We start from the raw sequence: 42,609 nt of genomic DNA on the forward strand, positions 1-42,609 counted from the left end.
CGCAAGCTACTTTTGCACAATAAGGAAATCAGCAAATTAATCGGTGCTACAAAAGAACAAGGGTATGCACTTGTGCCATTGAAGTTATATTTAAAAAACGGTTTTGCCAAGGTTTTAATTGGTTTAGGCAAGGGTAAAAAGAATTATGATAAACGTGAAGACTTGAAAAGAAAAGAAGCAAAACGTGAAATCGAACGAGCGTTTAAAGAACGCCAACGTTAAGCTTAGATTGGTATTGTCACCAAGTTCTTACAATTGAATTTCACACTTATTATGTTATAATTACTTATGTACCACAATTGAATAGAAGCAACGCTCAAAGCACGCTTCTTCATTTCGTACGATCCACATTCTTATCATGGGGACGTTACGGATTCGACAGGGGTAGTTCGAGCTTATGTTGCGAGTCGAGGGGATCGGCCTCGTTAAAACGTCAAAGCCTATAACTGGCAAACAAAACAACAACTTAGCTTTCGCTGCTTAATAACAGTCGATAAGCTGTTCCTCCCTCCATTGTCCATGTGGTAGGGTAAGGGACTCAACTTTAGTGGACTACGCCGGATCTCACCGTCTGAGGGAGAAGGAAGAGAATAACCAGACTAGCTGTCCGGACGCCTGTCGATAGGCAGAAGGAACAGTGAAACGCCAATGTATCGACTACACTCGTAGATGCATAAGTGCCGTTATCTTTGGACGTGGGTTCGACTCCCACCGTCTCCACCAATACATACGGTGGAATTACTGTTATATTAACGCTTAGATAAGCTAGGGATATTGAACGGGATTTAAACCTCGTTTAATATCCCTTTTTTCATACTTACATATTAGCTATTTGGAGACCTTCAAATTCGATCATGAATATGGAGGTTTTTATTATGTCTAATAATTAAGGCGGTAAATAGTGATGTAGGAAACATGAATTAGATTATACAAATGAAATAGAAATAAAGTCCCTTTAATAACTAGTTATAATAGTTATCCGCAGGGGAATTTCATAACGATGTATGTAATAAGAAAGAACGAACAAAAGGTGGTATAATAAATAGGGAAAAAATTACTTAAATAGAAAGCTGGACGTCCACGATGAATGAGCAATTAGTAGATTGGATTACGCGATTTCAAAAAGAAAAAGATGCCGATGCTCTTGAAAATTTAAAAAACTATTGTTTTCATATGATAGAACCATTAATTATGGAATTTACTGAGAAATACGGTGAAGATGCGGGTGAATTATTGCGTTTAAAATGGGATAAACGATTTTATTTTATTTTTACTAAATATCAATTAAATGTTGGCTTGCCACTAGATAGCTTTGTTAAAAATACGTACCGCTTTTATTTTATGCAGGTATTAAAAAAAGCCGGTTATATTTTATAACTACTACTGTTACTAAGTGAAATCTACTTAACATCTCTAATAAAATATAGTCTGGAATAAAAGCATCTCCTGATTGAATCTGAGTTTAGATACTCAGCACTTAATTAGGAGATGCTTTTTATATGGAAATGACTCATTAATAAAACAACCAGCAGCAAGGGATACCCTGCTACTGGTTGCATTAATTTTTTCTGTTATATAGTATAAGCTGTTCAATTTTGATCAGTTTGATAAATGATATCTTCCGCTAGATGAGTAAATGTTTCACCGACAACGGAATCTTCATCATAAACCATAGAGCCGGTATCCTCCTCAGGGTGGGCAAGTGGTATATGAGCGATAATATTTGTATGAAGATTATCTGCTAATTTTCCAGCACCACCTTGTCCGAATAGATAATGCTTTTCACCAGCTGAATTCTCAAAGTAAGCCATATTTTCGACAACACCGAGAATGGTGTGTTTAGTATGTTGAGCCATTAGACCTGCCCGAGAAGCCACATGAGAAGCCACATGGTGAGGTGTAGTTACAATGATCTCTTGTGCTTGTGGAATTAATGCTGCCACATCGATGGCAACATCTCCTGTGCCGGGTGGTAAATCTAGCAGCAGATAATCTAGATCTCCCCAAAGTGTATTGGCAAGGAAATTACGAATCCACTTGTTGAGCATTGGACCGCGAAAAATGACAGGCTGATTATCTTTTGTAAAAAAGCCCATCGACATGACTTTCACACCATCACTCACAACCGGAATGGCAGTCTGATCAAGCATTGTCGGCTTTTGTGTAATATTCATCATAGAAGGGATACTAAAGCCATAAATGTCTGCATCTAAAATGCCGACATTTTTTCCAAGACGAGCAAGGGCAACTGCTAAATTAATCGTAACAGTTGACTTGCCGACACCGCCTTTACCGCTGGTTACTGAAATAAAATTGACACCTGAATCAGGTAGCAGTATGTTGGGAACCCCTTGATTTGACGCATTTTGAGATTGTAAAGAGGATGTTAAATTGCGACGCTCCTCATCTGTCATGGCACCAAATTCAATCGAGACACTTGCAGCACCGATTTCTTTTAAAGCTTGTTCAATATCCCCTTGAATTTTGGCTTTTAGCGGACAGCCTTGAATTGTTAGGATTACTGTTAGTGAGACGTGAGTATCTTTTACCTGTATATCACGAACCATATTTAAAGAAACAATACTTTTATGAAGCTCGGGGTCCTCGACATGTTTTAGTGCATTTAAAATGTCCCCGTTTGTTAACATTAAGAAACCTCCATCCTATTTTAAGCCCTTGCCAAGTCCTTTGAGGAGGTGAATACCAAAGTTTAAGGCACGATTGACATCAGGATCTTTCATCAGTTTTGCTAATTTGAAGACACTAACTTTTTCATCAGCTTCTATTGCTTTGTTTGCTTCATCTAAGCCAGTATTTAAACTGGCAAGGAGTTTTGTTGTTGTTTCTGGGTCCATGTTAGTTAAAGCACCGGCAGCCCCCATTAGATTGTTGATCATATTCGTAACAGGCTTACGAGTTAATTGACCTAGTGCAATATTAGCAACTTCCTCTTTTGCTTCAAGCAATTTGGAAGCTGCATCAAGTGCGCCCATATTATTTAACTCTCCCATAATCGTAAACACTTGATTGACTGTCTCTTCATTAGCGGAAAGTAGCTGTTTTAAATTATCTAATTTTTGATCTCTTATTTGTTCATCCGTTAATTGTTGTTTTTTTATCGTATCTATTGGTACACCCATGCTATCACTCCATTCCAGTTGTTGTTAAGTGAACGTATCCAGGACGATTCCATTTACGTTGAACTTCAACACCGTTTTGTGGATGACGTTGTTTATTACGCGGGTTTGTTCTAGGAAGTGGTGATTTTCCTTTTGATTTCAATACCTCTACACGTACTTTTGTTTGTTTGTATGCCGGTGTTGATGTATTAGCATCGCCTGCTGGACCAGTTAAGAAATTGATAGCCGAATCTTTGCTGACAGAGTTCATTGGTAAGAAAAGCTCATTGCCTTGTACACGACTTGTTACAAGTGCATTTAATTTTAATGCTCCATAAGGAGAAACTAGACGTAATAAAGCTCCATCTGTAATACCTCGTTCTTTTGCCAATTCTGGTGATACTTCAACAAAAGTCTCAGGAACTTTTGATTGTATACCTTTAGATTTATTAGTCATGTTACCTTCATGGAAATGTTCAAGCATACGGCCATTGTTGATGTGACAATCATACTGTGCATCAAATTCAACAGGCTTAACCCAGTCATATAAAACAAAACGAGCTTTTTTGTCAGGGAAATTAAAGCCATCTTCATATAGTAATGGTGTATCTTTTCCATCAAGGCTACCCCAACAGAAGCTTCCCCAATTTTCTAAGACATCATAGTTTGCTTGAGAGAAGATTGGTGAAAGACTGGCCATTTCATCAAAAATTTCACTCGGATGACTGTAATTCCAATCTGCTCCAAAGCGCTGAGCAACTGCTTGAAGAATCTCCCAATCTGCTTTTGATTCACCAAGTGTTGGCAATGCTTGATATAAGCGCTGAACACGTCGTTCAGTATTAGTAAAGGTCCCTTCTTTTTCAAGGGATGGCGCTGCCGGTAAAACGACATCCGCATATTGTGCTGTCCGTGATAGGAAAACATCTTGGACAACAAAAAAGTCTAATGATGAAAGAACTTGGTCTACATGATTTGCATTTGCATCTACAAGAGCCATATCTTCACCTACTAGATACATAGCCTTCATTTTACCTTCCATCACTGCATCTAACATTTGCATATTAGTACGGCCGGGTTGTGGCTGAATTTTAACGCCGTAGGCTTTTTCAAACTTAGCCCGTTCTTTTTCATTTATAACTGCTTGATAGCCCGGCAATAGGTGTGGCAATGTCCCCATATCACAAGCACCTTGGACATTATTATGTCCTCGTAGTGGGTAGGCGCCTGCACCTGGACGACGATAGTTCCCTGTAGCTAAAAGAAGATTTGAAATAGCTGCTGACGTATAAGAACCACCCGTATTTTGTGTGACACCCATTCCCCAAAGAATACAAGTCCCATCTGCATCGCGAATCATTTCGGCGACATTAATCAATACCTCTTTAGAAATGCCTGTCACTTTCTCTGCGTAGTCGAGTGTGTATTTTTCAAGGACATCTTTATACTCCTCATAGAAATGTACATTCTCTTGAATAAAGGCTTCATCATGCCAGCCTTGATCAATCATGTATTTTGTTACGGCCATTAGCCAAACCTGGTCAGTTCCTTGATTTGGATGCATGAAGATGTCAGAGCGCTCTGCCAATTCATGCTTGCGAATATCGGCCACTATTAATTTTTGACCATGGAGCTTATGGGCACGTTTTACACGGGTCGCTAAAACAGGGTGGCCTTCTGTAGGGTTTGCACCAATAACAATAACAAGACCTGCTTTTTCAATATCTTTGATGGTTCCGGCATCTCCGCCCATACCAACAGTTCGCATTAAACCATCTGTAGCTGGAGATTGGCAATAACGTGAGCAATTATCTATATCGTTTGTTCCAAATAATTGACGAGCCATTTTTTGTACTAAGTAGTTTTCCTCATTAGTAATTTTTGAAGAGGAAATAAAACCAACAGATCCAGGCCCATATTCTTTTTGAATTCCGCCAAGTTTTTCAGCAATCAAATCTAATGCTTCATCCCATGATGATTCAATAAATTCATTGTTTTTACGAATTAATGGTTTAGTAATCCGCTCCTCAGAATTGACAAAGTCCCAACCGAATTTTCCTTTTATACAAGTAGAAACCGCATTTACAGGTCCTTCAGAAGGTTGAACTTTTAAAATTTTGCGTCCCTTTGTCCACACTTCAAACGAACAGCCTACACCGCAAAAAGTACAAACAGTTTTTGTCTTTTTAGTACGTTTGCTTCGCATCGCCGCTTCAACTTCCGAAATAGCAAAAATGCCGCTGTATCCAGGTTCAACTTCTTTAATCAGATCAATCATTGGATCCAGGGTATCTTGTTTAATACCGGTCATAAAACCAGCTTCTCCAAGCATGGATTTTTCCATTAATGCGTTACATGGACATACGGTTACACATTGTCCGCAGCTAACGCAAGAAGAGTCGTTAATATCAACGCCTGTATCCCAAATAACACGTGGTCGTTCTGCTTCCCAATCTAAAGATAATGTTTCATTAACCTGTAGATTTTGGCAGACTTCTACGCACTGTCCACAGGCAATACATTGGTTGGGGTCATATCGATAAAATGGATGAGACATGTCCACTTCATTTGGTTCTACTTTTGGTTGATAAGGATATTTTTGATGTTCGATTTCCATTAGTTCTGCAGTGTTATGCAATGTACAGTTCCCATTGTTATTATCACAAACGGTACAGTACAATAAGTGATTTTCTAATAGACGGTCCATTGCTTCTGTCTGTGAAGCTTTAGCCATCTCAGAATTCAGTTGGATATCCATGCCGTCTACTGCTTTTGTTGAACAGGAACGAACTAACTGTCCGTTTACTTCGACGATACATGTATCACAAGTTTCGATGGGGTCAACGGAAGGTACATGACAAATTTGCGGATGAGGGATCGAATATCGATTAATGGTATCGAGAATTGTAGCCCCTTCTGTTGCTTCATATGGTACGCCGTTAATTTTAATATTAGACAAGGTAACTCCTCCTTTTGCGATATGTCAATTTACGAAATCATGCTAATGCTATGGTAACGAAATGAATCGTGCGATATATGCTTACGGATTTTATCCCGCGTTCCAGAACTAATCATTAGCGAAGGTTTCAATTGTTGACGTTCCAAAAAATAAAAAAATCCACCATGAAACAGGCATGTTTCTCACATGCTGATTAAGTCATGGTGGATAAAATTCATAACAGGTCGTGCTATGAATTCAATCTACTTTTATTTTTTTAATTTAACAATAGAACCCAAATATTAAGATTATGTATGCATATAGTCCTGCGTTTTAAGTAAAACCGATACATAAGAATCAAAATAAATCAATCCCATCTGTAATATTCGTATTATAGCTCTTAAATTTAAAATGGACAATAATTATTAAAAATTATGATTATTGTTAATGGTTTCACAAATTCAATCCCTTTAAATTTTTGGAAATTTACTATATTATTAACAAACTGTAAGGGTGCCTTCACAAAATAACTATTATTTATGTTGGGGGAATGATTAAAGTGTCAAAAAAAGTGCATGAATTTAACGACATTATTCGAAAACTACGAAAAGATTTGTTCGGTAAAGGACCTGAGTCTATTCACACAGTTTTTAAGGATAACATGGTAATTTCAACTCTGCATGGCAATCTTACACCGACAGAAAGATTTATTGCGAGCACACCTGAAGGGTTAAAAATGGTTCATGCAGCACGAACCAGTATGATCCAGGATTATTATCATAAATCTATCCCTGAGGGCATGGTAGAATTGATGGGTACAAAGCTTCTCCATTTATTTACAGATATCAAAATTGAAGAAGACATTGCGATTTCTGTATTTATTTTTGAAGATAAAATTAATGAATAAAGAGGGGATCTCATGAAAGAAGCAGTATCCCGAGAGATTTTACGTATTGAAAATAATCAAATTAAAGAGATAGATGATCTGGTTGTTACAGAACATGCTGTCACAGTTAAAATAAATCAGCAAGAATTTGTTACGATGGTTTGTACACCTGAGTATGTAGAGGATATGGTAATGGGTTATTTAGCTTCGGAGCGTATTATCCGCAGTTTTGAGGATATTGAAGAAATCTGGTATCAGGAAAAAGAAGGTTTTGTTCATATTAAAACAAAACAAATTAACCCAATTTATCAAGAAATTCAAAATAAACGCTACATCACTTCTTGTTGCGGTATGAGCCGCCAAGGTTTCGTTTTTGCAAATGATGCATTAGCAGCAAAAAAAGCAGAGGATATTCAGGTGCGCCTTACTCCGGATGATTGTTTTCGTTTAATGCGAGAGATGCAGGATTCGGCTGTGACATTCCAAACAACTGGTGGTGTTCATAATGCAGCCCTATGCGATGTGAATGGGATTGTTTTAAGTCGCATGGATATTGGACGGCATAATGCACTTGATAAAATTTACGGATTCTGCTTAAGAAATAAAATTAGTATAAAAGATAAAATTATCGTTTTTAGCGGAAGAATATCATCAGAGATTTTGCTTAAGGTTTCCAAAATTGGCTGTGGAATTGTGCTATCTAAATCAGCACCAACAGAATTGGCATTACAATTGGCAGAGCAACTTGGAATTACTACGATTGGATTTATTCGTCATAATACACTAAACATTTATACGCATAAAGAGCGAATTCTTTTACCTACAAATGAACCGATCGACTATAAGAAAGAAGGAGAATAAAAATTACTAATTTAAGAGATCAATTGCAAAGGCCGCTAAGAGATTTAAGAATATCAGTGACAGACCGTTGTAATTTTCGTTGTCAATATTGCATGCCGGCAGAAGTGTTTGGTCCAGATTTTGCATTTTTACCGTCTGATAAAATATTAAACTTTGAAGAAATCGAACGATTAGTACGGATTTTTGTCTCACTAGGTGTGAAAAAAATTCGTATTACAGGTGGCGAACCTTTACTGCGAAAAGATTTGCCAAAGTTAATTGAATGTATTCGTCGTATAGATGGCGTAGAAGATATAGCCTTAACAACCAATGGCACTTTACTGAAAAAATATGCCAATGATTTAGCAAAAGCAGGATTAGATAGAGTTGCTGTAAGTTTAGATTCGTTGAATGAGGATCGTTTCTTTGAAATGAATGGTCATCGAGGAAAAGTAAAAACGGTATTAGAAGGCATTGAAAAAGCCGCAGAAGCTGGCTTGTTAGTGAAGATTAACATGGTTGTCCAAAAAGGTATAAATGAACAAGATATTATTACTATGGCAGAATTTTTCAGAGAAAAACAACATATTCTCCGTTTTATTGAATATATGGATGTTGGGAACTCGAATGGATGGCAAATGGATGAGGTTGTATCGAAGAAAGAAATTATTGAAAAGCTTCATCAAGTTTTTCCCCTTCAAACTGTTCAACCTAATTATAAAGGAGAAGTGGCTACACGTTATCAATATCAAGATAACTCAGGTGAAGTCGGTGTCATTTCATCCGTAACAGATTCTTTCTGTTCAAATTGTTCACGTGCACGTATTTCGGCAGAAGGAAAATTGTATACGTGTCTTTTTGCAACAAATGGAACTGATTTACGTGAATTATTAAGAACAGGGGCAGATGATGCAGCAATTATCCAATGCATTACAGAAGTTTGGGAAAATAGAACTGACCGCTATTCCGATGAACGAAATGAAAAGACAGCGGAAAAAAGGAAAAGGTCAAAAATTGAAATGTCGCACATCGGTGGTTAAAAAAACAGAAAAAAACGGCAAATTAATGCCGGGTTTTTCTGTTTATTTATGCATATAAGTACCGCTTTTTCCGCCAGTTTTTTGAACAAGGTAGGTATCTTTAATAATCATATTTTTATCGACCGCCTTACACATATCGTAAAATGTCAGCGCGGCAACGGACACGGCAGTTAATGCTTCCATTTCGACGCCTGTTTTACCGCTGCAATGCACAGTAGCTTGAATGGAAAGTTCATAGCCATCGGCGACTTTTTTGTATTCAAATTGGAAATCGGTTCCTTGTAACATAATCGGATGGCACATAGGGATAATATCTGCAGTTTTCTTTGCTCCCATAATCCCAGCTATTTGTGCAACTTGTGTAGGATCACCTTTCTTTATGCCGCCTTTTTGGATTGCTTCATATACAGCATCAGATAAAATAATCGTACTACGAGCGATGGCAGTGCGTTTTGTAATTTCTTTTTCAGAAATGTCGACCATTTTAGGACGACCTTCTTGATTCCAATGGGTAAAGTTAGTCATCATAAGACTCCTTTTTAGTAATTTGAGACCAATCGAATGGAGTATTGATATTAACGAATGTAGAGCATTCTTCTTCAAATTTAACATAACGAACTTGGATTTGCTCTAACAACACTTTCATACTTCTCTTGTTTTGTTGGGTTAATAAAGTGGCTTTTGATAAAATAGTCCGTCTGTATATGGAAGCTAGCGGTTGTATTCTTGATGCCTGCTTAGGAACAATAGCATCATACCCATCATCGATACAGGTTAGCATGGTTTGTACAAAATCTGCATTCATATAAGGCATATCACTGGCTACGACAAAAAACCACTCAACATCAGGGAATTTTGTCATGACGTTTTGTAAGGCAGACAGAGGTCCTTGATGAGGATGATCCTCAATGACTATTTGGATGTCATTTCCTATAAAACTAGATTGCAAGTTTGCATTTGTAGCGATAATTAAAGGTTCTAGTCGATTTTCCTGTAAGGCTATAAGACTGTTCTTATACAAAGGACGACCAGCAAACATTTCAAACATTTTTGGCGGACCATATCTGGAGGATTGACCGCCAGCTAAAACAACACCAGCAATTTTCATAGGCGATTCAGCTCGCCGACAAAATGTTGAACAGTAGGAAGAATGAGTTTAGTCATAGCAAGATTCACCGCGTTAAGAGAGCCTGGCAGCACATAAATGGCGGATCTTTCCCTACTTCCTGCAGTGGCACGGCTAAACATAGCTTTGGGACCAATTTCTTCATAGCTTAATGAACGAAACAGTTCTCCAAAGCCTGCCATTTCTTTTTCGAAAAGGGGGAAAATGGTATCGTACGTTTGATCTCTAGGGGTAAATCCTGTTCCGCCAGTGATGATTATTGTGTTGATGTGCGGATTTGAACACCACTCTTTTACATGTCTTGCTATCTCAGATGGTTCATCTTTTGTTATTTGGTATTGTATTACTTCAAAAGAAGCTTTTGTGAGTAACGATTGTATTCTTTGACCACCAAGGTCATCCACTGTTGAACGTGTATCACTCACAGTTAGAATAGCTGCTTTTATAGGGAGCTGAGAATGTGTAGGGTGCAAGGGAGCAGACCTCCTTTTATAGAAGTTAAATTTTGGTTTTATTGAAAAACATTGCTTTTATTATAATGCTATAAATGAAAAGGTCAAACTAAAACTCATAGAAAGAAAGGCAAAAACATTGAAGGATAATAGATATTCCAGACAACAATTGTTCAATCCAATTGGAGAAAAAGGTCAACAACTGCTAAAACAAAAGCATGTTCTTATCATTGGGATAGGCGCCCTTGGAAGTGCAAGTGCTGAGGCTCTTGCCAGAGCAGGTATCGGAAAGTTGACTATTATTGATCGTGATTACGTAGAGTGGAGTAATTTACAAAGACAACAACTGTATACTGAAGAAGATGCAGAGGATAAAGTTCCGAAAGCCGCCGCTGCGAAAAAAAGACTCCAGAAAATTAACTCAGATGTGGATATAAACGCATGGATTCTTGATGCTACTGCAGAGAAATTAGAAGAACTCATTAATGGTGTAGATCTCATGATAGACGCTACGGATAATTTTGATATTCGCTTTATGATGAATGATATAGCACAGAAGCATCAAATTCCATGGATCTATGGATCTTGTGTTGGCAGTTATGGGGCAACATATACGATTGTCCCAGGGGATACACCATGCATGCATTGCTTGCTAAAAGTAATCCCAAATACTAGGACGACATGTGATACAGTAGGAATCATTAGTCCAGCAGTCCAAATCGTAGCAGCTTATCAAGTTGCTGAGGCATTCAAACTATTGGTTGGTGAAGAAAAAACCAGACGGAAAACGTATTTAACTTTTGATGTTTGGCAAAATCAACACTATGAAATTAAAGTGGAAAAAATGCGCAAAGATGATTGTCCATCTTGCGGAAAAAACCCAACGTATCCCTATTTATCCTATGAAAATCAAACGAAATTAGAGGTACTATGCGGTCGTGATGCCGTACAGATTCGTCCGCCAAAACCTATTAAATATAATTTAGATCAGCTTGCTGTTCAATTACGTCCATACGGTGAAATTCATAAAAACCCTTATTTACTTTCCTTGCAAGCAAAGGATTACCGATTGGTGATTTTTCAAGATGGACGAGCAGTCATTCATAGCATTTCGGATATACAAGAAGCTAAAAGTATTTATTATCGATTATTAGGATAAGGAGGTGTTCCGAATGTTAGATAAACGTAAGCCTATACCAGTGGGAGAAGCTGTTCAACGTGTTATGGAGTTAACAGGTCAACAACAAATAGAGTTAGTCTCATTACAGGCAGCATATGGGCGCGTTTTAGCAGAAGATGTTGCTGCAGATGCTGATGTGCCAGCTTTTAATCGTTCGCCTTATGATGGATATGCAATCCGTGCTATCGATAGCCAGCAGGCGAGTTCAGTAAATCCAGTAACGTTTCATGTCGTCGGACAAATTGGTGCAGGCTTTCTATTCGAAGAAGAGGTAGGGGCTAATGAAGCAGTGCGCATTATGACTGGTGCGCCTATACCTAAAGGTTGCGATGCAGTTGTCATGTTAGAGCTAACCCATACATTTGAAGATAACGGTCAAATGTTTATGTCAGTTAAACGAACTTTTGAAGCCGGAACAAATATATCCTATAAGGGAGAAGACGTTCAAAAGGGAGAAATCCTGATTCAAAAAGGTCAATACATTAATCCAGGTGTAGTTGCATTGCTTGCTACCTTTGGGTATGATCAGGTGCCTGTTTACCGAAAAATTGTTGTAGGCGTTATTGCAACGGGAAGCGAGTTGCTTGAGCCAGGTGAATCTTTGCAGCCTGGCAAGATTCGAAATAGTAATGCTTATATGATTATGGCCCAAATTGAACGCGTTGGAGCAACTGCCAAATATTATGGTAAATTGAGCGACAATCTGAATTTGTGTAAAGATGTTGTTGAAAAAGCATTACTGGAAGTTGACGTGTTGATAACAACTGGTGGCGTTTCCGTAGGTGATTATGATTATTTACCGGAAATCTATGAAGCTATTGGAGCAAAAGTATTATTTAACAAAGTGGCAATGCGACCAGGAAGTGTAACAACTGTAGCGGCTAGGGATGGCCAATTATTATTTGGACTTTCAGGTAATCCATCTGCTTGCTATGTTGGATTTGAATTATTTGCTCGTCCTATTATTCGAGCGGAAATTGGTGATAAGAAACCACATCTCCGCAAAGAGCAAGCTGTTTTAGGTGCCGATTTTAAAAAAGCAAATCCGTTTACTCGTTTTGTACGAGCTAATGTTTTACATGAAAATGGTAAATTAGTGGCAGTTCCTGCAGGTTTTGATAAATCCAGTGCGGTTTCTTCCTTAGCAGCTGCTAATGCCTTGATTGTATTACCTGGAGGCTCACGAGGATACGAAAAAGGAATGCAAATAGATGTTTTATTGCTGGAAGATTTAGATGGAAGTGATTGGCCATGGGACAATATCAAAAAATCATACAGATAGTCGGTTATCAGAATAGCGGGAAGACCACATTAATGGAGCTGCTTATTAGACAAGCCACTTCTGAAGGACTATATGTAGGAGCGATAAAGCATCATGGTCATGGTGGTCCCCCTGCGGTTGATGATTCTAAAGATAGTTTTCGACATGAGCAGGCTGGTGCCAGTGTGACAGCTGTTGAAGGAGATGGCACTCTGCGGATGAGTATTACGCAAAGTAGCTGGAGGCTTCATGATATTCTTGAGATTTATGCATCCTTTGGAATTGATATGGTATTTGTTGAGGGATATAAGAACGAACACTATCCGAAAGTAGTCCTCCTGCGAACCGTCAAAGATCGAGAATTACTAGAGAAAGTGTCCAATATCCTCTGTGTAATCTATTGGCCAACCTATCCATTGGAAGGAACATTAGAATATCCGACCTTTTCAATTCATGAAGAAACTCAATATCTGGATTTTTTAATGACAAAAATGAGGGGGAACTCATGAAAACAGAACTATTTGAGATTGTAGATAAACCAATAGAGATTGAAGATGTTAAGAATAAAGTAGTTAGCAGGAATGCTGGTGCGATTACCCTTTTTATCGGAACGGTTCGTGAAATGACGAAGGGTAAGAAAACACTGAGTCTTGAATATCAAGCTTATCCTGCAATGGCGATTAAAATGTTCGAACAAATTTCTGATGAAATACAAGAGAGATGGGCAAACGTGAAAGTGGCCATAACACATCGAGTAGGTCAATTGGAAATTGAAGATATTGCTGTTGTGATTGCGGTATCCTCACCGCATCGTAAAGCTGCTTATGAGGCAAACGAATATGCGATTAACCGCATTAAACAAATTGTCCCCATATGGAAAAAAGAGCATTGGGAAGATGGCACAGAATGGATTGGCGATCAGTTGGAAAATGTCCCATATCCAAAAGGAAATCCACCCATTAAAAAGGAGAGCCTTCATGATTAGAATCTTATTATTTGCGCAATTACAAGAAACGATTGGTGAATCAGAGTTAAGAGTACACCTGGCAGACCATACTGTTGGCCAAATTAAAGTGTGGATGGAAAATAATTATTCTATGTTATCTATAGAACAGATGATGGTTGCTGTAAATGAGGAATTTGCCACAGATGAAGTAATTTTAAAAGATGGAGATACACTCGCCTTCATTCCGCCTATTAGTGGTGGTTGAAAATTGTATTTATAGGTTTCTTAGTGCATATTTTTGTTTACTCTACCTGATAAATAATTGGTGTATGTTAAAGGGGTGTAAACATGCCAAAGGGTTTTAAATTTATTGGAGTTTTATTATTTTTAGTACTGTTAGTGGCATGTTCTAATATCGGAGTTAATGGTCAATCCACAGATACTAAAGAAAACCAATCTGTATCAAATAGTAGGAAAGATATTGAATTAACTATATCAGCAGCAGCAAGTTTGAAAGAAGCAATGGATGTTATAAAGGATAAATATCAAGAAAAACATCCCCAGGTACATTTAAAGTTCAATTATGGAGCTTCCGGATCTTTGCAACAGCAGATCTCTCAGGGAGCACCAGTTGATCTATTTTTCTCAGCAGCAGAAGATAAGTATAACTTATTAGTTAAGCAAGGAAATATTGCAAAAGAAGATGGAGTGGATCTTCTTGAGAATGAACTTGTATTAGTGGTTCCGAATGATGATCGATCTATTAAAGGTTTTAAAGATCTTATGAAAACGGAGATAGATAAGGTTTCAATCGGAACACCTGAAATAGTACCTGTAGGAGAGTATGCAAAAGAGTCACTTGAAAATATTGGTGTATGGGGTTCTGTTGAGCCAAAAGTTGTTTATGCAAAGGACGTCCGTCAAGTATTATCCTATGTGGAAACAGGTAATGTTAAAGCGGGAATGGTATATAAAACAGATGCGTTGATTTCAGATAAAGTGAAAATTGTTGCAACTGCTGATCCTACTACACATACTCCTATTATTTACCCTATTGGTATTATTAAAGATTCTAAACAGTACAAGGCTGCCAGAGAATTTTACGAGTATATACAAGGAGAAGAAGCCTCACATGTTTTTAAAAAGTATGGATTTACTACAAAATGAAAATTTGATGCAGGAATTCTTGAGTCCAATATGGATATCTTTAAAAATATCCTTTATATCTGGTTTAGTCGTCATAATAGTAGGAACTTTGGCGGGACGGCTATTTGCTAGAAAGAGATTTAAGGGAAAGGCTATTCTAGAGACAATCCTAATGCTTCCTATGGTTCTTCCTCCTACAGTAGTTGGATTTTTTCTTATTTTCATTTTCGGTAAAAATGGTATAGCAGGCCAGGCTATACAGTGGCTTTTTAAACAGCCTATCATTTTCACTTGGTGGGCTGCAGTCATTGCTTCAATCGTTGTATCATTTCCCCTTATGTATCAGTCTGCAAAAGCAGGGTTTCAGAAGGTAAATGAGGACATTGAGGAAGCAGCAAGGATAGATGGAGCAAATGAAGGACAAATATTCCTGTATATTTCAATTCCATTAGCTTCAAAGGCTCTCATTTCAGGAAGTATATTAAGCTTTGCACGAGCATTGGGTGAATTTGGCGCTACCTTAATGTTCGCTGGTAATATTCCTGGTGAAACACAGACTATTTCTACAGCTATCTATATTGCGATTGATTCTGGTAATATGGACATGGCGTGGCTATGGGTGATTTCTATTGTTTTTATTTCTTTCATGATGTTATTGATCACACGGACAAAACACGATTAATAACTTCAAGGCTCTGGAAAAACTGACTTTCTTGGGGAAGTGGGTTCGCCTCTCACCGTCTCCAACATTACATGGTTTTATGGATTTTTTTAATTGTGACTTGAATTATAAGTTTGCCGGATAGGCAAGATTATGGTTCAAAAAATCCTATTTAGTAGGTCAAGCATACGCTTTTGTAAGTGTATGCTTATTTTGTGTTTGTTAAACTCTATATCGGAATTGCACGATTGTTAGTAAATTAGGTAGCTATGACTTTTTCATATATCTATGGAATTCTGGTCCTTTTGAATGACTATATATGGGTGTGAAAAGTAAAATTTAATTGAGTTTTTTGATATATATAAAGGTTTAATTTTATATAGGAATTCATAAATAAGTTAAAATATAATCTATTAATCATTATATTGATATAGTAATATTTCGCGTGATATAATCTCCAACGGAAATATTTAAAATTTATTTCATAATATGTAAGTTAGGAGATGGATTACATGAATTTAAAAGCAACAATAGCAAGTGTAATAGGTGTCACAGCTGTGGCAGGAACGTTGGTTTTCAATACAGAAATCGCAGATAAAGTAGCGGACAACATCGAAGCATTAAGAACAAAAATAGCTGCTTTTGCTAAAAATGATGAAGCATTAGTTGAAAAATATAATACATTAAAAGATGAAGCAGAAGTGAAAATAGCTTCATTACAAAAAACAATAGATGAACTAAATGCAAAATTAGAAAATAACGACGATGCTTCTACAACTGAAAAAGCAGAATTGGAAGCAGAGATAACAAGACTTACAGGAGAACTTGAAAAAGCTAATGCGGCTGTAAAAGACTTAGAAACAAAGTCAAATGCGGCTGTGGAAGAAGCTAATACCTATAAAATGACAGATCCAGATACTTTACCAGGATTAGGTGAAGAAGAAGTAGTAGTTGATTTAGCAACTGCAACAGCTAATTTCAAAACAGACAGTACTCGAGTTGCTGTAACTTTAAAAGAAAATATAGATTTAGGTATTGCTAATAAAGGGAATATTTCAATCAAATTTACTGATGGTCAGGGAAACACACTATCAAAAAGTAAAATTTATGCCGGTTTCTTAAATGACTCTGAAGGTAATAAATATGGAAAAGGTACTAATATACCTTCAAATGAATATTCAAATCAATTAGTAGCGGGTACTACCTATTATACAACTTTAAGTGTAAGTAATAAGCCAGCTATATCTAAAATCGATGCAGCTAATATCGTTAAAGTTGAAGTAACAGTTACGAATAATGATGGTAAAGTACAAGTATTACAATCAATAGAGAAAAAATAACTTTATAGTAATCTAAATAAGGACTAATTTTATTAGTCCTTATTTTAGAATTTGGATATAAAGGGAGAGCAAGATGAACAAAGTTTTAATTAGTGTAGTGATTGGGGTTGTTGGTAGTATAACGATAGCAACAGCGGCTATAGCAGCATCAGAAGGGTTTAATTCTGCTCCAATAGAAACTATTGAAAATAATATAAACAGTTTAATAGATAAAGTAGCAGCTTATTCAAGTAATGAAGAGAAATTAGTAAACAAATATATGAAATTATATGAGGAATATACGAAATTAAAAGAAGCTATGGAACAAGATAGTGATACAGTTTCAGAATCTAATGTTGATCGTTTAAAAGTGGATTTAGAGAAACAGAAAGAAAAGAATAAAAAACAAGAAGACTATATAAAAGAATTAGAAGAACAAATAGAAAGCATAGAGTCCAATAAGGTTAAACAAGAAGAAACTAAAGAACAAGAGGACTATATAAAAGAATTAGAAGAACAGATAAAAAAATTAGAGTCCAACCAGGTTAATCAAGAAGAAAAGAATAAAAAACAAGAAGACTATATAAAAGAATTGAAAGAACAAATAGTAAACTTAGAGTCTAAATCTAATGTTGACCAAGAAGAAAAACCTCAAATTAACGATGAATCAGAGGTAGAATAATGGACAATAATCAATCAACTAATAACGGCTCTAAGAAAAGAAATTTATTAATAGTAATGGTAGTAGTGTTGCTAATAACTCTTGTATTTTTAGTTAAATCCTGCTCAGTAACTGAAGAGCCTAAAGATGAACAAGAGATTACGTCTGAAGTATCAAAAGATGAGGGGAAAGATAACGAAGACAAACTAGATCAAGATCAAAATATAGATCAAAATCAAACGGCTACTAATGATAAATTATCAAGTGAATCTCAAGACAGCACTAATCAAACTACAAACAATAAAGATGGTTTAGTAAATAGTGCTCAGAATCATATCCAAGGGAATATTGATAAGAATCATCATGAATATTTATCAGGTGGTTCTCAAGATAGTGATAACCAAGCAACTCATAATGGGAATGGTTTATTAGATAGTAATACTAATGATAGTACTGGGGAGAATAACCAAAGTAATAGTGGTACTAATAATGATCATTCATCCAATGGATCTCAAGACAGCGATAATCAAACAGGTTCAGGGACAAATCCAGGACGACCAAATAATCCAGAAGATGATGGACATGGAAATCTATTAAAGTTATTATATGATGAATTAATTAAGGCTAATGATACTTTTGAATACTTTCTAAAAGTAACGGATGAAATCTTAGAAAGTTACTAGAAAGTATTACATATTCTTTGATATAAAAAGGATAATCCATTTGGATTGTCCTTTTTATATAGGTATCTTTACTACTTCTCGCCTGGAGCATTCATAATTTGAAAAAGAGCTACTAATCTACAATCTTTTTTGCAGGCGAATTCTTTGTAAGTCTAAAATCTTATTTCTTTGCATTTGATATCCTGGATCGACATAACTGGATTTCTCATCACTCTATGAAGTGGCTAACCAATAATTTGGTAACTTCTTCTGAGTAATGTTCTTTTACGATAGCTTTAAGGCAGGATATGTCCGCTATTCAAATAAAGGCGATACCATTCCTCACGGCTGAGCTGAATTTCACTGGCTTTCATAATTTCATCTATCCTGTTTTGGTTCGTAGTACCTGCAATTAACTGGATGTTCGCCGGGTGTCGCAAAATCCATGCTGCTGCAATGGCGGTTGGGGTTGTTTCGTATTTCTCAGCTATTTCTTGGAGAGATTGATTCAATTCAGGAAATTTCTCATGGTTGCCGATAAAGACGCCTTCAAAGAATCCATATTGAAAAGGAGACCATGCTTGAATTGTGATATCGTTCAGCCTGCAATAGTCAAGGACACCGCCGTCTCTGTCAACCGCACCCTCTGTTTGCATATTCACTTCCATACCACTAGCAATCATATTGGAAAAAGGAATGCTCAATTGCAATTGATTGACGATGATTGGCTGCTTTACATATCTCTTTAATAATTCAATCTGCATCGGTTTATGGTTGGATACACCGAAATGACGCACTTTTCCTGTACTCTCAAGGGTATCAAATGCTTCCGCGACTTCCTCGGGCTCCACTAAAGCATCCGGGCGATGAAGAACCAGGACATCCAGGTAATCCGTATCCAGACGTTTTAATATTTCATCGACAGACGTTAAAATATGCTCTTTCGATAAGTCATACATCGTACCTGGCTTGATTCCGCATTTAGATTGCAGGATTATATCTTCTCTGTTATATCCGGCGCTCTTTAGGGACTTAGCAAATTTAGATTCACAAATCCCTTTTCCATAAATATCAGCATGATCAAAGAAATTTAGCCCGTTCTCCATGCAAAAAGATAGATGTGATGCTAATTTGTCATCGTCCATAGCATCAATTCTCATACAACCTACCGCAATCGTAGGGACACTCAATTTGCTGCTGCCAAGGTTTATTTTTTTCACGCTTATTCCTCCTCCAACTATTTGTTAGATAGAGCATATATCTTTTCTATCTATGCTAGCGACTGATTAAATCAGTTAAAAGTATCGGTTTCATCGTGGTGGTCTGGATAATCTGATCGCTGTCTTCATTTTACTATAATGATGAGAAAAGTACTTTTGGGAGCCCTTACATTTTTTCTTTTATCGTTAAGAGATAGCTGTAACAATCACCCGTGATATTTTAAAGAGGATGCCTTCTGAATTCATCCGTTTAATGGTCTTTATTTCCTTATTTGGATAATGGCTATTGACAAAACATGAGATGCCTACTTATAATTTTGATAATTCTAAATATTAAAAAGGTAAGAAGAGAAGAGTAAATATTGGATATTCTCTTTTAGAAAGCTTCAGAACTGAACAGAGATATATCATTATTGAAAATGGCTCTAAGCCTCGTACCGAAAGTATCATTTAGTATATTAGTAGGGTCCGACGAGATTTGGTACTCGTTATCCAAACCAGTGTGTAGTAAGCAATTCTTTGTTTTTGCACATATGGAGGCTGTTTATGTGAGTAAGCAGTGAATAAAGATGGAACCACGTGAAATCACACCACGTCCTTATCCATGGTAAGGATGTGGTGTTTTTTATTTTTGTAAGAAGAAATGGATGGGATGAAATTGAAACGTTTATTGGTTTTTCAATCAGATTTTGGATTAAGTGATGGGGCTGTCAGCGCGATGTATGGAGTAGCGCTTTCGGTGGATTCGACATTGAAGATTAGTAATAATACGCATGATATTCCAACGTTTAATATATGGGAAGGTTCCTATCGTTTATTGCAGGCAATTTCTTATTGGCCAGAAGGGACTGTATTTGTATCAGTGGTTGACCCGGGAGTAGGATGTGATCGAAGAAGTGTTGTGGCCAAAACCTCTGGTGGGCACTATGTGGTAACGCCTGATAACGGCACATTATCTCACATCCATAATAAAATTGGGATCACGGATGCTAGATTAATCGATGAAAAGGTAAACCGATTGCCGCGTTCGGGAGAATCGTACACATTCCACGGACGCGATGTTTATGCGTATACAGGGGCTAGGATTGCATCCGGAGTAATTGGATATGAGGAAGTAGGTCCAGAAATTCCGGTGGATTCCCTTGTTGAATTTCCTCTTTATGAGGCATTTATACATAACGATAAAATCAAAGGTATTATTGAAATTCTTGATATTCGGTTTGGGAATCTGTGGACGAATATTTCAAAAGAGCTGTTTATGAAATTAGAAATCTCATTGGGAGAGAAAGTCTGGGTTCAAATTGAGAATGATGGAACAGTGAAGTATGAGGAAGAGGTCGTCTATGGCAGGTCTTTTGCAGACAGTGCATTAGAGGAAGCCATTCTGTATGTTAATTCGCTTGATAATTTGGGACTCGCCCTCAATCAGAAGTCCTTTGCTGATACCTATCGCATTCATACGGGCAGTAATTGGCGCATTACCATCCGCAAGGCTGGATGACATGACTAAGAGTATGAGAGACTATTTTTGATACCAAATTTAAAATAAATACCATCTAGCTTGTTTCTATAAAGGAATAAAAATACCTTCATTGAAATGAAGGAGCAGTAGGATAGTTTCTCTTGAATAAACAAACCAAGCTGATGAGCTCAGCTTGGTTTGTTTAGTTATTCAAAGCTAAATAGGATTATTTAATGCGAACCTTTGCTGATCCTGAAACCTTTTTGTAAACACTAGCGATATGAGCAAAATCAATTCAAATGCATTGGTGATTGCGTCGCTTTTAATAGGGATATCAATCATACTTCCTGCTGTCATAAGGGCAGTTCCTACGAACATCCAGTACCAGCCAGTCTTTTTCCAAAGGATAATGGAGGAAACAAGTAGGGCGAAGGTGACCATTAAAATCATGATTGGCGGCCCTTGTGGTGAATTGGTTGAAGAATAGCTTAAAATACCATAACGTTCTTCTGCTTTTAGCGAAAGATTCCACACAACCGTAAAAAGCTCTATTAACACCGCAATCAACGTAAATCCAGCAGTAACGAGTAAGGCTGTAGTTGTATTTACCCACTTCACCCTGGTTTGCTTGAGTACATCCCAAGAAAATAAAATTAACAATGGGGTAAAAATCGCATGCATCCAAAAGCGAGCAGCATTTAAATTCTCTAAAACATTTCCCTTGCCAATCCATTTTCCAATGGCGAGGACACTATTGTCGTATAGGAGTGCGAAAATAACTAGGATTAGTACATTCGATAATATCCCAATGCCGCTTTTTTTGATGGACATTAGCATCATAACGAGTAATCCAGCATAAAAAATAGCAAATAATATATATAAAAACGTATCCATAATAAACCTCCTTGTCCTTAACCATTGCCTAAAATAGTAAGTACTTAAACATAGGAGATATATTTTGGAGATTTTGTATAAAGTTCCACCAAATTATCATTCGATTAGGGAAGGGAATTTTGCCTTTATAAAGAAAAAGGGGATATCCAACATGGATATCCTCCTTTACTATCTTACAAAAATTACTCGTTGACCTTATACGTAAAATAATCAAAATCCGCATGCTTTCCTTCACCAGATGTATCCTGGCATTGCATGCCTACAAAGGCTCCGGTGAAGAATCCTCCGCCTCGGATATAATCATCCGATAGTTTATGTGAATAGAAGGTTATCGGAATCTCTGTCCAGGTTTCCCCGCCAAATGAGTAAGCATAGCGATAGGTGTTTGTTTGGACTTCGGACTTTATATAAACATACTCAACATGATCAGGTACTGGAATTTCCTTACCTCTGAGCGGTTGTTCAAAGGTAAAATTATCGCATACCGTTAAATCTAGAACTCTTCCTTTTTCTTCATGCCATGTAACTTGAAGAGCGGTCCAGTTTTCCGTATTGTAATAGTTTACTAAGCCTGCAGCCTGCTGGAATGTTTCCGGTTGGAAGGCCACCTTTGTTTCAGCGGTAAAGTTAAAATGCTGCCAGCGCCTTGCCACAAAAGCCTGTGTGAATTTTGAAGTGAGTGATTCTTTGCCGTGCAAGCGTAAATGTCCTGGGCGATCATCTAGCGAGAGAATATCTTCTCCCAGCGGAATCCGTAATGTTTGGAAGTTAAGGTGTAATGACTTTTCGTTAAAATCATCTTTTTCAGGATCTTTATCCCACTTTACTTCTTCCATATTAGGTCCATCTATTTCGAGGGAAGGCTGATTACCGCCCACTACATAGGGCCAATCGTTCTCCCAGGTTAATCGTTGAATCGCTGTTTCACGGCCGAGTGGGCAAAATCCTCTTGGATCAAGCAATGCATCATTTTCTTTAGGAAGAGGGCGTCCGGTTAAATGGACTAAGAACCACTCATCTGTATGTGTGTGAACGATGGAAGCATGGCCCGCTTTTTGTAAGGGGTTTCTTGGATATGGAAACGATGTAATCAATGGATTTTCTGGATGAACTTCATAAGGTCCATCAATTGTTTTTGAACGGGCTATGGTTGCCTGATGGTCATATTTTGTTCCACCCTCGGCTGTTAAAAGATAATAGTAGCCATTCCACTTATATAAATGCGGAGCTTCTGTTAACTTAATGTCTGTTCCTTTGAAAATGATCTTTTTGCTACCAATCAATTTTTTCTCTTCAACGCTATATTCCTGAAGAACAATCCCATAGAAAGCGTGGTTTCCAAGACGGTGATCCCAAACCATGTTAACAAGATATTTTTTGCCGTCATCGTCATGAAATAAGGAAGGATCAAACCCTGAGCTATTAAGGTGAACGGGATCAGACCATTCGCCATCAATGGATTCACATGTACTGAGATAGTTATGGCTGTCTTTCCACTGGCCGTCTGTCACTTTTACATCCGTATAAATCAACCAAAACTGTCCGTCTTGGATTGAGAGAGCAGGAGCCCATATCCCGCCGGAATCGGGATTGCCCATCATATTCAATTGGCTTAACCGGTTTAATGGTCGGGATACCAACGTCCAATTTTTTAAATCCTTTGAATGATAAATGCCAACTCCAGGGAACCATTCAAACGTAGAAACGGCAATATAATAATCATCGTCTTTTCTACAAATACTTGGGTCAGGATTAAAGCCAGTCAAAATAGGGTTTTGGATTTTCATTAGTATATCCTCCTTTATATATAAAAAAATAGAGCGCTTTCACAGTGGTGAAGACTGGGCTGACTTAGCAAAAGAAAGACGCTAATTTTGATGCACCAATGGATAGGTTTGAGTATTTTGATGGTATAAATCATTGTTTAAGAAATGTTCGGTTGAAAAAGCAGCGACGCCGAGAGCGCATGAGTGGCTCGCTAAACTTGAGTAATGGATGTGTAAATCTCTTTGATGATTAGATAAGGAGTGGTTTTGAATCGTTTCTACTAATGAAGAATGCAGCCATTTTTCACAGACAGCCAGGCGATTACCGAGTATGACTTGATCTGGGTTGAATATATTAATGATATTATTAATGCCAATCCCAAGAGATTTCCCGATCTCATTGAATAATTCAATTGCCACAGGGTCCTCATTTTCTGCTAGGTATATGAGGTGTTCGAGCGTAATGGTTGGATCATTCATCGCTACTTTTGCCTGATTAACTAATGCCCTTTCTGATGCATATAATTCCCAGCAGCCATGGTCACCGCAACGGCATTTTTCTCCGTTTCGTTCAATTGTCATGTGGCCAAGCTCACCTGAGAGTCCATTGTTACCTTGATAAAGATGGTTATCAAGAATTAGGCCACCGCCAATACCAAATCCAATACTTACGTATATCATGTTTTTGAAGTCTTTCCCTATGCCGAATTTTTTCTCACCATATACTCCACAATTTGCTTCATTCTCTACTTTGACAGGTACACGGTATTTCTTTTCAACTAAAATTTTTAAATCGACATTTTTCCAGTTTAAGTTGGGAGCCATCAAAATTTTCCCGTCTGTATCGACTGTCCCTGGCACACCGATGCCAATTCCCACTAATCCATAGGGGCAATCAGGAATGGAGGCAATCATACAATCAATCATTCCATAGAGTTCTGTTTTAATTTCTTCATAGGTTAAATCGTGAAAGTTTTTAAGTTTTTCTTTGTAGATTTTTCCCTGTAGATTGGTGATGATCCCTAGTATGTAATTGACTCCAATATCAACTCCGATAGAATAGCCGGCATCTTCATTGAATAACAACATAACAGGTCGTCTGCCGCCATTAGATTTCCCTGGACCAGATTCTGATACGAGCTGTTCGTCTATAAGTTCGCAGACTAATGAAGAAACCGTTCCCTTATTAAGACCGGTTTTATTGGCAACATCCGTTCGTGATAGAGGAGAAAATTCCTTTATTACTTGCATGACCAATGATTTATTCTCTTTTTTAACAACCTGTTGATTATATGTCTTCACTGGTCTTCCTCATTTCATACTCTTTTATTCTAATAGTAACATCTAATACTTTGTTTATCCAGTAGACAAACAAAGTTTTCCATGATATTCTAAATTTAAGTTTACTAGGTAAGTAAAATTAAATTTTTGGGGGTTTAGTCATGCACAAAAAGAAAGCGTTTTCTTTTCTCGTCGGGTTTTTGGCTATATTTTTAGTTTTAGCAGGTTGTTCGTCTGATACTGAAAAGTCAAACTCTGATGGAAAGAAAGTCATTAAGTTTATGCATCTATGGCCAGAGGGCAGTTCTAAACAACACCATGAAATTGTAAAGAATATCGTTGCAGATTATGAGAAGGAACATAAGGACGTTAAGGTTGAGCTTGAAGTGTTAAGCAATGAACAGTATAAGGATAAGATAAAAGTTTTATCTGCTTCCAATGAACTTCCTGATGTAGGGATGACTTGGTCCGCGGGATACCTTCAGCCTTATGTGGAAGGGAAAAAATTTGCCCCCCTTGATGACGTTATTGAAGGAGATTTAAAGGACTCCTTTGTAGCGGGAACAACAGAAGCTTACCAAATCGATAATAAAACATATGGTCTTCCATTGGAGCTAAATATTGCCTCTGTTTTCTATAATAAAAAGATTTTTAAGGATAATGGACTAGAAGTTCCAAAAACATATGATGAGTTAGTAAAAGTCGCAAAAACTCTTGATAAAAACGGAGTGGAGCCTATTGCGCTAGGTAATAAGGACAAATGGACTGGTTCATTATGGTATATGTACTTAGCAGATCGAATTGGTGGAACCGAAGCCTTGAAAGGTGCGATTGACCGTACAGGTTCTTTTGAAGATCCTGCACTCGTATCCGCAGCTGAAAAAGTACAGACATTAGTTGATGCAAATGCTTTTGTAAGCGGATTCAACGGATTATCTGATGAAGAAGCAAAAAGTATGTTTATGAATAGTCAGGCAGCTATGTATCTAATAGCTACATGGGATCTGCCAAACTATACAACAAATCCGGATGTACCTCAGGAATTTAAAGATCAAGTTGGATTCTTTGATTTCCCATCTGTTGATGGAAAAGGGGATATGAATAGTTATGTTGGCGGCCCTGGAGTCGGATTGTTTGTTTCTGAAGAGTCTGATGTAAAAGAAGAAGCGAAGGATTTCGTATCTTACTTTGTTCAGCAGTGGGGTGAAAAATCTGTTACTGATGCCGGCGTAATACCAGCTACTAAAATTGATGCTGAGAAGCTGGATCTGCCGCAAATGTATGTTGATGTATTGGGGAAATTAAATAAAGCAACCAATATTACTTTATATGCGGATGTACAATTAAGCTCTGATGCAGCTCAAGTTCACTTGGATCAAATTCAATCTTTATTTGGCAAAGAAACAACTCCGGAGAAGTTTGCAAAAGAGCATGAAGATGCACTTTCTTCAAAGTAAAATGATAAAGGGAAAAGGGTTCATCTTGGATTTGATGAATCCTTTTCCTACATATAGATGAGGTGGATTTTTATGAATAAAGTGATGTCCAATAAGTGGATTATAGCCATGTATATCCTGCCGGCCTTGTTATTGGTTAGTGTACTGATTTTTATTCCCTTAATTTTAACGGGATATTATGGGCTTATGGACTGGGACGGTATTGGATCCATGAAGTTTATTGGCTTAGAGAACTATATTAATGCAATCCAAGACGCAAAATTTTGGGACAGCGCTTGGCATTCCATTTTACTGGCGATCTTTTCAACATTAAGTTTAGTGATCTATTTAGCCATTTCTCTTATTCTTGCTTCCAAAATTAAGGGTGCGGATTTATTAAGAAAAATCTATTTGATTCCCATGCTGTTATCCTCAGTTGCTATTGCCCAGTTGTGGATTAAGGTGTTCAATCCATCGAATGGGATATTGAATACAATCTTGACTTGGGTTGGGGTAGAAAATCCACCTCTATGGCTTTCTGATACATCTATTGTTTTATATGCTATCTTTATCCCTATCTTATGGCAGTATGCAGGATTTTATATTTTGATTTATTATGCAGCTCTAAAAAATATCCCTGAATCTTTAATTGAAGCAGCAAAAATAGACGGCGCAACTCCTTGGCAGATTGCCTTAAAAATTAAGCTGCCGTTAATTATGGGAGTTGTAAAGGTTACAGTAGTACTGGCTATTGTTGGTTCACTTAAGTATTTCGATCTTATTTATGTTATGACAGGTGGAGGTCCAAATGGATCGAGTGAAGTAATGGCTTCCTATATGTACAAATTGGCCTTCTCAACCTCTAATTTTGGTTACGGGAGTGCGATTGGATTCCTGTTACTCGTCATTACTTTAATTGTGACGTTTATCGTTAATAAACTGACCGCATCCAAGGATGACATCCAATACTAGAGAGGAGGAAACATAATGGCTCGGTTCGGAAAAATTGTCTTATATATTTGTTTGGGATTGGTTGCAATCTTTCAGGTTTTTCCAATAATATGGCTATTCCTGTTTTCGTTAAAGAGCAATCAGGAGATCTTTGCGGGTTCCCCATTTGCCCTTCCATCTGAATTTAGATGGGAAAACTATCTGAAGGTTTGGGATGGAGGCATTGGGCTATACTTTTTTAATAGTATATGGATTACAGGAGTTGCCATTATCATGACGGTTCTTTTTGCGAGTATGGCAACCTTTGCGATTACGAGAATGCATTGGAAATATAGTAAACTTGTATTGGGCTTGTTTATGATCGGCCTGATGATTCCAATTCATTCCGCGCTAATTCCTTTGTTTAATATGTTTTTGAACGTAAATTTAATTGATAATCCCTGGTCTATTGTCATCACCTATACGGCTTATAATTTACCGATTACGATGATGATCCTGATGGGCTTTTATACGACATTGCCAAGAGAAATTGAAGAGGCAGCCATTATTGATGGAAGCTCGATCAATCGGATGTTCTTCCGCATCATCCTGCCTATGTCCATGCCTATTATGTCGACCACGGTCATCATAAATATGATTTACAATTGGAATGAATTCGTATTTGTTAATACGTTTATCAGTTCTGATAAATATAAAACGCTGACAGTTGGTATACAGAATTTTATTGGGCAATATATGACAGACTGGGGCGCAATTGGTGCCACATTAATTATTAGTTTCCTTCCACTATTACTTGCCTTTATTTTCTTCAGTAATAAAGTAATCGAAGGATTATCTTCAAGTGCAGTTAAAGGATAAATGATAATTAGGTAAACCTAATGCAGCATACATCTTTTTGTGAGGTGTATGCTGCATTTTTATCTGTTTTAAGATTCATGTAATAGTCGATCAATAAAATAAGCATATATTCATTTTATAGTAATGTTACAGAGATGGCTTCTTCAAAAGATATTTTGCTGTAAAGTGAAGTAATAAGTGAAAAATTGGTGGTGTAAATGAATGGAAAAAACCCTCGAAGTGAAACCATATTCAAAAGAGTATCAAGCTCAGGTAGTAGAATTAATTCTTCATATCCAGCAACAAGAATATAACATTCCCATAACAAAGAATGAACAACCTGATTTGTTTACCATAGAAGATTTTTACCAGAAGGGAAACGGAAACTTTTGGGTGGCTGTTTGTGATGATAAAGTAGTTGGGACAATCAGTCTTTTTGATATAGGAAATAATCAAGTGGCATTAAGAAAGATGTTTGTAGATAAAGAATACAGAGGTTCCAAATATAAGACTGCCAGCCTTTTATTAAATCATGCAATTAAATGGGCAAAAGACTGTTCCATACATACTATTTATCTTGGAACGACACCTCAATTTTTAGCTGCCCATAGATTTTACGAAAAAAACGGATTTACAAGTGTAAATCTGAATGATTTACCTGAGAACTTCCTAGTTTTAAATGTGGATAAAAAATTTTATATATATACGCTTTAATGGCTTACAATCGAGTTTTGTTCTTAAAGTAAAAGGAAAGATCTAAAAAAGGATTGTATTAAAGGAAAAGGGGGAGAAACAATGCCGTTGTTTGTGGGTCTGATAGTTGCAGGATTTCATTTCTTGCTTGCTTATATCGTTTGGGGAAAAGGAAAAATACAGATTTTAGCTGGATATGTAGAGGGTCAAGTAAAAGACAAAAAGAAGGTCGCTAAGTACTCAGGTATCTATCTAATTGGGCTTGGCATTATATTTGCATTTTTTCCTTTACTTCCTAATCACTTTTATTTTGTGTTTGCATTTTATATGTTATGGGCTTTTGGTGGTATGATTTTTGTAAATATAAAAATAAAATAATGCATATCTTATTCAACGATCAGATGCTTTCGTTAAGTAAATGTACAGTCATATCTTTTGGGGGGCTGTTTGCATAAATCGCAAATAGAAAATGATGAAAACAACCTTAATCCTTATAGCCTAATTTGTATTACTGACACCAGCATAACTCTTAAAATTATTTCGCTTATAGCTACCTATTCATCAAAAAGATAAATACTAGCACTACGATTGATAAGGATATGATAACGGACGGCCATCCAATCTTTACCTTTCTTAATATCCGGTCAACAATAAAGAATAAGATAGCAGAAATAAGACCCAGAGTTGCTAAGATAGATCCTAATAAACAATGGAATATGAAGGAAGTGAACTCACGGGAATAGGTACCTTTTGTGATCTTCTTGCTAATCCAGTCACTAAAAGAGGAAGTAATAACGCCGTAGGTAATGACAATCATAAAGTTTAAATAGTATAAAGTAAAAAAGCCATCCCCTTCAAACCAATCAGGCGTTGATAGAATAAGTGTAAATACTAAACTACTAAGAACTGCTGCTACTATTTTTCTTTTTAAGGTGATAGCCATTTCCCGTATTTTATGTTGATTACTCAAACAAAGCACCCCTAGGATATGTATTTATTATAAATATTCTTTTCATTTAACAAAAGAAATTATTTATATATCCTTTTGTACTTATATGGTACAAAGAAGTATTTGCACCTCCTTGATTGGATAGCCAATTTTCAGCGAGAGATATTCCTAAATGAACACTGTTAAAAAGCAAAAATAGCCCCACTAAGATTATCAAAATACTTATAGCCATTAAGCCTTTTACCTTATCTTTAGTCATAATGAACATCGCTCCCTTTGTGTAGTGACAATTTCATTACCATACAGTGATCATGAACAGCGGTTTATATTAAGAGAGAGCAAAAGCACAAATGCTTCAAAGAGCATTTGTGCTTATTACTTTATCTGTCCTGTTGACTCGTGTTTTGTTTAGCTTCCAAACGTCTGAATGAGGTGGAAGCTAACCAAGAGGTAATAAAGGAATAGAAACTAAATCCAAATATAAAGGCGAGTGCTGGAAAGATGGTGATGATAAAGAGAAAAGCGACCAGACAAATGGCTATCAAAAATAGTTGAATCGGGCTGATTAACATCATTAAAAAGGCTTGTTTATAGATGGAGAGAACGGGCAATTCATAATGGGCGAAAACGGGAAACAAATAGAATAGTAAAAAGATAAATAAAAGGATACAAACAAATATCGGAATGTGAGTCCATGTCATAAGCTCGCTTGCTCCGGATTGTATGTAAAATAGATCAATAAAAATGAATAGAAAGATGATGGAAGCATAAATTCCTAAATGATTACTTTTCCAAAAGTCTTTTTTGTAATAAGACCAAAAGGTACTGAATACCGGTAAATCGGAATGACCCCTTAGCCATTTTCTCATTACTGCAAACATGGCGGTTGTTGAGGGATATATACCGAATAGAATCGCACCAGCTAGAGTAAACACAATCCATAATAAATTTAAATAGGCAAACCTAGTTATCCATTCCAATATGGTGTAAAGACCATTTCCTAGATCCTTCAAATGCCAAAATCCTCCTTGGTTCATACATCTTATTCTATTATTATACTGCAATATCGCAGGAGATAATAAACAATATTGAGAATATATAGTGCTTTTTAAAGGGGAGAAATGCGAAAACTGATAGGTGGATTTTTTTTAGATTAAGTAAAAAAATCCCAAGCATGCTCACGGCAGTTGGGATTTGATATATAAGTTCAATATAAATATTTAATCAAGGGACTTTACATATAGTTCATATAAATAGGCTGTCCACTTACTGTGTGAATTTGATTTTAAATTCTTCAAAAGACCATGAATGATTGCTTCAGGATACTGTGGATTCAGTAAATCGTTTTTTAATAGTTCCAATGATTGCTGTATGGTTAAATCTGCTATGTCATCCTTTTTAACGTTGAGTAAATTCATCAATTCCTCTTTGGAGGGAACTAGGGATTTTGAACTTGTATAGGATAGATATTCAGCTGAAATAAGCGGTATGGTTGCTTGTTTGGATAAAATGGTCACTTTTTCAACTAAAGATTGGCATACAAGATCTAGCTCAAAAGGATAATTAGATATAAAAAATAATTCTGCATACATTTTTGAAAAACTTTTGATGGTATAAACTAAATCTGGCCGCATAGAATCATCCACATCAGGAAATTGACGATCTATGATGGAGAATATAATGGAATTTAAAAAATGATCGTATTTGGATAACTGCTCAAATATCTCCATACTGCAGGTATTAAATTGTTCCTTTATTAAAACCTTGGCAAAATTAGAATGAGTTTGATATACATTAAAAATATTATAATAAAAATGATAGAGTAATGTTTCAGAGGAATTAGACTCGCTGACCGATTGTTCAATATTGGCAGCCATATCGCTCAGGAAGTAATCAATCAGTGCGAAAACCAATTCATCCTTTGACTTATAAGATAGATAGAACGCCCCTTTTGAAATCCCGCATACATCTGTTATTTGTTGAACAGAAGTTGCTTCAATCCCATTTTCTGCGAAAAGCTCAAAAGCTTTCTCCATTATTAACTGTTTTTTAACCATGCCGCCCCCCTTTACATTAGTTGACATCTGACCAACCAGTCATTATTATAAATAAATGTAGGAATTGAGTCAATCGTTCGAATTTTTTTAATTAAAGGAAGGTGTAAGGGTGAAGGGGTTAGTCAATTTTGTCTTAGGAAATAAACTGGCTGTTTGGTTATTAACCATCATTATCACAGCCTCAGGTATTTATTCAGGCACAAGAATGAAAATGGAATCTATTCCGGATATATCTATTCCCTATTTAATCGTAATGGGCGTATATCCTGGTGCTGCTCCAGAGCAGGTAATGAATGAAGTCTCCATTCCAATGGAGAAGGCTATAGAAGGTCTTGAAGATGTTAATGCAGTATACTCCAATTCATCATCCAGCGTATCTCAGGTTCAGGTCGAGTATGAGTACGGGGTAGATATGGATGAGAAAAAACGTGAATTGCAATCGGCCATAGATGCAGTGGAAATGCCGGAGGATGCTGAAGAGCCATCCATTATGGCAATCAGTATGAATATGATGCCGATCTTATCCCTATCCATCAGCAGTGAGGAAGAGGATATTGTAGATTTAACATCTACAGTTGAAGATATAATCCTGCCTAAGATTGAAGATATTGATGGTGTCGCTTCTGCAACTATTACAGGACAACATATAGAAGAAGTTAACTTCACTTACAATCAGGAAAAGATGAAGTCATTGGGACTGACTGAAGACAAGGTGAAGGAAATGATTCAGGCGAGCGATATGGAACTTTCGCTTGGTCTATATGAATTTGAAGAAGGCGAAGAAGCGGTTTATGTAGATGGTAAACTTAAAACGGTTGATGACCTGAAAAACATGGTGATCCCGGTAACGCCATCTGCGGAGAATCCAACGCCGTTTGTAAAATTAAGTGACATAGCAGAAATTGAAAAGGTTGGTAAAGTAGAGTCTGTTTCGCGTACCAACGGAAAAGATGCTATAGCGATACAAATTGTTAAAGGACAAGAAGCAAATACAGTAACCGTTGTGAATGCTGTTAAGGATCTCATTAACGATCAGGAAAAAGCAATCGACGGGTTGAAGATGGATGTAACCCTTGATCAGGGTAAACCAATCGAGGACTCTGTATTTACAATGATTGAAAAAGCGTTGTTTGGCGGATTAATCGCGATTCTAGTTATCTTGTTATTCTTGCGAGATCTTAAATCTACCATTATATCGATTATCTCTATTCCAGTATCCATTCTCATGGCATTATTGCTCTTGAATTGGATGGATATAACATTAAATATTATGACACTTGGTGCGATAACCGTTGCGATAGGACGGGTAATTGATGACTCCATTGTCGTAGTGGAAAATATTTATCGAAGAATGCATTTGAAAGAAGAGAAGCTAAGAGGGCGTGCACTAATACGTGAAGCAACGCTTGAAATGTTCAAGCCGGTTTTATCTTCCACATTAGTGACAATCGCCGTATTTGCCCCAATGGTCTTTATTGGTGGTATGGTAGGCGAATTGTTTATGCCGTTTGCTTTAACGATGTCATTTGCTTTAATTGCCTCGTTAATCGTAGCCATAACAATTGTACCGGCGTTATCTCACTTCTTATTCCGAAAAGGTCTATATGGTGAGAAAAAAGAAGGTCATCATAAAGAAGTTGGTAAACTGGCACTCTGGTATAAAGGTGTATTGGCTAAAGCACTGAACCATAAAGTCATTACTTCTATCATTGCTGTTGTCTTATTAGGTGGTTCAATTGCCTTAACACCGTTAATTGGATTCAGCTTTATGGGATCTCAGGAAGAGAAAACGATGTATGTGACTTACACTCCAGCTACAGGTGAGTTACAGGAAGAAACATTAAAAAATATCGAGCAAGTTGAAAAGAAATTAATGAAACACAAGGATATTGATACTATCCAGATGTCTGTGAATGATACTGATTCAGCTGATATGGCAGCGACAGCAATGGGCGGCGGTGCTGGAGGGGCATTAATGTTCCTAATCTTTGATCCTGAAATGGAAAACTTCAGTGAAGAAAAAGAAAAAGTTGAAGATTATTTACTTAATCTAGGCCAATCAGGTGAGTGGAAACTTCAGGACTTTGCGTCTATGGGTGGTATGTCATCTAATGAAGTAAGCTACACTATTTACAGTAAAGACTTGGATGATCTACAGGATGCTGTGAAACAAGTGAAAGGTGCGCTTGGAGAAGTGGATAAATTGGAAGACGTCACTTCTGATGCCGAAGATCCATATGTAGAGCATGTGTTAAAAGTAGATCAGGCGGACGTCCTGCAATATGGTTTAACAACTGGTCAAATTGTCATGGCGTTAAATGCATCTGATCAAAAAGAAGTATTAACGACCGTTGAAAATGATGGCAATGATATTGATGTCATTGTCCAACGTGAAGCGAAAGCTGATCCGAAGTCAATGGATGAGTTACTGAAAACACAAATACCGACTGCGCAGGGTACTGCAATGCCGTTATCTGAGCTTGTAAAAGTTGAAGAAGGAACGACTCTTAATACACTAGCTCGTTCTGAGGGTGAGTATTATGCGACTGTATCAGGAACAATAGTTGGTGAAGATGTATCTAAGGCTTCAAGTGCTGCAGATGAAAAAGTAGATAAACTTGATTTACCGAAAGGTGTAACGACTGGGGTTTCTGGTGTTGCAGCAGATATGACTGAGACCTTTACACAGCTTGGAGTGGCTATGATTGCGGCTGTAGCGATTGTATACTTTATCCTTGTCGTCACATTCCGTGAAGGATTAGCTCCATTTGCGATTCTGTTCTCCTTGCCATTCGCGGTAATTGGTTCATTTGTTGGATTATATCTATCCGGACAAACGATTTCTGTATCCGTTATGATGGGTCTGTTAATGTTGATTGGTATTGTCGTTACAAATGCCATTGTATTGGTTGACCGAATCATTCATATGGAACGCGAAGGACTGACGATGCGTGAAGCAATCCTAGAGGCAGGAGCAACAAGGCTGCGTCCAATCTTAATGACAGCCATTGCGACGATTGGTGCGATGATCCCAATGGCACTCAGCGATGGTGGCGGAGGTCTTGTTTCAAAAGATCTTGCTATTACCGTAATTGGCGGTTTGATAAGTTCAACACTCTTAACCTTGGTGATTGTACCGATTGTATATGAAGTACTATCTAAGCTGTTTAAGAAAAATCGTAAAGATATAGTAGAAGATTAATTCTTAAAACCACAGTTTCTTAGCATGATTGATTGCTAATGAAACTGTGGTTTTTATTGATTAGTAATCAAAGTCCATTATAATTGTGTTATAATTCACAAATATCGATCAACTATTGTTCAAGGAGTGTAATAAATGGCTATGGATACGATGGCGGGTTATCAAGTAATCGTTCTAACGGAGAAAGCTACAAATTCAAAAGCAATTTTATGCCCGGAAAGAGGGGGGATCTTACTACAGCTTACTCTTCACGGAAAAGAAATATTATACCTGCAGGAGGAGACATTCGCAGATCCAACAAAAAATATCCGCGGAGGTAACCCGGTTCTGTTTCCAATCTGTGGTCCAATACCGAACAATGAGTATCAATTAAAAGGAAATACCTATATAATGCGTCAGCATGGGTTTGCTCGAAATAAGGCTTGGGATGTAGTCGATCAAGCTTCTAATTGGGCCACCTTACATTTGCGGGATGACGAAGAAACCTTAGAACAATACCCTTTTCATTTCTCTCTTGAGTTTACGTATAAATTAGAAAATGGAAAGCTAACTATTAATCAAACTTACAAAAATTTATCATCAGAAACCATGCCATTCTATAGCGGTTTTCATCCCTATTTTATTGCGAATCACTCAATCAGCCACTATAGTATCCCGGCTACCCGATATGTTGATAATGAAGATGGCTTAACAAAACCATTTGAGGATAATCTGAATGATTTACCGATTCGGGATGCTAAACTATTTAATCCGGTATCCAGTGGGATATCTAGTCTAAGTCATAACAAAGACACGATAGAAGTAGATTGTAGCCATCACTTTACTACTATTGTTGTATGGTCAGAACGGCCGGAACAATATATATGTCTTGAACCGTGGATGGCGCTTCCTAACGGATTTGACCAAGAAGATGGACTTGTTCATTTACCTGCAGGTGAAGAGTTACAGGCGAAATGCAGTATTTCAATCAAGCAAGGATAAACTTAATAGAGTAAAACTCGGTACGGCTAGATACCGGGTTTTTTGTTTTTTTGAAAGGAATAAAAGAATTTTTGTCGAAATAAGGGGATAGGGCAACAAGTAGTTTGTTGGAACCTAATGATCTATCGTTTCGTAAAGATAGTAAAAGACAGGCAGGGATGTGGGGTAATGTATTTACCGATTCAAGAACCAACACAGAGAATCTCGAAGGAGAGTATATTGGTTTGGAGGCTGGCCAATATATTTGGACATGGGATTACTCTCCTTATACTCGGTGTATTATGGTATCTATCTGAAATGTATGAGTGGAAGACGTGGATTACATATGGATTAATTGTGCTTTTTGGTTTAACCGTATTCTCGGCTATCTACTCTATTCTTATAGAGCCTTATTTTAAATATAAAACATGGAGATATGAAATAGACGAGGAATATATCCAATTGAAGCATGGACATTTTATCGAAAGGCATTTAGTGATTCCGATGACTAAAGTAGAATATGTATCGACACATCAAGGGCCATTATTGCGTAAGTACAAGCTTTATGATGTTGAAATAGGAACGACGACTACCAATCATACGATTCCTGCGATTCCGGCTGAACAGGCAATTGCCTTACGGGAGCAAATTGCGATTTTTGCCAAGGTTAAAGATATAGATGAAAAAGGGATGGAGCAGGAGCTATGAATCAATTCCAAAGACAACATCCTGCCTGGATTCTATTAGAAATAGGTTCTTTTATTAAAAGTCTCTTTTTTGTGATCCTCTTTTTATTTATATTACAGGCGGATACGGATACTGGATGGATAGTATGGGCACGATATGCTTTCTGGGTTTTTGCTGTTTGTGGCCTCTTATACATTCTTTTAAAATGGTATACAAGTACATATGAGTTAAAAGAAGGAGCGATTGTTCTTCATGAGGGTGTGTTTGTAAAAAAGTTGCGTACAACAACATATGAGCGTATTCAGGATCATCATATCCAAACAAACTTTATTCATAAGCTTCTGGGTTTGACATCTATTAAACTAGAAACAGGTACTACGGATGATGACTCTACTTTAACCTTTGCGGCTGTCAGTTTAGAGGAAGCGGATCGAATACTTGAGTTTGTTCAAAAGAAAAATTCCAATCGGGTGGATGATCAGACGGAAGAAGAGATCAATGAAAAAAATATTTATTTCCGTTCTACTCAAAAAGATAATCTAAAAGCAGCGTTAACTTCATTCAGTTTTCTAGCTATTATTCCTCTTATTGCAGCTGTGTACTCAAATATAGATGATTTCTTTGATGTGGAGAAATCCACTAAAACAGTCTATACGTACTTTATGGATCATTTAGAATTATTGATTCCATTAGCTGTGATTGCCCTCCTTCTTTCTTTTGGAATTGGCTATATCCAAACTGTTATAAAATATGGAGATTACGAAATAGCAGGCGATGACACGAGGATTTATATTTCTAAAGGAGTATTAAACAGAACGACATTTTCTATACAAAAAAGCAGGGTTCAGGCGATTACGATAAAACAGTCTTTAATCAAGCGCATATTGGGAATGGCCGAGGTTAAGGTGGTAAGTGCCGGCCAAACAGAGAGTAAGGAACAGGAAATTAGTTCGCTTTATCCTTTTTTACCTAAGCAGGAAGCGTATTTATTAACAAATAAATTATTACCAGATTATCATATTGAGGAAAAAATGATTCAGTTGCCTAAGAAGGTATTAGGCTTGAGGCTTATTCGCCCCTATTACTGGACCATCGCAGCTATAATCGGCCTCTTTACAGTTAAGAAAGAGTGGGTATGGTTGGCCGTCGGTGTGTTCACCATTGAGCTGATTCTTCGCATTCTTAATTATAAATTCACGAGCTATTTGCAGAATGAAACATTCATTCAAGTGCGAAATGGAGGGCTTGTTACAGAAACCTTTTTAACAAAGCGTAAGAATATCCAACAAGTTCAAATCAGATATTCATGGCTGCAACGTAAATTTGATGTTGCTACATTGGAATTTACCAATCGTTCGAAGCCGCTTGTCATTACTTCATTATCTGATGTCCCAGTAGAGGTCGTAGTGAAATTTCATCACTGGTATAAAAATAATAAATAGATAGATAATTTTGGAAAATAATTCTGCTTCGATTTTTCTTCTTACTCTCGTTGAGAGACTCGGTATTTCCATTTAGTTGTTCAATCATGAATTTTCCGATACCAAATCTTGTGATTGCATGGAAGCGTACAAAGCAAGAATGGACGAGTGGTTTACAAATATAATTGAAGAAGAATAAGCATATATAGGTAATCAAGCCGCCCTTATGGGCGGTTTTTTTGTCTGTCGAAAAAGCATTGAATTTTCCGTCCATATCCATATAATGAAATACGAAAAGGAGGTATATATGAAGAAATCAATATTCTTAATCCCACTACTGATTATAGTCATGCTTTTATGTGGATGCGGAAATAGCGGCACAGAAACGGAAGTGTCCGAAGTGGATGAAATGTCAGAGATGGACGAAATGGTCAATGACTATCCAGAAGATATAGCAAAATACATTGATGATTATGTGTCCGGTATTTCAACGGAAAATTTACCGTGAACGTAAACATCAATCACGCTGGACATATGGCAGAGGTCGCTGATTATATCACTCAATCGGTATCGCAATTATCGGGCTAATACGACGGTTACGATATTATGATAAGTTATGCTGACGAAGCTGGATGGGTATGTACATGGCACTCATATAACGGATATGATGGAATCTTGATTAACACGTTGACGAATTATACAGAAGAAAACGTAACGATCGAGGATTTATATAAATGGAATGAATAGAGTCACGCAGAAACGCAAGGAATGGGTCTTCCTTGCGTTTTTTGAGCAATTAGATTTCGATTACAGCTAACAGATACCATGAATAAAATGGCTAGCTTTGTGTAAAAGGGAAAGTTGTCTATTTAACTTTATTTAAGGGATTAAAAAATATCAGATATGTTTATATCGGAAAATGATCTAGAGATTTACAGATATTGTAAATATTATTTTATTATCATGAATGAGGGGATAAACCATAACCTCTGATTTTCTTACCATTCTATTGTGGAATAAACTTGCGTGAATAGTATGTTTATATACTTATCAGCTGGGTATCCTAATTTATTAAGGATAATTTTAAATGAGGGGCTGTTGGCATGAAAATTGTAAAAGAAATTCCTCGTGAAAAAACAGTAGACAACACGCTTACCCTACTTTCTGAAGGGTATGAATTTATTTCTAACAGGCGAAAGCATTTTAATTCGAATATATTCCAGACTCGCCTTCTTGGACAGAAGGTTATTTGCATAACTGGAGAAGAAGCAGCACGAGCTTTCTATGATGAAGATCGATTTATTCGTAAGCCTGCCATTCCAAAGAGAATTCAAAAATCCCTTTTTGGTGAAAACGGTGTGCAAACAATGGATGGCGAGGAACACCGCCATCGTAAAGCGATGTTTATGTCGATTATGACTCATCAAAGCTTGGACAAACTCCAGGAAATTACTAAGAAACAGTGGGAGTCCGTTATTCCGAAGTGGGAAAATAACAAAAAGGTGACCTTGCTGGAAGAATCCACAGAAGTTCTGTGCCGAATTGCCTGCGAGTGGGCAGGAGTTCCTTTAAAAGAGAAGGAAGTTAAAAAAAGAGCGGAAGACCTATTTGATTTAGTTGATGCTATTGGTGGAGTGGGACCGAGATACCAAAAGGGAAGAAGGGCACGCAAAAAGTCTGATAAATGGATCGCCAATCTAATTGAACAAGTACGTGAAGGAAAGCTTAGTCCCCAGCCAGATACTGCTCTTTATATTATAGCTAATCATCGTGATTTGAACGGAGAATGGTTGGATTCGGAAGTAGCGGCGGTTGAACTGATCAATATCATAAGGCCTATCGTAGCTAACTGTTATTTTGTCGTGTTCTGTGCTTTGGCGATACATAATTATCCTGAAGTACATAACATATTGAAAACAAACAATGAAGTTTACAACAAAATGTTTGTACAGGAAGTGCGTCGCTACTATCCTTTTGCTCCATTTTTAGGTGCCAGGGTACGGAAAGATTTTTATTGGAATGAGTATCCATTTAAAAAAGGAACTTTAGTTCTTTTGGATCTATATGGAACAAATCATCATCCGTATCAATGGGATGATCCTGACACATTTAAGGTTGAACGATTCAGCGACTGGAAAGGCAGTCCGTTCGGCTATATTCCACAGGGTGGTGGAGATTATGATAAAGGTCACAGGTGCGCCGGGGAATGGGCAACCGTCAAAATCATGCAAACAACCACTGATTTTCTCGTGAAAGGTATTGAGTATGATGTACCTGATCAGGATTTAACCATCAGTATGTCTAGAATCCCAACCTATCCAAAGAGCGGATTTGTTATTAATAATGTAAAAAGAATTTCAAGGTAAGACACCCCTATCGGGTGTCTTTTTTTGTAGGTAGGTTGATTTTCTCAGGTTTTAGAAAGCATAGCCATCTTCTAAGATAATAAATATATAACCATTTAGGCGAATATAGGACACTTTTTTCCTATACGCATAATAGAGAAGGAAAAAATAAGGGGGCAAGAAAATGTATGTATCCATACTATAAATTTTTAGGGCATAAACAGTATTGCAAAGATGTGCCGATTGCATTTCCTCCTCAACATCAAACGCAGCATCCAGGTTTAGAACATGTGATGACTCCAAGGCCCATTTCGGAAAATCCTTATTACAAAGGGAGCGGAAAGCTACAAGGGAAAGCAGCTATTGTTACAGGAGGAGATTCGGGTATCGGAAGAGCGGTAGCCTATGCTTTCGCGAAGGAAGGGGCAGATATTGCTATTGTGTATTTGTATGAGCATGAAGATGCCGAAGAAACAAAAGAGAGGATTGAAAAATTAGGGGTAAAGTGCCTGCTTATATGTGGTAATCTGACTCATGAGGATCTATCAGTGGCTACAGTTCGTCAATGCCTGGACGAATTTGGGAAGATCGACATCCTGGTCAATAATCATGCTGTCCAGTTTGTTCAAAAACGAATTGAAGATATTACCGAGGAACAACTCGATTTAACTTTTCGTACCAATATCTATTCTTATTTCTTTATGGTGAAAGCTGCACTGCCGTATTTACAACCAGGGGCTGCCATTATTAATACAGCCTCGGTAACTGCTTATAATGGCCATCCTAAATTATTGGATTATTCAGCTACAAAGGGAGCGATTGTTACATTTACACGTTCGCTTTCCCTATCTTTAGTCAAAAAAGGAATTCGGGTAAATGGTGTAGCCCCGGGACCCATTTGGACACCGCTGATTCCGTCTTCATTTTCAGCTGAAGAAGTGATGACTTTTGGTACAAAAACTCCTGAGGTACCGATGAAGCGAGCGGGCCAGCCATTTGAAATAGCCACCAGCTATGTATTTTTAGCATCAGATGATTCTAGCTATATGTCAGGGCAAATCCTTCATCCAAATGGAGGGGATATGGTTAGTTCCTAAGTAGAGACGGAGAGGAAGTCTATGACATCCCCGTTTCATTCATCAATCGAATTTAGCAAAGTTTAGATTATATCCATTGATATATCATCCCATTCCTCATCAAGGCTATTAACCAACCAATTTAGAGCATAGCGTCTCTCATAAACAACGCCGGGACTTATTTCGATTGGAAATTCTTCATTATTCATACGAGTTTCAAGTATAGCCCAATGAAGTCGATACAAAAGATCGAGTGCATCGAGAATTTCATTTTTATCTCGATAGGAAGCACGTTCCAAGAGTTCTTCCTTTGTAGAATCCAAGACAAGGTCATATAATTTTTCTACATCGGATAAAGTATGCGGAAAAGGTAAATCAGGAACGAGATTGATGGCCCATAGCAGGACGGAGTTACATTCGATTTTCCAGGAGTAGGTATTGTATTCATCCTGGTCAGGATCTTCATCCTCAATGAAATCTTTTTCGTCCGGAGAAAATAATTCTTTCGCATTGTAGAGATCTATGAAAGTACTAATTGTTTCATCAGGTGCACCGCTGCCTTTAGCCGATACAATAGTGATGGCTAGGATTCGGTCAATCACCTCTTCTATAGTTTTTAAGCTCAGGCTATATGTACTCTCTAATGTATGTAGCTGTTGATTTATAGGGATTCCCATATCTTTTAGCATTTTTTCTGTCCTCTTTTTTCTTCCTATTGGACTATTCATTACTATCCCCTTTCTGTACCATGGCCTGACTATTATCTTGCTAAGACAAGAAGATCATTTTCAATATGATGATTTTAACATATTTTGGTTTAAACATTGAATGTTCTGCACAGAGGAGATACGTGGGTTTAGTTTATGTTGCAAGAGAGTGTATAAAAAGAAGAAATTTATAAAGGAATTAGGGTGGGAAGACAAGTAAAAGGAAAGAAGTAAATACTCTCATAGCCTGTATAGAAAATAAAAAAGTAAAAATAAAGCACGCAGAGTTCTGCGTGCTTAGCCCTATGCTCCTCTATTACAATCGCTTCAGTTTTTTGTGCAATCCAGCTTCGACTCCTAGGAGCTCGAGTCATAAGCAAATACTCTGCGGGAGAAGAACCCTCCCTCCGAGTATTCGTCTTATGCTT

At 37.2% G+C, this 42,609-nt stretch carries 44 protein-coding genes and 1 other RNA gene (1 of these 45 cut by a window edge); 30 read left to right on the forward strand and 15 right to left on the reverse strand.

What is annotated here, in order from left to right:
* The 3 genes from smpB to AC58NB_RS01850 form a co-directional block, all read left to right on the forward strand.
* Nucleotides 1-222, forward strand: the end of a protein-coding gene (smpB, locus tag AC58NB_RS01840; RefSeq protein ID WP_497425096.1) for an SsrA-binding protein SmpB. 243 nt of this gene lie to the left of the window's left edge; the window shows 222 of its 465 coding nt (coding positions 244-465); its start codon lies beyond the left edge, outside the window; it ends in the stop codon at nucleotides 220-222.
* A gap of 138 nt (nucleotides 223-360) precedes the next feature.
* Nucleotides 361-723, forward strand: a transfer-messenger RNA (tmRNA) gene (ssrA, locus tag AC58NB_RS01845).
* 360 nt (nucleotides 724-1,083) lie between these two features.
* On the forward strand, nucleotides 1,084-1,377 hold the full coding sequence (locus AC58NB_RS01850; RefSeq protein ID WP_497425097.1) for a hypothetical protein: 294 nt from the start codon (nucleotides 1,084-1,086) through the stop codon (nucleotides 1,375-1,377).
* Nucleotides 1,378-1,589: 212 nt separating this feature from the next.
* On the opposite strand, the gene AC58NB_RS01855 is transcribed toward AC58NB_RS01850, so the two are convergent.
* Genes AC58NB_RS01855 through fdhF form a run of 3 tightly spaced genes read right to left on the reverse strand, consistent with a single transcriptional unit; the run spans nucleotide 1,590 to nucleotide 6,078 of the window.
* Nucleotides 1,590-2,648: a P-loop NTPase gene (locus AC58NB_RS01855; RefSeq protein WP_497425098.1), complete on the reverse strand. Its 1,059-nt coding sequence runs from the start codon at nucleotides 2,646-2,648 to the stop codon at nucleotides 1,590-1,592.
* 15 nt (nucleotides 2,649-2,663) lie between these two features.
* Entirely contained in the window at nucleotides 2,664-3,140 is a 477-nt protein-coding gene (locus AC58NB_RS01860) for a helical membrane plugin domain-containing protein (protein WP_497425099.1), read from the reverse strand.
* 4 nt (nucleotides 3,141-3,144) lie between these two features.
* A complete protein-coding gene (fdhF, locus tag AC58NB_RS01865) occupies nucleotides 3,145-6,078 on the reverse strand; it encodes a formate dehydrogenase subunit alpha (protein WP_497425100.1) in 2,934 nt (977 codons plus the stop codon).
* A 538-nt stretch (nucleotides 6,079-6,616) separates the two neighbouring features.
* Between fdhF and AC58NB_RS01870 the strand changes: the two genes are divergently transcribed.
* Genes AC58NB_RS01870 through moaA form a run of 3 tightly spaced genes read left to right on the forward strand, consistent with a single transcriptional unit; the run spans nucleotide 6,617 to nucleotide 8,823 of the window.
* Complete coding sequence (locus AC58NB_RS01870; RefSeq protein ID WP_497425101.1) at nucleotides 6,617-6,964, forward strand: Na-translocating system protein MpsC family protein; 348 nt, start codon at nucleotides 6,617-6,619, stop codon at nucleotides 6,962-6,964.
* Between the two features lie 12 nt (nucleotides 6,965-6,976).
* Nucleotides 6,977-7,804 carry a formate dehydrogenase accessory sulfurtransferase FdhD gene (fdhD, locus tag AC58NB_RS01875; protein ID WP_497425102.1) on the forward strand — a complete coding sequence of 276 codons (828 nt, stop codon included), beginning with the start codon at nucleotides 6,977-6,979 and terminating at the stop codon, nucleotides 7,802-7,804.
* A gap of 2 nt (nucleotides 7,805-7,806) precedes the next feature.
* Entirely contained in the window at nucleotides 7,807-8,823 is a 1,017-nt protein-coding gene (gene moaA / locus AC58NB_RS01880; RefSeq protein ID WP_497425155.1) for a GTP 3',8-cyclase MoaA, read from the forward strand.
* A 42-nt stretch (nucleotides 8,824-8,865) separates the two neighbouring features.
* Here the strand turns inward: moaA and moaC are convergent, their stop codons facing one another.
* From moaC to AC58NB_RS01895, 3 genes are read right to left on the reverse strand one after another with little or no spacing between them, the layout of a single operon-like run.
* A complete protein-coding gene (moaC, locus tag AC58NB_RS01885) occupies nucleotides 8,866-9,348 on the reverse strand; it encodes a cyclic pyranopterin monophosphate synthase MoaC (protein WP_497425103.1) in 483 nt (160 codons plus the stop codon).
* Nucleotides 9,341-9,931: a molybdenum cofactor guanylyltransferase gene (gene mobA / locus AC58NB_RS01890; RefSeq protein ID WP_497425104.1), complete on the reverse strand. Its 591-nt coding sequence runs from the start codon at nucleotides 9,929-9,931 to the stop codon at nucleotides 9,341-9,343. The genes moaC and mobA overlap by 8 nt, the downstream gene beginning before the upstream one ends.
* Nucleotides 9,928-10,422, reverse strand: a complete 495-nt coding sequence (locus AC58NB_RS01895; protein WP_497425105.1) for a MogA/MoaB family molybdenum cofactor biosynthesis protein — start codon at nucleotides 10,420-10,422, stop codon at nucleotides 9,928-9,930. The genes mobA and AC58NB_RS01895 overlap by 4 nt, the downstream gene beginning before the upstream one ends.
* A 118-nt stretch (nucleotides 10,423-10,540) precedes the next feature.
* On the opposite strand from AC58NB_RS01895, the gene AC58NB_RS01900 reads away from it, so the two are divergent.
* The 10 genes from AC58NB_RS01900 to AC58NB_RS01945 all read left to right on the forward strand — a co-directional run bounded on the left by AC58NB_RS01900 (nucleotide 10,541) and on the right by AC58NB_RS01945 (nucleotide 18,258).
* A complete protein-coding gene (locus AC58NB_RS01900) occupies nucleotides 10,541-11,560 on the forward strand; it encodes a thiazole biosynthesis adenylyltransferase ThiF (RefSeq protein WP_497425106.1) in 1,020 nt (339 codons plus the stop codon).
* A gap of 13 nt (nucleotides 11,561-11,573) precedes the next feature.
* The gene (locus tag AC58NB_RS01905) at nucleotides 11,574-12,863 is read left to right on the forward strand and encodes a molybdopterin molybdotransferase MoeA (RefSeq protein WP_497425107.1); all 1,290 of its coding nucleotides are present in this window, start codon (nucleotides 11,574-11,576) and stop codon (nucleotides 12,861-12,863) included.
* Complete coding sequence (mobB, locus tag AC58NB_RS01910) at nucleotides 12,833-13,351, forward strand: molybdopterin-guanine dinucleotide biosynthesis protein B (protein WP_497425108.1); 519 nt, start codon at nucleotides 12,833-12,835, stop codon at nucleotides 13,349-13,351. The genes AC58NB_RS01905 and mobB overlap by 31 nt, the downstream gene beginning before the upstream one ends.
* Nucleotides 13,348-13,827, forward strand: a complete 480-nt coding sequence (locus AC58NB_RS01915) for a molybdenum cofactor biosynthesis protein MoaE (RefSeq protein ID WP_497425109.1) — start codon at nucleotides 13,348-13,350, stop codon at nucleotides 13,825-13,827. Before mobB ends, AC58NB_RS01915 begins: the two co-directional genes overlap by 4 nt.
* Complete coding sequence (gene moaD, locus AC58NB_RS01920) at nucleotides 13,820-14,053, forward strand: molybdopterin converting factor subunit 1 (RefSeq protein WP_497425110.1); 234 nt, start codon at nucleotides 13,820-13,822, stop codon at nucleotides 14,051-14,053. The genes AC58NB_RS01915 and moaD overlap by 8 nt, the downstream gene beginning before the upstream one ends.
* A gap of 83 nt (nucleotides 14,054-14,136) precedes the next feature.
* On the forward strand, nucleotides 14,137-14,955 hold the full coding sequence (modA, locus tag AC58NB_RS01925; protein WP_497425111.1) for a molybdate ABC transporter substrate-binding protein: 819 nt from the start codon (nucleotides 14,137-14,139) through the stop codon (nucleotides 14,953-14,955).
* Nucleotides 14,936-15,616, forward strand: a complete 681-nt coding sequence (modB, locus tag AC58NB_RS01930) for a molybdate ABC transporter permease subunit (RefSeq protein ID WP_497425112.1) — start codon at nucleotides 14,936-14,938, stop codon at nucleotides 15,614-15,616. Before modA ends, modB begins: the two co-directional genes overlap by 20 nt.
* A 491-nt stretch (nucleotides 15,617-16,107) precedes the next feature.
* Complete coding sequence (locus tag AC58NB_RS01935) at nucleotides 16,108-16,935, forward strand: hypothetical protein (RefSeq protein WP_497425113.1); 828 nt, start codon at nucleotides 16,108-16,110, stop codon at nucleotides 16,933-16,935.
* 73 nt (nucleotides 16,936-17,008) lie between these two features.
* On the forward strand, nucleotides 17,009-17,596 hold the full coding sequence (locus tag AC58NB_RS01940; protein WP_497425114.1) for a hypothetical protein: 588 nt from the start codon (nucleotides 17,009-17,011) through the stop codon (nucleotides 17,594-17,596).
* Nucleotides 17,596-18,258, forward strand: a complete 663-nt coding sequence (locus AC58NB_RS01945) for a hypothetical protein (RefSeq protein WP_497425115.1) — start codon at nucleotides 17,596-17,598, stop codon at nucleotides 18,256-18,258. Before AC58NB_RS01940 ends, AC58NB_RS01945 begins: the two co-directional genes overlap by 1 nt.
* A 275-nt stretch (nucleotides 18,259-18,533) precedes the next feature.
* On the opposite strand, the gene AC58NB_RS01950 is transcribed toward AC58NB_RS01945, so the two are convergent.
* The gene (locus AC58NB_RS01950) at nucleotides 18,534-19,457 is read right to left on the reverse strand and encodes an aldo/keto reductase (protein ID WP_497425116.1); all 924 of its coding nucleotides are present in this window, start codon (nucleotides 19,455-19,457) and stop codon (nucleotides 18,534-18,536) included.
* A 643-nt stretch (nucleotides 19,458-20,100) separates the two neighbouring features.
* Here AC58NB_RS01950 and AC58NB_RS01955 point away from each other — a divergent pair.
* Entirely contained in the window at nucleotides 20,101-20,958 is an 858-nt protein-coding gene (locus AC58NB_RS01955) for an SAM hydrolase/SAM-dependent halogenase family protein (protein WP_497425117.1), read from the forward strand.
* A gap of 177 nt (nucleotides 20,959-21,135) precedes the next feature.
* Here the strand turns inward: AC58NB_RS01955 and AC58NB_RS01960 are convergent, their stop codons facing one another.
* The 3 genes from AC58NB_RS01960 to AC58NB_RS01970 all read right to left on the reverse strand — a co-directional run bounded on the left by AC58NB_RS01960 (nucleotide 21,136) and on the right by AC58NB_RS01970 (nucleotide 24,881).
* Complete coding sequence (locus tag AC58NB_RS01960; RefSeq protein ID WP_497425118.1) at nucleotides 21,136-21,813, reverse strand: hypothetical protein; 678 nt, start codon at nucleotides 21,811-21,813, stop codon at nucleotides 21,136-21,138.
* 182 nt (nucleotides 21,814-21,995) lie between these two features.
* The gene (locus AC58NB_RS01965) at nucleotides 21,996-23,600 is read right to left on the reverse strand and encodes a glycoside hydrolase family 43 protein (RefSeq protein ID WP_497425119.1); all 1,605 of its coding nucleotides are present in this window, start codon (nucleotides 23,598-23,600) and stop codon (nucleotides 21,996-21,998) included.
* Between the two features lie 81 nt (nucleotides 23,601-23,681).
* Complete coding sequence (locus tag AC58NB_RS01970) at nucleotides 23,682-24,881, reverse strand: ROK family transcriptional regulator (RefSeq protein WP_497425120.1); 1,200 nt, start codon at nucleotides 24,879-24,881, stop codon at nucleotides 23,682-23,684.
* A 140-nt stretch (nucleotides 24,882-25,021) separates the two neighbouring features.
* Here AC58NB_RS01970 and AC58NB_RS01975 point away from each other — a divergent pair, with 140 nt between their 5' ends.
* The 5 genes from AC58NB_RS01975 to AC58NB_RS01995 all read left to right on the forward strand — a co-directional run bounded on the left by AC58NB_RS01975 (nucleotide 25,022) and on the right by AC58NB_RS01995 (nucleotide 29,155).
* Nucleotides 25,022-26,317, forward strand: a complete 1,296-nt coding sequence (locus AC58NB_RS01975) for an extracellular solute-binding protein (RefSeq protein ID WP_497425121.1) — start codon at nucleotides 25,022-25,024, stop codon at nucleotides 26,315-26,317.
* Between the two features lie 72 nt (nucleotides 26,318-26,389).
* The gene (locus tag AC58NB_RS01980) at nucleotides 26,390-27,268 is read left to right on the forward strand and encodes a carbohydrate ABC transporter permease (protein ID WP_497425122.1); all 879 of its coding nucleotides are present in this window, start codon (nucleotides 26,390-26,392) and stop codon (nucleotides 27,266-27,268) included.
* A gap of 15 nt (nucleotides 27,269-27,283) precedes the next feature.
* Nucleotides 27,284-28,105 carry a carbohydrate ABC transporter permease gene (locus AC58NB_RS01985; protein ID WP_497425123.1) on the forward strand — a complete coding sequence of 274 codons (822 nt, stop codon included), beginning with the start codon at nucleotides 27,284-27,286 and terminating at the stop codon, nucleotides 28,103-28,105.
* A 201-nt stretch (nucleotides 28,106-28,306) separates the two neighbouring features.
* Complete coding sequence (locus tag AC58NB_RS01990) at nucleotides 28,307-28,798, forward strand: GNAT family N-acetyltransferase (RefSeq protein ID WP_497425124.1); 492 nt, start codon at nucleotides 28,307-28,309, stop codon at nucleotides 28,796-28,798.
* Between the two features lie 81 nt (nucleotides 28,799-28,879).
* Nucleotides 28,880-29,155: a hypothetical protein gene (locus tag AC58NB_RS01995; RefSeq protein ID WP_497425125.1), complete on the forward strand. Its 276-nt coding sequence runs from the start codon at nucleotides 28,880-28,882 to the stop codon at nucleotides 29,153-29,155.
* A 172-nt stretch (nucleotides 29,156-29,327) separates the two neighbouring features.
* Here the strand turns inward: AC58NB_RS01995 and AC58NB_RS02000 are convergent, their stop codons facing one another.
* The 4 genes from AC58NB_RS02000 to AC58NB_RS02015 form a co-directional block, all read right to left on the reverse strand.
* Nucleotides 29,328-29,747, reverse strand: coding sequence for a hypothetical protein (locus AC58NB_RS02000; RefSeq protein WP_497425126.1), 420 nt, complete (start codon nucleotides 29,745-29,747; stop codon nucleotides 29,328-29,330).
* A gap of 46 nt (nucleotides 29,748-29,793) precedes the next feature.
* On the reverse strand, nucleotides 29,794-29,985 hold the full coding sequence (locus AC58NB_RS02005) for a hypothetical protein (RefSeq protein WP_497425127.1): 192 nt from the start codon (nucleotides 29,983-29,985) through the stop codon (nucleotides 29,794-29,796).
* Between the two features lie 121 nt (nucleotides 29,986-30,106).
* A complete protein-coding gene (locus AC58NB_RS02010) occupies nucleotides 30,107-30,739 on the reverse strand; it encodes a YesL family protein (RefSeq protein WP_497425128.1) in 633 nt (210 codons plus the stop codon).
* Between the two features lie 207 nt (nucleotides 30,740-30,946).
* A complete protein-coding gene (locus AC58NB_RS02015) occupies nucleotides 30,947-31,783 on the reverse strand; it encodes a TetR/AcrR family transcriptional regulator (protein WP_497425129.1) in 837 nt (278 codons plus the stop codon).
* Nucleotides 31,784-31,892: 109 nt separating this feature from the next.
* Here AC58NB_RS02015 and AC58NB_RS02020 point away from each other — a divergent pair, with 109 nt between their 5' ends.
* The 8 genes from AC58NB_RS02020 to AC58NB_RS02055 all read left to right on the forward strand — a co-directional run bounded on the left by AC58NB_RS02020 (nucleotide 31,893) and on the right by AC58NB_RS02055 (nucleotide 41,495).
* On the forward strand, nucleotides 31,893-34,985 hold the full coding sequence (locus tag AC58NB_RS02020) for an efflux RND transporter permease subunit (RefSeq protein WP_497425130.1): 3,093 nt from the start codon (nucleotides 31,893-31,895) through the stop codon (nucleotides 34,983-34,985).
* Nucleotides 34,986-35,120: 135 nt separating this feature from the next.
* Nucleotides 35,121-35,966, forward strand: coding sequence for an aldose epimerase family protein (locus tag AC58NB_RS02025; RefSeq protein WP_497425131.1), 846 nt, complete (start codon nucleotides 35,121-35,123; stop codon nucleotides 35,964-35,966).
* Nucleotides 35,967-36,134: 168 nt separating this feature from the next.
* Entirely contained in the window at nucleotides 36,135-36,653 is a 519-nt protein-coding gene (locus tag AC58NB_RS02030; protein WP_497425132.1) for a PH domain-containing protein, read from the forward strand.
* A complete protein-coding gene (locus AC58NB_RS02035) occupies nucleotides 36,650-38,074 on the forward strand; it encodes a PH domain-containing protein (protein ID WP_497425133.1) in 1,425 nt (474 codons plus the stop codon). Before AC58NB_RS02030 ends, AC58NB_RS02035 begins: the two co-directional genes overlap by 4 nt.
* 286 nt (nucleotides 38,075-38,360) lie before the next feature.
* Complete coding sequence (locus AC58NB_RS02040) at nucleotides 38,361-38,561, forward strand: hypothetical protein (protein ID WP_497425134.1); 201 nt, start codon at nucleotides 38,361-38,363, stop codon at nucleotides 38,559-38,561.
* 98 nt (nucleotides 38,562-38,659) lie between these two features.
* On the forward strand, nucleotides 38,660-38,800 hold the full coding sequence (locus AC58NB_RS02045) for a hypothetical protein (RefSeq protein WP_497425135.1): 141 nt from the start codon (nucleotides 38,660-38,662) through the stop codon (nucleotides 38,798-38,800).
* A gap of 362 nt (nucleotides 38,801-39,162) precedes the next feature.
* On the forward strand, nucleotides 39,163-40,419 hold the full coding sequence (cypC, locus tag AC58NB_RS02050; protein WP_497425156.1) for a CYP152 family fatty-acid peroxygenase CypC: 1,257 nt from the start codon (nucleotides 39,163-39,165) through the stop codon (nucleotides 40,417-40,419).
* Between the two features lie 167 nt (nucleotides 40,420-40,586).
* Nucleotides 40,587-41,495 (forward strand): SDR family oxidoreductase, encoded by a 909-nt coding sequence (locus tag AC58NB_RS02055; protein WP_497425136.1) that lies wholly within the window; start codon nucleotides 40,587-40,589, stop codon nucleotides 41,493-41,495.
* Between the two features lie 62 nt (nucleotides 41,496-41,557).
* Here the strand turns inward: AC58NB_RS02055 and AC58NB_RS02060 are convergent, their stop codons facing one another.
* Nucleotides 41,558-42,202 (reverse strand): DUF4272 domain-containing protein, encoded by a 645-nt coding sequence (locus AC58NB_RS02060; RefSeq protein WP_497425137.1) that lies wholly within the window; start codon nucleotides 42,200-42,202, stop codon nucleotides 41,558-41,560.
* Between the last annotated feature and the right edge of the window lie 407 nt (nucleotides 42,203-42,609).

The sequence above is a fragment of the Pradoshia sp. TA40_28 genome, from assembly GCF_059694525.1.

Coding starts and splice junctions, on each gene's coding strand:
- AC58NB_RS01850 (WP_497425097.1), top strand. CDS start 1,084: ATGAATGAGCAATTAGTAGATTGGATTACGCGATTTCAAAAAGAAAAA.
- AC58NB_RS01855 (WP_497425098.1), bottom strand. CDS start 2,648: ATGTTAACAAACGGGGACATTTTAAATGCACTAAAACATGTCGAGGAC.
- AC58NB_RS01860 (WP_497425099.1), bottom strand. CDS start 3,140: ATGGGTGTACCAATAGATACGATAAAAAAACAACAATTAACGGATGAA.
- fdhD (WP_497425102.1), top strand. CDS start 6,977: ATGAAAGAAGCAGTATCCCGAGAGATTTTACGTATTGAAAATAATCAA.
- moaC (WP_497425103.1), bottom strand. CDS start 9,348: ATGACTAACTTTACCCATTGGAATCAAGAAGGTCGTCCTAAAATGGTC.
- mobA (WP_497425104.1), bottom strand. CDS start 9,931: ATGAAAATTGCTGGTGTTGTTTTAGCTGGCGGTCAATCCTCCAGATAT.
- AC58NB_RS01905 (WP_497425107.1), top strand. CDS start 11,574: ATGTTAGATAAACGTAAGCCTATACCAGTGGGAGAAGCTGTTCAACGT.
- mobB (WP_497425108.1), top strand. CDS start 12,833: ATGGGACAATATCAAAAAATCATACAGATAGTCGGTTATCAGAATAGC.
- AC58NB_RS01915 (WP_497425109.1), top strand. CDS start 13,348: ATGAAAACAGAACTATTTGAGATTGTAGATAAACCAATAGAGATTGAA.
- moaD (WP_497425110.1), top strand. CDS start 13,820: ATGATTAGAATCTTATTATTTGCGCAATTACAAGAAACGATTGGTGAA.
- modA (WP_497425111.1), top strand. CDS start 14,137: ATGCCAAAGGGTTTTAAATTTATTGGAGTTTTATTATTTTTAGTACTG.
- modB (WP_497425112.1), top strand. CDS start 14,936: ATGGATTTACTACAAAATGAAAATTTGATGCAGGAATTCTTGAGTCCA.
- AC58NB_RS01935 (WP_497425113.1), top strand. CDS start 16,108: ATGAATTTAAAAGCAACAATAGCAAGTGTAATAGGTGTCACAGCTGTG.
- AC58NB_RS01940 (WP_497425114.1), top strand. CDS start 17,009: ATGAACAAAGTTTTAATTAGTGTAGTGATTGGGGTTGTTGGTAGTATA.
- AC58NB_RS01945 (WP_497425115.1), top strand. CDS start 17,596: ATGGACAATAATCAATCAACTAATAACGGCTCTAAGAAAAGAAATTTA.
- AC58NB_RS01955 (WP_497425117.1), top strand. CDS start 20,101: ATGGATGGGATGAAATTGAAACGTTTATTGGTTTTTCAATCAGATTTT.
- AC58NB_RS01960 (WP_497425118.1), bottom strand. CDS start 21,813: ATGGATACGTTTTTATATATATTATTTGCTATTTTTTATGCTGGATTA.
- AC58NB_RS01965 (WP_497425119.1), bottom strand. CDS start 23,600: ATGAAAATCCAAAACCCTATTTTGACTGGCTTTAATCCTGACCCAAGT.
- AC58NB_RS01975 (WP_497425121.1), top strand. CDS start 25,022: ATGCACAAAAAGAAAGCGTTTTCTTTTCTCGTCGGGTTTTTGGCTATA.
- AC58NB_RS01980 (WP_497425122.1), top strand. CDS start 26,390: ATGAATAAAGTGATGTCCAATAAGTGGATTATAGCCATGTATATCCTG.
- AC58NB_RS01985 (WP_497425123.1), top strand. CDS start 27,284: ATGGCTCGGTTCGGAAAAATTGTCTTATATATTTGTTTGGGATTGGTT.
- AC58NB_RS01990 (WP_497425124.1), top strand. CDS start 28,307: ATGGAAAAAACCCTCGAAGTGAAACCATATTCAAAAGAGTATCAAGCT.
- AC58NB_RS01995 (WP_497425125.1), top strand. CDS start 28,880: ATGCCGTTGTTTGTGGGTCTGATAGTTGCAGGATTTCATTTCTTGCTT.
- AC58NB_RS02005 (WP_497425127.1), bottom strand. CDS start 29,985: ATGACTAAAGATAAGGTAAAAGGCTTAATGGCTATAAGTATTTTGATA.
- AC58NB_RS02015 (WP_497425129.1), bottom strand. CDS start 31,783: ATGGTTAAAAAACAGTTAATAATGGAGAAAGCTTTTGAGCTTTTCGCA.
- AC58NB_RS02025 (WP_497425131.1), top strand. CDS start 35,121: ATGGCTATGGATACGATGGCGGGTTATCAAGTAATCGTTCTAACGGAG.
- AC58NB_RS02030 (WP_497425132.1), top strand. CDS start 36,135: ATGTATTTACCGATTCAAGAACCAACACAGAGAATCTCGAAGGAGAGT.
- AC58NB_RS02035 (WP_497425133.1), top strand. CDS start 36,650: ATGAATCAATTCCAAAGACAACATCCTGCCTGGATTCTATTAGAAATA.
- AC58NB_RS02040 (WP_497425134.1), top strand. CDS start 38,361: ATGAAGAAATCAATATTCTTAATCCCACTACTGATTATAGTCATGCTT.
- AC58NB_RS02045 (WP_497425135.1), top strand. CDS start 38,660: ATGATAAGTTATGCTGACGAAGCTGGATGGGTATGTACATGGCACTCA.
- AC58NB_RS02055 (WP_497425136.1), top strand. CDS start 40,587: ATGTATCCATACTATAAATTTTTAGGGCATAAACAGTATTGCAAAGAT.
- AC58NB_RS02060 (WP_497425137.1), bottom strand. CDS start 42,202: ATGAATAGTCCAATAGGAAGAAAAAAGAGGACAGAAAAAATGCTAAAA.